This window comes from Leucobacter holotrichiae (assembly GCF_055791005.1).
Genome location: NZ_JBVUAC010000002.1, coordinates 223542 through 277032 on the forward strand (window position 1 = coordinate 223542; position 53491 = coordinate 277032).

A 53491-nucleotide genomic window follows, 5' to 3' on the forward strand; every position below is an offset into this window, starting at 1 on the left:
CGCTGCAAGGTTCACGTTGTCGATGGTGATTGTCCAGTCGCCGCTCGTGATCGCCGTGCCAATCGGGTACGGGTTGTTTCTCGTGCCTTCTTCAGGCGCGGGATCCTCTTCAACCACTTCTTCAACTACGGGGGCGTCTGCCTCCGAGGCTGGCTTCTCTGCTGTTGTCGGTGTGCTGCATCCGGCCAGCGTAAGGCCTACGACTGCCGCGAGGGCCGGAATGAGCATCAGGCGTGATTTTCTCGTCATGCTCCAGATCCTAGCTGCGGGGTTTCTATTGAGTTCGCTTAGCGGATTGCATAAGGCCGTTTGTTGCCCATTTGTGACCGTCGTAAAGCGTCTCTCGGTGTCTTGATTTCACGGGGGTGCTTATGTCTGTAGCCGGTGCTGAGATTGCCAAGGCCTACGTCACGATCTACACGCAAATGCCCGGGGTGCAGCGTGACGTGACGCGCGCTCTGGGCGGCGTAGATGTTTCTGGCGAGGGCAAGAAGCTCGGTAGTCGCATCAGCTCGGCGATGGCTGGCGCGGTCGGTGGTGCTGTCGCCGCTGTAACGACCAAGGCGATCAGCATGGTCACTGGTGCGATCAGTGGCGCTGTGAGCCGCGTTGACACGATGGCGAACTTCCCCAAGGTCATGAAGAACCTTGGGTACTCCGCGTCTGATGCGGAGAAGGCGATCAAGAAGATGTCGGACGGTCTTCAGGGCCTCCCTACGTCTCTCAATGGGATCACGTCGAACGTGCAGCGTATCGCGCCCGCGTTCAGTTCCCTGGATGAAGCCACGAACACGGCTCTTGCACTGAATAATGCACTGCTGGCGGGTGGTTCGCCTCTCGAGAATCAGGCGCAAGCGTTCGAACAGTATTCGCAGGCTGTCGGACGCGGCAAGTTCGAGATGGAAGAGTGGCGGTCGCTGCAAACCGCGATGCCTGGACAACTAAACCAGGTTGCTCAGTCGCTGCTGGGCGCGTCGGGTGACGCGAACCAGCTGTATGAGGCGATGAAGTCCGGCCAGATCAGCATGGATGACTTCAACCAGGCAATCGTGCGGCTGAACACGGAGGGCGTCGGCGAGTTCGCATCGTTTGAGAAGCAGGCGAAGGACGCGACCGGCGGAATCGCGACCGGGTGGGCGAACCTCCAGACGGCGATTACCCGCAACCTCGCGAACATCATCCAGAAGCTTAAGCCAGCTATCGATGCGTTCATTTCGGGATCGACGGAAATCGCGAATGCGCTCGGTCCTGTCGCGCTTGAGGTAATCGATGTTGCGTTCGCCGTGGCGGATTGGGCTGCGCAGAATCGGGACTGGCTAATACCGGCAGCCGCCGTAGTCGCCGCGGTTCTCACGGCGATCAAGGTCTATCAGGGTGTCAAAGCCGCTTTGGCGGTCGCGAAAGCGGTGCAGCTCGGATGGAACGCTGCCACCTACGGCGCGGCGGGTGCGTCCTATGCATCAACGGCAGCGGCGAAGGCCGGCCTGGTTGCGCACAAAGCGTGGAACGCCGTAGTTGCGATCGGGAAGGGCATCTGGGCGCTCCTGAATGGGACGCTGATCAAGTCGGCAGCGCTTTGGGTCGCGAACACGGCGAAGCTCGTAGCCCATAAGGCGGCGGTGATCGCCAACAATGCGGGCCTGAAGCTCTGGCTGCAACTCGCTGCAACCCAGCTCGCTACGGGTTGGAAGAACGTGACGATGTGGGTGAGGAACACTGCCGCGCTGGTAGCTCACAAAACCGCCGTGGTCGCTACGTCGGTGGCGTCGAAGGCTGCTGCGGGAGCGCAGTGGTTGCTGAATGCGGCGATGAACGCGAACCCGATCATGCTGATTGTGACGGCGATCGCCGCGCTCGTCGCGGGACTCGTCTATTTCTTCACGCAGACGGAGACCGGAAAGGCGATTTGGGAGGCGTTCACTCAGTTCCTTGGTGAGGCATGGTCCAACATCTCGACCTTCTTCGTCGACACGTGGAACAACATCGTGTCGTTCTTCACAACCACGGGCAACAACATCGCCTCCTGGTGGAGCGGGCTGTGGTCTGGCATCGGCTCGTTCTTCGTGAATACGTGGAACAACATCAAGTCGTTCTTCACCGGCATTTGGAACGGGATCGTCTCATGGTTCCAGCAGAAAGTGGCGTACTGGAAGCAGGTGTACAGCGTCGCTCTCAATCTGCTCAGGGATACCTGGTCGCAGATCTGGACCAACATCGGGAATTTCTTCCGCAACATCTGGAACGGGATCGTGTCCTGGTTCCAAGAGAAGATCGCGTACTGGCAGTTCGTGTATCGGGTCGCGCTGGAGGTTCTGAAGCAGACGTGGGAGAACGTGTGGAACGGTATCAAATCGTTCTTCTCGACCATCTGGAATGGGATACAGCACGTCTTTCAGACGATGATCGATTTCATCAAGACGAAGCCGAAGGCCGCTTTCGAGGCCGCACGTGATGCGATCGGGAAGGCCTGGGCCGGGATCCAGGATCTCGCGAAGAAGCCGGTGAAGTTCGTCATCGAGACGGTCATTAATGGCCTGATCGGGACGGTGAACAAGATCCTGCCTGATGGGATGAAGATCCCGACAGTGCCCCTTCCGAAGGGGTTCTCCGATGGCGGGTACACCGGTAATATCGCGGCGTCCGCGGTCGCGGGTGTTGTGCATGGTAACGAGCATGTGATCCGTGCGCCGTCTCGGTTCAAGATCGAGCGGCACCATCCGGGCCTGCTCGATCACATGAACAAGTACGGTGAGGTGCCCGGCTACCGGACCGGTGGCTTGGTGAATCCGCTGCCGCGTGGCTCGTACTCGGTGTCGCAGCCCTATCACGGCGGGCACAACGGTATTGACCTTGCGGCCCCGATGGGCACGAAGGTGTACGCCGCCGGTGACGGTGTCGTGGGCCTGGCGGGTGTTGTCCCGATGGGCGGCAACGAGGTGTATATCCAGCACACCAACGGGCTCGGCACCCGGTATTCGCACCTGAGCCGGTTCGCGACGCGGGTGGGTACCTCGGTGAAGGCCGGCAACGTGATCGGCTATGTCGGGTCCACTGGCATGTCGACGGGCCCGCACTTGCACTACATGGTGCATCGTCCCGGTGGTGGTGGCGGGAACTACGCCAACCACGTCAACCCTGCCCCGTATCTGGGGATGTTCGGGAAGGATCTCGGCGAAGCCGGGGGTGCGGCGTCGATCCTCGACGGGCTCGTGGACTGGGCTGTGTCGAAGATCAAGGACGCGTTCCCCGGTGGGGGCATGTGGGTTGATGCCGCGGCGGGGCTCGCGAAGAACGCCGCGCAGATGATGGCGAAGGCGTTCAACCCGTTCGCGGCCGCTGACGGGCACACGGCCACCCTCTACGACAACGGCGGCTGGCTCCCCACTGGGATGTCGTTGGTGGAGAACCGGTCGGGGCGTCCTGAGCCGATCCTGACGGGGTCGCAGTGGGACGACCTGCTGGGGTCTCGCGGTGGCGGGTTCCCGGATCGCATCATGCTCCTGGACGAGGACGGTTCGATTCTGACTCGGGCGCGGGTGATCGCGGCCGAGGAAGTCGACCGCGGGTTCGAAGAGCAGGCGCACGCCGAACGGCGTGCCGCGCTCGTGTAAACACTGGAGGGTCGGATGACTGTATTCGCTGGAGGCCGACTCGACTATGAGGGGGTGTCGTTCCTGTTCGGGGACGGCACCCCCTACCCGATCACGAACTTCCAACGCGGGAGCGCGGGATGGCGAGCGGGTGACCGTTCCCATCCGACCCGGGACGGGCGCGTGTTCGGACGCGACCGGAAGGATGCGCCCGCGCATGAACTCTCGCTCCTGGTCGTCGGCGACGGCGACACCCTGTCGGCGCGGGAAGCGTCGGTGCGGGAGCGCGTGGGCGCGCTCACGGCAGCATGGAACGCGCCCACACTGCGGTCCCGGATCGCTGATGTGGCGGAGCTCACGATCGGTGACCGGTCCGCGATCGGCCGCCCGCGCGGTGTCACCCCGGACGATACGACCCTGTGGGATGGCAGCGCCGAACCCTCCCTGAAGTTCGAAGCCGTCAACGACCTCTGGTACGGCACCGAAACCAGCACCCGGATCGCGTTCGTGCCGGAATCGACCGGCGGGCTGCCGGTCCCGGCAGAAGTCCCGTTCGTGCTCGGCGGGGGCAGTGGTGAGGCCGACAGCCTCGTGCAAGTCGGCGGCGATCACGAAACCTTCCCCGTGTTCGAGTTGCATGGGCCGATCCGTGATCCGTGGGTGGATGTGCCCGGGGTGGGGCGGCTGATGCTGTCGGTTGATCTCGCCTACGACGAGGTGCTGACGGTGGATGCGCGGCCCTGGCGGATGGTGGTCCTCCGCAACGGGGTCCCGGTGCATGGGGTGGTGCGCGGTGCGGGGGTGCGCCTGTCGGATCTTGGCATGGTGCCGGGATCGTATCGCGTGATCTTTGGAGGCCATGACCCGTCTGGTGGGTCGTGGCTGACAGTGCGGGTGCGTCCCGCATGGACGAGCCTGTAGAGGAGAGTTTCTGATGGTTGATTTTGGTGCACCGTACGCGGTGGACGGGTCCGTGATCCCCGGGTCGGGGCTGCGCCGGCAGTTGCAGCGCGAGACCGGTGAAGGGTCCGGGGTGGTGCGGGCGACGGATCTGCGGATCACGCAGATGAACGTCCCCGGGGCGGGGGTGCGGATTCTGCCGGGTGATGATCTGATCCAGTGCCGCGCCCCCGGAAGAGACCGCGAAACCTACGGCATCCCCCTCCTCACCGCCCAGAACTACCTCGGTGACTCCGGGGCGGGCATCGACGGCACCGGCTCATCCGGGGGCCGCCGGGACATGATCATTCACGAGGTCCTCGACCCGGAACTGCCGCGGCATTACACGCCGCGGGATCAGTGGCCTGCGGGCGCGCTCTCGAAGCTGTCGGTCGTGCCCGGCGTGCCGGCGACGGCGAAGACCGTGGATGATGTGCCCGCCCTGAATGATGTGACGTGTTATGCGCTGGCGGCGATCAAGTGGCCGGCGTCGACGGGCACCATCACGAACGCGATGATCGAGGATCTCCGCGAGGTGCAGTCCCCACGCCGCTCCGAGGCCCTGTTCGCGCGCCCCAGGGTTGCGGCGGATGATGGGCGGCAGATGTTCCTCACCGCGCCGATGACGAACGGCGGCGAATACTTCCCCGGCGGGGCCGGCGTCGCGAACGAGTTCACGGTGCAGATCCCGGCGTGGGCGACACGCATGGTGATCGACGCGGCCTGGATGGCGATCATGTACGACGCCAACGTGAGCCCGTATGGGCGGTTCTGGGTCGAGTTCGGCACCGAGTACCGGGCGAAAGGGTGGGCCAATAAGCACGACTACGAGTTCAGCAGCCAGGATTTCTGGTTCAACGCGCCGCTCACCCCGGACCAGAAGTCGGATAACTGGTTGCTCGCCGACGAGGTGCCCGTGCCCGCGAAGCTGCGCGGGAAAGAGGTCACGTTCGTGTTCAAGGCGGGTCTGGAGAATGCGACGGCGTCGAAGGTGTGGATGACCTCGCTCGGGGGTCTGAAGTGTCGGTTGACGTTTGCGGAGCAGGCCATCGGTGCCGACCTGATCTAAGGAGGGCGTGATGGAGCGGTTCATTCTCGAACGCGCCACCGACGGCAAGATCCTCGACCTGGAGTTCCCGTTCGACCCGTCCGGGGTGGGGCGCAAGCTCTCGGGTGCGGGGAGCCTGTCGGGGACGGTCCTCCCGCACGGGGCGCTCCCGCCCGTGGTCCCGTTTCAGTCGATGCTCCACCGGGAGGTCGACGGCGTGATCCGCGGCTCCCACCTCGTCACCCGCTGGTCCGAATCCGGCAGCACCTACCAGCTCGAAGGGATCGGGTTTTCGGCGTACCCGAACGGGATGCGTTACGACGGTGCCCGGGAGTGGGTGGGCGCGGATCCGCTCGCGATCATCAAGCACTGCTGGGCGCACCTCCAGGCGAAGACCGGCGCGGATCTCGGTGTCACCGTCACCGGCTCCTCCAACATCCGCATCGGGGAACCGAAACGCGACGTGTCTTTCAAGACGCGTGCGGGCGAGGAAGTCGATTTCGAGGCGGGCCCGTACCATCTGCGCTGGTGGGACACCCCCGATCTGGGCGCGAAAATCACCGAGCTCGGGAACACCGCGCAGCAGGAGTTCGTGGAGTGGTCCGCGTGGGATCCCTCCCGCACCCGGATCGTGAAAGAGATCCGGTACCTCCCCCGACACGGCAAGCCGTTGGCCCTGGAGTTCGCGGATGATACGAGCATTGTCGATCACGTCGAGGTCGTCGCAGACGGCACGGACTACGCCAACGTGATCATCGCCCTCGGGGCCGGTGAGGGGAAGAAAGCGCTGCGCGTGGTGCTGCCCGCCTCGGACGGCCGGCTCAGGCGTGAGCGCGTCATCGAACGCAAGAACATCACCAGCCGGAAGGCGCTGGAGGCTGAGGCCCGGTTGGAGTTGCGGCGGGCGCAACGCGGCGTAGAGATCGCCGCGATCGAAGTCCTCGACCACCCCGCCGCCCGCTTCGGCGAGTTCGGGTTGGGGGATGACGCCCTGGTGACGGTCACTACGGAGCGGCACGGCCGCATCTCGCAGCGGTCCCGGATTCTCGAGATCGAGGACACCGGCGACACCGCGAAGTTGGTTCTGGAGGCGATCTGATGTCTGAGTTGCAGCGCTGGTACCGTCTCCGCGAGCAGGCCGCCCGCAATCGTGCCCTCCAGGTCACCGTCGCCCAGCTCGCCCACTCCACCGTCTCGGTCGTCGTGGACGACGAAGAGGTTGACGTGCCAATCACCGACGTGATCCAGGAGGGCGTCGACGCCGGTGAGAAAGCCGACGACGCGATCGATCAGGTCGAAACCGTGTCCCGGGTGCCGGGGCAAGTGACCGGGGTCCGGGTCGTGTCGAATGTGGGGTCGTGGGGGCTCGGCCCGCGCGCGCTCGTGGAGCTCGCGTGGGATCCGATCGTGACCGGCGTCGACGGGAACCCCCTCGCCATCGCCTCCTACGAGGTGATCGACGGCAGCACCCCCGTCGCCACCGTCACCACCGCGACCGCGGTCCTCGATGTGCCCTCTGGCACGATCCACGAGTATCGGGTCCGCGCCACCACCATCTACGGGGTGGCCGGCGACCCCTCCGACCCCGCGGTGACGGTCACGGCGGAGTACCCGACGCTGGTGCCGCTGAAGCCCACCCCGCCGACTCTGGAATCGTCGTTCGGCGTGGTCGTGGCGCGGTGGGACGGCCTGTACACCACGGCGGGGCATCCTGCCGCACACTCCGTGATGCTCGAACGGCGCATCGTGTCCGGGAACACCGTGACGTGGGAGCGCGTCGGTGCGGGCCTCACCGGGGCCGGATCGGTCACCGTGCCCGGCGTCGTTGACGAGACGATGATCCTGCGCCTGGTCGCCTACGACCAGCTGGGGCGGGAGACCGGGGTTTCAGCACAGGCGGAGATCGTGGTCGTGGGAGTGCGGTCGGTCGATCTGGATGCGGCAATCCGTGACGCGATCGATCAGCTCGATGACTGGTCGGAGGCGATCGGCCTCGCTGGAGGAAAACTCACCCTCGCCGACCGCGCGCCTCTCCCGGCTGATGGGGTGGAGAAGCCGGTGCCGGCTTTGTGGATGCAGCACACGGGCGGCGCGTTCACGAAGCTGTACGAGTGGAACGGGACGGCGTGGACGGAACGGCCGCTCGCGGAAGAGATCCTGCCGAAAGTCGCAATCGGTGCCGGCACCTACGGGGAGCTCGAAGGCGACCGGCTGAAGGCCCGCACCGTCGCATCGGAGAAGATGCTGGTCGGCGATTTCCGCAACTATTGGAACGACCCCGAGTTCCGGCACCCGTCCGGGTATGCGCCCTGGACCGTGAACGGTCTCGGGGTGGAGAAGCCCGGGACGGGCACTCAATCCGGCGGATACTGGGACTCATCCGAGATCTACGTGCAGCCCGGTGAACGTCTGAAGCTCACGATCACGAAAACTCATGTGACGGGCACGACGAGCGAGGTCGCGGTGTTTGTGCGCCGCCGGACCGCGACCGGGGAACAGTCCGGCGCGAACACGCTAATTCTCCGACTGTACGGGGGCGACGGCGACTACTCGGGCGAGTGGACGATTCCTGAGGGGGTCGAGCGTCTGAGCTTCGGTTTCTGGACCCAGGCCACGACCCCGTCAACGACGCGTGTGCGCTTGTCGAACGTGCGCATCCACAAGATGGAGACCGGGGAACTCCTCGTGGACGGGGGCGTGCTCGCGCGACACATCCAGGTCGATGAGGCGATGGTCACGAAGCTCTTGCAGACGCCGGAGCTGTGGGCGGGTCGCGTCAAGGCGGACTTCCTGGAACCCAACGTCGGCGACACCCTCTATCTCGGTGCGAATGAGGCGATCGAGATGATCGTCGCCCGGCAGGACGACACCGACGAGGCGGTGTCCGTGGCGCAGGAAGCCGCCGATACCGCGCAGACCGCGGCGGAGGACGCGGCAGGGCTCGCGGGTGATGCGCAGGGAGCGGCCGAGCGGGCCGCGGAAGACGCCGCCGGCGCGCAGTTGGTCGCGGAGGAAGCCCGCGACGGTGTCACCGGATTGCAGTCCGCGTTCCGGGTGCTTCCCACCCATGTCGCTGTGTCGACGGTCCCGCAACCTGGGGTGGTGCCGCATGAGATGCGCATGTACCCGGACCGGGCGCAGATGGTGCAGGGCAACACGGTGCTGTCGGAGTGGAACGGCGGCCAGATGATCGTCTCCGAGACGATCTTGAACCGCGTGCAGATCGGCACGAAGGCGACGCGCGGGCATCAGATCCAGCAAGCCGGCCCCGGCCGCACCACCTTCCGCCCCATCCAGTAACCAACACGACGTGAGGCCCCAGCAATTGTGCTGGGGCCTCACTCATTCTCAGGAGGTTTCGATGGCTGACTATTGGGGTCCGGCATCGGGCGGGTATCAGCTGATGGCGCGCGTCACCTGGACGCAGAACATCGCGAACAACACGTCGACGGTGCGCACAGTCATCTACATGGTGGTCCCGCAGTGGGTATCCACCTCAAGCGCGTACTTCGGGCTCGTCATCGGCGGCGTCACGAAATACTCCACGTCGACGGCGGCGACCTACGGCAAGGGTACCCATGTCGTCATGGACGCCTCGCAGACCATCACGCACCGGGCGGACGGCACCCAGAACGTGACGATCGCCAGTTCGGTGATCGACAACATCAACGGGTTCTTCAACGTACAGGTGAACGTGCCCAACCTCACGTTGCCGACGATCCCGCGCGCGACCACCCCGAACTTCTCCGGGGCGATGGTCACCGGCAGTGCGAAGACGATCAACCTGCCCCGCGCGAGTTCGAGCTTCACGCATGATGTGACGTACAAGTTCGGCAGCCTGTCGGGGACGATCGCGACCGGGGCCGGGGTGACCGCGTCCTGGACGCCCCCGCACTCGCTCCTGACGGCGATCCCGTCAGCGACGAGCGGTCTCGGCACGATCACCGTCCGCACCAAGAGCGGATCCACCACAGTCGGCACGAAGAGTGTCGGGTTCCGCCTCAACGCGGCTGCCTCCCAAGTGCCGACCGTGTCGGCGGTTACCTGGGAAGACACCAACACTGATGTCGCATCGAAGATCGGCGCGTTCGTGCAGGGGCTCTCCACGATCCGCGGCACCGTCACCGCCGCCGGCATCCAGGGCTCCACGATCACGAAACGCGAGACGACGATCGCGGGAAAGACCGTCACGCAGGGCACGGTCCTCACCCCGACCACCTCGGGCACCGTCTCCGCGTCCGGCAAAGCCACTGACTCCCGCAGCCGCACCGCGACCCGCACCGCGAACATCACGGTGCTCCCGTACGAGTCGCCTGCGATCACCGCCCTCGAGGTGTACCGCGCCAACGCCGCCGGCGCACGCGACGAGGCGGGCACCCGACTCTACGCGAGATGGGACATGGCCGTATCCTCCCTCGTCGTCGGCGGCACGGAGAAGAACCGGCGCTCGTTGCGGATCAGTACCCGCACCGGGACCGGGGCGTGGGTGCAACGCAACCAGGGCACCTACACCAACCTGTCGGTGACGAATGGTGGCCTGTACGTCGGCGGCGGGTCCGTCTACCTCGAAACCCAGTCCTACGACGTGCGCGTGGAGGTCTGGGACGAGCTCGGGCAGGTCACCACCGCCGAAACCACCGTCCCCACCTCCGCAGTAGCCCTCGATCTCAACGGCACGAGCGTGGGGGTTGGGAAGTATTGGGAGCGTGGCGCGCTCGATGTCGGCGGCACGATCTACGCCACGGACCTGAAGCTCGCCGCAGGCCCGGGCCGGATCTTGTGGACGGGCGCGATCTACATGCAGGGCTCCCAGACCGCGACCCTGTCGGATCTCGTGTCGAACCAGCTCACGGGGATCATGCTCGTGTGGTCACGCTGGACCGGCACCTCGGCGGCGGATGATTCGTTCAACTTCACCACGATCCCGAAAACGCACGTCGCACAGCATCCCGGCAGTGGCGTGTATGCGCTGATGAGTCGCGGATCCAGCACGACCACCACCGCGTCGAAATACGTGTACGTGCACGACGACCGGATCACCGGGAACGCCATCAACGCGACCGCCCCCGAAGACTCCTACGTGCTGCGGTACGTGATCGGCATCTAGAAAGGAACCCCGCTGTGTCTCTGCTTGCGCAATCGAAGATGGCCGAGGATCACACCCTCATCGCCCGGATCGCCGCCTGCGCCGCCCGTACGGGCATCCAGGACGCCCGCCCCTGGGCTGCCCGCAATATCTGGCTGCTCTCCGCACAACCCGGCTGGGCCGAAGCCTACGCCACGGCGATCGCGGACGACCCTCCAGAGGATCCCGCCGCCTGGATACCCCAGGCCGGAGCCGACCCGAACGTGATCACCGACCAGATGATCACCACCGGGGTACAGGCCGTGATCGTCGCCACGACGCCCCCACCTCCACCGGATCCCGAACCGCTCCACGACAACCCCTGAACCCCCGCCCGAGTGCGGGGGTTTTCTCATAAGAGGAGGCCACTTATGCCTTACTTCCAGATGCCCGTGAAGGGCCGACTCACCGACGCATTCGGGTGGCGCGAAGCGATCCCCGGCGTCGTCGGCGCGCAGCTCCACTCCGGGCGCGATATCGCCGCCGATGCTGGCACCCCGATCTACGCCGCCGCCCCCGGCACTGTCTCTCGCGTCTGGTGGGACGCATTCGCGGACGGTACTGGTGCGGGTGGCTGGATGATCGAGGTCGATCACGGCGACGGCATCACCACCCGCTACGCACACATGCGGGACCGGTCGTGGCGCAAGCCCGGGGAGCGCGTGATCCTCGAGAGCGTCATCGGGCACGTCGGCGATTCGGGTGCAGCCACCGGCCCCCACTTGCATTTTGAGGTGCTGATCAACGGCGCGTTCGTGAACCCCGACCTCTACCTGCACCCCCGCGTCGGCAGCAAGCCGACCCCCAAACCCAAGCCCAAGCCCAAGCCCGTCATCGAGGAGGACCCCATGCCCATCAGTCACGACGTACCCGAGCACAACCCCGCACAGACCTGCCCTCCCGGCAAGTGGACCACCCTCAGCATCAACAAGAAGGGCGATGTGACAGTGGCGTTCGCGGGCGCGAAGCGACGCAGCGGGGACCTCCACGCAGCCGTCAACGCCACAGGCGGCGAGTTCGACGCCCGCTACGTGTACGACACGATCTCCGCAGACGGGAAGAAGGTCACGAAGACCGTCGGTTCGGTGATCGTCCCCAGCGAGAGCGGGCGAGCGGTCTGGTCGTGGCCGTTCAGCCTGCCCGCCAAGAAGGCCGGCGCGGAGCAGCGCATCCGCATCCAGGTCCGGCCCCGCGGCAAGACCCCGGTGAAGGCGACCGCCGTCGTCACCCGAGCCCGCTACTGGGAGAAGTGATGACCGACCCGACCCTTCCCGCAGTCGCTGTCGCTACTGGCATTCTCATCCTGCTGCTCGGCGGCATGGCGTGGGTGGACTGGGTGAACCGGAGGCGCGAATGACCGAAGGGATCTGGATCGCGATCATCGCCGCAGTACAAGCTATCTCGCTCGCTGTCCTCGGCAAGGTGTCTCGTGACTCCTCGACGACACGCAAAGAGGTCAAGAACTCCCACTCCACCAATCTGCGCGAAGAGCTGGACGAGCGCCACCACGAGCAGATGTCGGAGCTGCGTGGTATCCGCAAGGACGTCGGTCGTCTCGACACGCGAGACATTCAGCGCGGCGAAGAGATCCGTGATCTCACTCGAAAGGTCGACAAGCACCTCGACTGGTCCGCCGAATGGTCAGCCGACATCGAAGACACCCTCAACCCCCGAAAGGATAGGCAATGACCACCATCATCCCTACTGAAACGAAGATCGCGGCCAAGCGCGGGTTCATCCGCACCGCTACCCAGTCGCTCGCTTCGGTGATCCCGACGACGGCCGTCGCGGTCACGCTCTCGGGCGAATGGGCGCTGAGTGTTGGACTCGGCGTGGCCTCCGCGATCGTCACCGCCGCCCTTGCTGGTACCGCGTCCGCGCTCTCGATCATCTCGAACGGTGTACCCGACGACTACCGCGGCACCACCGGCGACTGACCCGAAAAGAAAACGCATGGAAAGCCCCGCTTTCCTTTTCCTTACAACGCACTGCGCCCCCGCTGCTCTTCGGAGCGGCGGGGGCGCTATTCGTGTTTCTGTCAGCTGACGGTGATGAGGCCTGCGTGGAGACCTCGCCCGTCTTCGACGTACTTGTCGATCGCGCGGACGGGGCGGCGTCGGTCGGGTCGGAAAATGCGCTCGCCCACGGCGAGGACTATCTCGCCGCGCTGGCGTGCGGTCCTGGCCCAGTCACTGGGGACGGGGCGGTGGAGCACACTCTCGCCGGGGACGATTCGCACGACCGGCTCGCCGTCGAGCGTGGCGTGCACGGTATCGGCGGGCACGCGCGGCATCTCCCCCTCGAGCACGGGAATGAGCCCGTACGCCTGCGCGAGGCGGCGCATCTTCTCGGCGATGTCACCCCCGGTCGGGTAGACCAGCAGGAAGGCAACGTCGGCCCCGGTCGTGGGGTCAGCGCCGATCCATCCCGTAGTCGCGATGAGGCGCTCGGTGTCTTGGCCGAAGACGAAGGGGGTGGGGGTCACTGGGTCACCAGCTTTCTGATCCCGGTGCGCTTGTGGTCCTGCCCGCACGTGCAGGGGCCCTCGCACACATCGGAGTAGTGCACGCGCAGCACCCCTTTCGGGAGGCCCGCCCGGTCGAGCGCAGCAGACAGCGCGGCGTGCTCCATCCCGATCTCTCGGCCTGACTCGCTCTCCTGGGCAATGCTGGTGAGGGGTTCCAGGAGTACCCATCCGCTGCGGTGCCGGAGGGCGGTGCCGGTACTGGAATGGCGTTTTCGGCGTTGGATGGTGGCGTGGAGAGTGCCATCCTGGCCGACAAGGACGCCGGGGATCGGGGCATCTCGGTCAAAGGCGCGTGCTTCCCGTTCGGCCCACTCGGCGAGCGGTGCGGGGTCTGCTTCCTCGAATCCGGGGGTGCGGGCGAGCATCGTGGATGCTCGGCACCAGAAGTACGGGTGGACCGACGCGATGGTGTCAGGCATGATCGTCTCCGATCGATTCGATAAGGGTGGCTTCTGATGGGGTGAGGTCGCGGCCCGCGGCCTGAACGGTCGCGAGGAGGGCTTTTGCGATGACGTCGGCTCCTTCCCTGGTGAGGATCCAGTAGTCGCCGCGCTCGTTGTCGTAGGGGATACGGGCGAGCACCTCGCCATCGTCCAGGGATTCCGTGAGGATGTGCAGGGTCTGGTGGAGTTGCCCGTGCTCGGTGGTGGGGTCGGGTCGGTAGTCGATCGGGATCTCGACGCTCGTATCCCAGGCGGATCCGAGGTCGCGGGCTGACTGCGCGGTGGCCCACCCTTTCGCGGGGACGGGTGCGGGGTCGCCGTCAGTGTGCGCCCGGATCAGGCGAGCGATGCTCGCGAGGACGCCGGGGCCGGGGGCATACTTGCCGGATTCGTAGCCTCGGAGGGTGCGCGGATTGATATTGAGCGCGGTGGCGAGGCCGTCGATGGTGAGGCCGAGCAGGTGCCGGGCCGCGGCGACATAGGGCACCTCGCGGGGGGCTTCGTCTTCGGGGAAGGCGGCGAACGGGTCGTGGACCATTCGGGGGCTCCTATCGGAATCGTGGGGTGCCGCGGGATCCGCGGGGCGGGATCCAGGCGGGGTTCTTGGGGTCGAAGCGCACCGGCGGGCGGGGTGCGCCGAGGTCTCGGGCTTCGTCGGGGTGGAATCGCCACAGCCACCAGTCGCGAACCTTGAGGTAGTCGCGGTTGCGGCTGCACCGGTACCCGGTATCGGTCTCCTCGACCGTGGCGCCGGAGAGGGTAGCGACTTCCCCTGCCGTGTACCCGGCCCGGCGCGCCTCTGCGAGGATCACACCGAAGCCGGGACTGTACTCGAACCGGGGCACCGGCTAGCCTTCGCCGTCCGCGTCCACCCACGCGGCGCGGTCGGCGTCGATCTTCGCGCTCAGCTCTCGGAGGGCTGCTTCCAGTTCCGCTTCGCGAGCCTCGACAGCGGAGATGCGGATCTCGATCCGCCCGTAGCGCTCGAACTCGGGCGTGCCCGGTACCTGTGCGCTCGGGTCCTCCACGTAGGTGCTCTCGGGGCGGGCCTTGTAGTACGACTTCCAGAGCAGGCGCTTGTACTCCCGCAGGCGATCCCAGTAGGAGCGACCCCCGGCGTCGCGGGCACTGAGTGCCTCGCGAGCCGTGAGCGCGTGAGCGCCCTCGGGCTGCTGCTCGTCGCTCTCCGTGGCGGCCTGGCGGGCGGCGAGCTCTGCGCGCACATCCTCAATGAAACCCTGCGCGGCGTAGTCGTTGCTGTAACCCATCACGTCTACATCGGCGCGGACCTGGGCCTCAGCCTTCGCGAGCGCGGCGGTCAGTTCCTGAGTGGTGTACTTCTCAAACATCGGAGTCTCTTTCCGTTGAGCCTGGGGCTGATCCCCTTGGCGATACCACCATTGTAGCACCCTAATTTAGGGTGCGCAATCTACTGGACCGTCACAGCGCGCGATATCTCCTCCGATGCGCTCACGACAGCTCACCCCGCTTCGCCGCCTCACAGAGAGCACGGGCGGTGTGATCACGATGAGTTCCCGGACCTGCCCATCCACAATCGCAGCCGTACTGCGAGTACATGTACTCGTGTTCGTCCAGCACATTGGCCACCTTCTCGGGGTCGAGCACCGGCTGAGCAGCGAGAGCGTCGGCCATGCGGTCGAACAGGCTCTTAATCTGCACGTCTGACCACGCCGGGATGAACTCGCGTGCCTCCGCGATCAACTTCTCGCGGTCCTGCGGGGCGACACCAGCAGCAGCGAGAGCGGCGCGAGCCTTCCCTCGATTGTCTTCGTGAACATCGAAAGCGCGGCGGAGGCGACGCACGCCATCCAGCAGCCTTGACCAGGTCTCGGCGTAGCCGTGCTCATCATAGAACTCGTCGAACTCCGGGTGCGAAGTGATGCCCAGCGCCATCCACAGATCGAGCATCCCGTAGAGCGGGATCTTGTGGCGTGAATACTCGTGCTCGATGAGGTTCGTCAACGCCTCGGCTGCAAGGCCGTGCATCGTGTCTCCCACGGGGCCGCGAGTGGCGGCCTGCGCTTCGAGCCATGCTGCGATCTTTCGATACTCGTTCAGCACTTCCATGCTCAAGCGCTCCGCCTGCTCGATCCGTTCCTCGGTGGGAGCGTCTACGAGCAGACCAGCAGCCTTGAGCCGCTGCTCGATCCTCGCCGCGGTCTTGTCGCCGATCGTGTCCGCCGTGGCAGTGGTCGGTGTCGCCAGCACCTCCCGGATGATCAAGAACGCACGGCTCGGGGCATCAGTGGTATCGGTCATTGTCTAGTCCTCCTCGCAGTCGTTGCCGCAGATACAAGCGTGCGGGCCCAGGTCGCAGCAATCGCTCCAGCAGAAATGAATCCTGTCCTCATTCATCGCTCTCGCCCCAATGCGGCCTCGACGGAGCGGATCGTCGGGCACGGCCACTCCGTCACCTTGCCGAAGTAGCTTCCATTTGGCAGCTGCCACGAGCACCCGCGACAGATGGTGTCGCTTGGCTCGATCTCGACCGGTCGATGGAGCGCCATCACCGCTTCGAGCGCGGCGATCATCCGTGGCACCGACTCACGAGAGGCAGCGATGAACTCGGCGTCGGGCGTCCAGCCATCCCGGTTGTCTGTCACCACATGATCCCTGGCGTCGAACACTGCCCAGGAGTCGCCATCGACGGTCTGGCGGCTGTGCCACGCCCACGGCCCTTCGGTCGCGGCCTCCGCGAGGAGCTTCTGCTCGGCCAGGTACTCGGTGATCGTGGTCATTTTCGATCATCTCCTGTCAGTTCGTAGTGCTCGCAAGGCCGCTCATCGGGCGGGGAATACTGACCCACCTTCGGGTGGCGTATGTCATTGATTTGCTGCTCATCGCGCTCCCATGTCGTCTCGATACGCGGCTCGCCGAAAGTGCCGTAGGCATCAGTCAGCGATGAGGCGACACCCCAGGATTCATGCGGGCGTCCAGTAGTCGGGTCGAGCAGGATCTCGTCACGCTCGGCGCAGGTGAGTTTTCTAACGCTCATCGTCACCTCCTACCGACAGCGCAGGGCACTCCTGGTCGTGCCGCTTCGTCAATTTCTTCTTCTGATGCAGGGTCAAGTGACTGGTGCGCCACATCGCCCCGCATCGGTTACATCGCAACATCATCGCCTCCTACCGGCAGCGGCTCGCTGGCCTTGCGACGACGCTCCCTCAGGTATCGCGCCTTCCGCGCCCGGAACGCTGGGTCTTCGCGGCGTCGCGCATCGTATTGGCGTTGCGACTCCCGCATGCACTCGCGACACTGCCGCCCGTTTCTACCTTCGATGACGTTGTCGGGATCGATGATTTCGTGCAGTCCGGCTCGGCAGACGCTCCGGCTGCCGTAACCGTTCTCACCACGACGGCAGTTCTCAGACTGGGTTACGTCATCGAGATGGTCAGGCCGAACGCATGCTGGGTTCGAACACAGGTGGTCCAGAACCTCGCTCTCCGGCTGCATCCCGTGTTCAATCAGCCAAGCAACACGATGCGCGGCATATTGCTGGCCGTCGATAGTGAAGCGGCCGTAACCGCGCCCTGACGACCCCGTCCACTCCCAGCAATCCTCGCCGCGCTCGACGTGCTCCCAGAAGCGCTCGATGTCTTTGGAGGAGAGTTCTGGGATCTGCCTTCCATACTTCATTTCGGTTCCTCCCATTCGGGTTCGGGTGCAGCAGCACGAGAGAGCGCGGCGGCGTATCCCCGGTCGAATCCATCCTCGAATGACGTGAAGAACTCGCTGTATCGGCGTATCTTCACGCCTGCCTGCCAGTTCTTCAGGGCCTCAGCCTTCAGTCGTTCAGGCGCGTCTCCGTCCGGTACCGTGAGCGTTTCGAGGGCGTCGAGAACCGCCTCCGCCGCGCTGTAGAGTCGCGCGAACGGACGCCACTGCGTATCGTTGACCATCGTCCCTTGAGGGATTCGCCCAGCATCCTCATGCGCTTCACGCAGTTCCGCGATCAGGGCGCGGGTCTTCTCATCGGTCATGGTCGTTCTCCTCTCCGAGAATGGCGCGAGCAAGAACGAGCGCGGCATCCACATACCGATTCGGTGTGATGCGAGAGAACTCGACAGCAAGGCGCAGCACGCCCAGCAACGGATCTATGGTGCGAGACAACGTGACCAGCAGCCCTGCTTCGGGGGTCATCCCATCCGCGCCGAAGACGAGTGAGAATCCCTCTGCGTCGAATTCGCCGCCGGGGCTCTCGTCGCGCAGTGTTTCGAGCTTGCTGATCGCACGCTCCAGAATCTCGATAGCGGTCGGGGCGGGTCGTTCATTCGTCATGGTGTTCTTCTCCTGTCAGGTCGGGTTCGGTGACGCCGAGACGAGCAAGCACGTCAATCTCGGCGGTCGTGAGATTGCGGAGGATGGTCATGCGGTCCCTTTCGGTTGTTCGGTCGGGTCGTCGATGCGATCCCAGGCGAGCGGCCCATGCCAACCCTTTTTCAGCGCGAGGGCGCGTGTCACGGACGCACTGTTCCCGATGGCTTTTGTCATTGCGAGGTCGCGGTATGCGCGCTTGATACGGCGCGCGGTGGATGTTTTCACGGTCGCTACATGGCCTGCCCGGATGCGGGTGAGGTGCTGCCCGAACAGGCCGGTCCGGGCTGCGATCGCCTCGCTCGACCACCCCATGACTGCGAGAGCTTTTAACCGTCTCGCGCAACCGCCAGCAGGTATCTCGATATCGCCGCCGTTCGCGAGCACCCGCCGTTTCCGAAACGGCTCATTCGCTCGGTATCGGGCACGCTCACGGGCCGTGCATGGGGCGCACCGGCACCCGTGCCGCCAACATGTCGCCGCCGCCGCGTGTTTGTGACTGTCCGGGCATACAAAAACCATGTGTTCTGACCTCCCGAGGATGCAGAAGGTGCCCGCCACAAGCGAATGTGACGGGCACCAGATGGGCACAAAACAGCCCCACTCGCGGCGGGGCTCGTGAATTTCAGTGGGTGGTGCTAGAAAGGCTGTTCGTCGTCAAACGCGGCTCGCCCGAAATCTGCGTTCTGAGCGCCGTTCCCACCACCGGACGACCATCCGCCCGTCTGGGGTGCTCCCGACGCGTTAGGGCCGCCATGGAAGCCGCCCTGGCCCTGGTTCTGCCGTGACGGGCGCCGCGCAACGATCGAGAAGATCGTCGGGTTCGTGATCGTCGCCGCAATCCCCGCAGTGCCGTCGTTCTTCACGAACGCCCTCGGCCACGGCTCCCCCTCGACCCTCACGAGGTAGCTCTTCTGGATCTCCTGCGCGACCTGCTGGCCGTGCTCATTCCAGAACTCCGCCTCCCACCAGACCACGACCTTCTGCCCGTCCTTGTCGGTGTCGGCCACCCACTGGCCGTCCTTCACGCGCCCCTTCTCGACCGGGATCGTGACTGTGGTGACGGTGTGGTTTCCGGCCTGTCGCTGCTCGGGGTTCTTCGCGACGAACCCTTCAATGTTGATCCTTGCGTTAGCCATCTACTGGCCCTCCTTCTGGTTGATTCTGTCTGCGATTTCGAGGCCGACCATGTGAGTCGTCTCGAGGAGATGTTTCGCGTCTTTCAGGTACGCCTCTTTGCCGGGGTCGCCGAGTTCATCCCAGGGGGTGAACATTTGCCCGGCTTTCACGTCGGCAGCCCATATCGCCCACGCGAGCTTTTCTTCGAGCGTCACAGCGCCTCCTTTCCGGCGCGGACGGCGTCCACGACTTCTTGCTGATACTTCGCGAGTGTTCTCGTGAATGGTTCTCCGTATGCTGCCGCCCCGATCGCGGCGAGAACTAACGCGTCGGCTTCATCTGGACCATTCACCACAACGTCGGGGTAGCGTCGAGTGACGGCCTGACCTACCTCGAACTTCGTCGTGCCAGTTCCGCCGCCTTTCCCGAGAATGAACTTTTTGAGCTGAGACGGAGCGACCAGCAGCGGCGGGTTATATCCGAGCTCGTGGATCATGTGATCGACGAACATGTGCCACCCGACGAGCACCTTGTCGTGGCCTCGACCTTTCGACATGTACGACGGAGATTCGATCACCCATGCGGGACGACCTTCGCTGTGCCACCGGGTGAGGGCCGCGGCGATCTCGCGTGGCCTTTCTCCGAAGCTCCACCACTCGGTTGCTTTGGATGTGAATGTCGCGCATTCGGCTTCTCCGTCTGTGATGGCGCACACGCCAGTGGCGGTGAGCGAGAAGTCCACTCCGAGGATCATGCGGCCTCCTTTCTTGCTGTGATTTCTGCGAGCATTCGTTCGGCACGCGCCTGCTGAAATGACTTCGGCTTGAACTGGCGACGGCTTGGGCGGCGCGGCATCGAATCCGTGGGACGCTCCAGCAGCGCGTCCTCGAGGCGCGCACCGGTCCACTCCCGTGACACTTTCTCGGGGTCTCGGGTTGCGAGGAACATTGCGAGATCGTCGATCATCTGTCGGCCGCCCTTCCTGCGAGGGCGACAAGCAGCGCCCGCCAATCGACCTTCCCTGTTTCGATCGCACCGCACACTTGCTTCACCCATGCAGCGTCACGCTCGCGTACCGCGTCGATCAGGCCAGCAGCGACAGGCTGCACAGCCTCGAGACGACGCTCACCGTCATCGGTCATGTGATCACCTCCTGATCGATCCATTCCTGAATCTTCAGCGGGTCGTTTCTGATTGCGCGCTCGGTGTAGGCGTGCGGGTAGCGCACCTGCTCGGGTGACTGGTCCACGATCCACTTCGAGAGACGCAGCGCGGCAGGTTCGTCGATTACGGTGTCGCAGACGGTTTCCACGAGGTCGGCGATGCGACGTGGATCTACAGGACGAGCGGAGGAATTAGTTTTGGGTCCGTCAGTCTTGCTCGCGCGCGTTACATCAAGACTGACTGACTTAGTAAGTAATCTCTCTATCTCTATCTCTAGCTCTGACTCTGACTCTGACTCTGGTTTCGTTTGGGTTTCGCTGGGTTCGGTCGGGTTTTGATCCGAAACCCCCTGGGTTACGGCTGGGTTCCCCCTCGGTTTGCGAGGACGACCACCCTTCGCCCCGTTCTCCCGAGCAATCCGAGCCAACTCTTCACGCTCCGCACGAGTCTGCTGATGCTCCGCATAATCCCTGATCACATAACAACCAGCCTCATCTTTCATCAGCAGTGGGCGACTCGGATGCGACCCCAACAACGCCTCAAGATGCGCCAACGGCCACATGAACTCAGCATCCTCAGAAGCAAACACTCCGTCGTTGTCAGCGATACGCGCCTCACCCAACATCTCAATGAACGTCCACCGAACCTCAACTGGCAGGCGCGTGATCTTCGGGTGCCGATGAAAGTCCACCACGATCTGGGTGAACAGGCGCTTATCCTTTGCCAACGTCTTCCTCCTCTCTCACAACGTGTTCCGCGATTGCGGCGGCCGTCCCGCACAGCAGGTCGTCTGCGGCAAGCCATGCCGCGAAGTCGTGCATGTACTCCCGCTTCGAGATGCGGGCCAGGTCGTGCACCCACAGCAAGGTCGATAGATCAGAATGGTTGGCTGTCATCGCGTTCCTTCCCACCGAAGTCGTCCAGCCACCAGCGCACCCCGTTCAGATCGGTGACGGGGATCAGTGCTTCGGTTCTCGTGTCGTGCCGCGAGATCGCTTCACCGTCCAGTGCTTCACCGGAGTGCGCGCGACCGTGACAACCTGAATGGTTGCCGCCCGCCAGGCCGCTATCGCCGCCGCAGAGCGCCCAGAGATTCGCGAGGTTATGACGGCCCCCGCGTGAAAGAAACCGGCGGTGATGGATCTCACTCGCCGGTTTCCCGCACCCTGCCTCACACATTCCCCCGGATCGCTCACGCACCTTCTCGGGGTGGTCTTTCGGCATCCGACCGGTCCTCTTGTTACTCATCTCTCACCAGCTCCCACAGGTCCATCTCTGGATTACGGCAGGCGCCGGATGCGAGCAGCCTGGCGATACCGTCACCAGAGACTGGCCCAAGGATCGGCGGGATACGAAGCATCGCACTCATGCTGCCTCCCGTTCCGGGCGAGGGTTCAGACCCCACAACCGGTCCGAAGCCCAGAGCACCGTGATGAACACCGCGGTCCCATCCGGGTCGATACACGCAACGACAGCGACGCGACGGCCGCAGAAGTAGTAGCGTCCGTTCGCGGGATTGTGTTTCACCTCGAGCGGTGCCTTGAGTGCGTCAGCGATCTCCTGCCTCTGCATTCCCTGGCACACCATTTGCGATGCGCGCAGCAAGAAGTGATCGGTCGAAGCGAGATCCATGCCGAGGCCGATGGTCGGGACGTCGATCGCGTCGGGGAACTGTCGCAGCGTCTGAGTGAGCTTGCGGACGGCTTTCGCCATTACGGCACCTCCATCGGCTTGGTCCGGCACCAGCACGCATGAGTAAGGCCGTGGCGGTCGGTCAACCAGCCACGGCCCTCACACGTGCCACACGTCAACAGCGGCTCAAGAACCGGCATCATGAATCGCCGCCTTCCTCGCCGTACACGCCGCGGCAATCTCCGGTCCCCACCAGCCCGCAGCCGACGCCATCTCGTAGAACTCGGTCAGGTCTTCGACGGACTCGCACGCGGCAACATCTTCCTGCCACCCATCAGGGGCAGGGGCTGAGGTGGGCGCGTCACGAAGGGGATGCACTGTGAACGGCGCCTTCTTGCCGCGGGCCACGGTCAGCATGAGCGTCTTCGTGCCGTCGATGTGCGAGGCGTGCGAGATACGAATGCCGCCCACCTTCTGCTTCCCGAACGTCACGTCAGGGTCGCCGTACAAGGTGAGTTTGCGACCCTCCCACCCGGCAGCGCTCTTGCCCCAGATCCCGATCAGCAAGCGTCGCATCGTCAACCCCGGCTTGAACGGCCGCCCCGGATACTCATTAGAGTGCAGTTCAATCGGTTGGTCAGTGTTCACGATCTTGATGCGGTTGATCGTGATCGTCTTCGTCTCCCCACCTGTGAAGTCGTCGAAGTTGAGCTGATCCGATTTCGGCTCAATCGTCTTCATGAGGTCGCTCATAGCGTGATCTCCCCACTCTCGTACTTGTCCTGGTACTTGTAGATCGCCCACATGGGCGGCGCGATCGGGGCCAGGTCCATCGGGTATCCCGGCCAGTCGTCGAGTTCGACGCAGCGTCGGTAGTCATCGACGGCTTGCAACGCTTCGGCTTGGCCCATCTCAGCGAACTGCTGATCCAGCGGATGGACCGCGACGAGGTACGGTGCGGTTTTCTCGACGAGCACGAAACGCATGTCTAGATCCCGACCGGTCGCTCGGTGCAGGATGTCGAGGTAGTGACCGCGCTGGATGTGATACCCATACTCCGCAGCCGAGTTCGCGAATCCGTGTGGTGACGCGTCGAAGGTGGTTTTCAGGTCGACGGCCACCCCGCCCTCGTTGGGCAGGAAGTCGAATCGCCCGCGCCGCTTCACCCCGAGGTACTCATCGAACACCGACACCTCAGGGTGCCCTTCGCGCTCGAACAGCTCCTTCGCGAGCGGGTGTGCGAGCACCGCCTCAGCCATAGCGTCGATCGCCACGAGATCGTCAGCAGACACGACAGGGACGCCTGCCGCCTGCTGCTCAGCCTTCCACTCCTTCGCCGCAGCGGTCCGCATCCCGCCCGTCTTGTCAAGGAGTTCGGGCGGGCACGACACTGGCACCAACCCAACTCCCAGAACCTTCGTGTGCACGGCCGTGCCGATGTCATAGGCGTCACGGTGGACACGATTCCCGTCGATGATCTGATGCTTGAACTTCGCCGGAGACTCGAGGATGAGTTTCGCCCCGGTCGACGACAGTTCGTCCTTCGGGGCGTGGTACTCAGCTTCGGGCATCCCGTAGACGATGCCTTCACGCTTCATGGCCATTTGCGTTCCTCTCTCATCCGGTCGACCTCAGCATCAAGACGCTGCGATTCCGGCCACCCAGACGGCTCGTCAGGCTCCCAACCCGTGTCCGGGTCCCACTCAAGATCCCTTCCCCAGGGGTCCTCATACGGTTCCATCGCTCCGCCTTCCTGGGCATTCCGGGTTGTACACCCCGGTGCCGTTGTTGCATATCCCGCACCTGTGCGTCTTCTCGGGTTGCTCTACGTCGGCGACGTACTTCCCTTCCCGTATCGGGATCAGCACCTCACCAGTACGCCAATCCGTGACAGGACCGTAACCTGGCTCATCCATCAGACACCTCCGGCCAGATACGGCGAGCAGATTTGATGTGAGTGCCCGTAACCGTGATGCCCACCAGATTCGGGTCCGTTTTCACCACCGGCCTGAACAAGTAGTCGCCGGTGGTGAAATCTTCATCTACGATCCACACCGTTTCGCCTCCTGATGCGTGTGAGATGGCCCACACCTCGCCAGGCTTCGCGTCATGCCACGGCCTCGGCTCAGGATGAGCAGCGAAGTAATCTCGCACAGGCGCGGGCTGGGAGTTGTCGGTACGTCCGTGCGTTGATGTGTAGCCAGTGCTCTCGCGCAGCAGGCCAGCAGCAGGCTTACCAGCGCTCCCGCGCTGACGTATCGGGTACACCACGTAGTCCGGGTCCTCCGACCACCGCCACCGTCCGAGTTCCTGGTCCCGCTCATGCTGGAAGAACTCACGCAGCGCATCGGAGGTCTTCACCGTGAGATCGACGGGGAAGCCGATGCCGTCAGCGCTGACAGAACCAGCCGGAGTGATGCTGACTTCGACACCGTTGCTTGCTGTGAACTTCTCCATCACTCCCCCATCTCGACGGTCACAGCGCAGAGCCCAACCGGGACATCCCGATCGAGACGAACCGTGATGTAGGTTCCCGCAGGCATTGCCGGGTATTCGTGGTCGGGGCACTCGCAGTTCTCAAGCCCGCAGTCGTAGCGCGAATCTCCGCTTTCGAAAGCGGCGGTGACGATCCACCCCGTGACTCTCTCCGTCATTTCTCCTCCTTGAGTCCGAGCGCGACCATCCAGTCCGGGAACCGGTGGCGGCGCTGATACAGAAGGGCCGCTGCTAGCACCACCAGCAACGGCCCCAACACCTCGTTCGGGATCGCGTCAACCATTCGTCTCGCCCTTCACCGTGTCGAACAGGGGCCGCAGCATCTCAATCAACGCCGCCCCCACCTTCGTGTTCTGATGCATCCGCCCGATCTCGAGCAACGCCATGAACACATCTGCCTCACTGTCCGCGCGCGCGACAGCCACGATCTCTCTCGCCATCACAGGCCCCTTCCCTCTTCCAAAGTCGTTGTGCGAGGGATGCGGGTGGCGGTCGTTCCATCCGCCACCCACTCGTCTAGGTACACCCGCATACGCGGGCCATCCCGTCAGCCAACCCCCGATGGCTCGCCCCCACAGGGGTCTTCCGCGCCGCCGCCCGGACTCGAACCGGGACGATGCCTCAACACTCGGCAGCTGACCGTGCCTGCCTGCCACTACTCCCCGCCTCTACGGATCAGCAATGCGCGTGTGACGACTCCACCCACCCGAAGGGCGATGAGGAAGTGTGCCGTCGTAGCCGGTCGTGCGTGTTCTTCACGCAGTTCGTCCCCCGCCTCGCCTATTTCAGCTTTGGGGGCCGTCCACCCTCTGGTGCATTCCGATCAGCATCAACGCGTCATCGGGGAGCGAGCCAGAAGGCTTAGTCACTATGCAGTTATCAACGATCGGGTGGAGCGCCCCTCGTGAGGCGGTGAATGCCTCGGGGAACCCGGGAGCCGTGAGGCCGTGCATTGCGCCCGACTCGAACGGGACCGGTTACCTGAAAACGGCAATGCTGTAGCTAGGCCAGGGTCGAAACCCCAGCAAGAGAGGTGGGCGGGCTAGCGGCTACTCACGACGCCACCAGAGACTTCGGCGGATAATCACCCACGAGTTCCTTGGTGGCGCGGAGCTGATCGAAGTGACGCTTTGCCCGGTTGGCTGCGTTCAAGACTGCGACCGGTGCCGTACCTTGACAGAGTGCAATGAGTTCGGTGTGATCGCTCGTGACGATCTCAGTCTCGACTCGTTTCCGCCAACGCCCACGGGTCACTTCCCGTTCGGTAACGTCGCGGCGCACAATCTCGACCTGCAACTTCTTCACGTCCACTGGGATGAACGAACATTGGGGGTAGGTGTCATACCTGTACAGGGGCGGGTGCGACACACGCCAGAAGTGCCCCTCCGGCAACACCGGCAGCCCCGTCAACTGATCCATCACGACGCCACCGCCATCGGCTTCGAGTGCTTCTCCCGCATCTCACGGATCCGCCGCTCAAGCTCATCCACCGACGGCCCACCCGGAAGATACGCACCCTCGGCCGCTTCACGCGGATCCATCAGCAGCGTCCGAGAAAGCTCACGACCAAACACGTTGCTCGCCACCTTGAAGATCTGTTCCTGAGTAGCCATCACGCCACCGCCCCAGCAGGAGCGGACTTCCACCACGAACCGAGACTGTTCGTGCCACGCAGGCCCTTGTTGTAGAGATCCGTCACGGCAGCCGCGTGGTTCGTGACGAGGTCACCGCCATAGGTCTCACGGGATACGGCGGCGAGCTGCCGCAGCCCACGTGCTCCGTTGGGAACATCGCTCAGAACGCGCACGAGGCGCTCAGGGTTGAACCGGCCCTCGTAGCGGTTGATGAACTTCGCGACGCCCTGCAAAGGCTCTGAGTCGAACCCGCTACCGGCCCACGCGTCCCGGACGGTTTCGAGGGTCTTGCGCAGCAGCACCGCGTCGCCGTCCGAGTAGATACGCTCAAGCGCTCCGACCGCTGACACTGCACCGGGCTTGCGTCCCTTCTCGATACGAAGGCCGAGTGTGCGAACTACCCGATCGATGTCGGTCGGCACGGGTAGACCGGCAGTAACGCCCACCTTGAACTTGTCGTAGGAGGTGACCTGGCGGCGGTTGTTGAACGCGAGGAACAGACGTGCCTCATCAGCCTCGCCAAGGCCCTCGTGCGACCAGACCTGAATGGTCCATTCGCCCCACTCATCACCAAACTCGGTCTTTGCCCAGGTGGTGAGGGCGTGGAAGCGATGCTGCCCGTCCACGATCCAGTAGACGCCGTCGCGGTGCGACACCGTGAACGTTCCGACCATGTCGATGTTGAACGTCTCGGTGAGCTTGTCCGCCCACCCCTTCTTCAGTTCACGCTGCGCCGCGTTCGACACGCGCAACTCGCTGAGCTTCACGGTCTTGATGCGGGCGGCGCCTTGGATGCTCTTGTTAGCCATTGCTGATCTCCTTCAGCGATCGAATGATGAGGTTGAACTGGCGGGTGTCGACGCGTTGCAGCGCGTCTTCCGCCTGTTCCTTGGTGATGGTTTCCAAGTCGATGTGCTCGAGAGCGCCAATCGCGGACTCGAGTTGCAGGAATGCCCGGTAGAGGCGGTCTTGCGAAGTGCTCGCGTGCTTTCGGTAGGTCGTGTCGTTGAATCGGTAGGAGGCCCCGTACCGGGAGACAGCGGCCTGTTTGAAAGCCTCGAGGTTCGCGTGGCGCTTGTGCCCCTCGGCTTCGAACGCATGCGTTGCGGTCGGATACTTCGCGGCAAGACGGTGATGCCACTCACGAGCCTCAACGTCAACCGGACGCCCAGCGGAAGGCGAGGCTTCGACCGTCACACTCTCGGACTTTCGACGCACCTCTTTGACTTTGTCGTAGCCTCGCCGGATCGGTGCGCCCTGATCGATGTCAGCGAGCGCTTCACGAGCCGCGTCCTGCACGTCCACGGGCTGCTTCTCATCAGTGGAAAGATTTACCAGCGTCTTCAGCCGGGTGTAGGTGGCCGGGCTGAGGTCCACAGCCTCCGCCGCCACGTCACGTGCCTGATGCCCCGACCCTAAGTTCCCGGGAACTGAGGGTGCTTTGCCAGCGAGCATTCGCTCCTGCGCTGCCGGCCTTTCGAACTCCTCGATCGCCATGCCGAGCGCAGCCTTCTCAGAGGGAAGCATCTCCTTACGAGCGGTGTTCTCGTCCCGCTCAGCGACCAGGGCATCACGCGCGTCACCGATGTCGCGGGCAATCCGGGCCGGGATCTCAGCGAGCCCAAGCTTCTTGAAAGCTGTCAGGCGACGCTCCCCAGCGACCAGACGGTAGCCGCCATGCCATTCCCGTACCGTAATCGGGTTCAGGAGTCCGACCTGAACGATAGACTCAACCAGCTCGGACACGTCTCCGAGGTCCTTCCGGTAGCGGTCCGCCACGATCACCTCCTCGACACCGAGCAGGATCGCGGTAGAATCGACGTACTGATCTCCATCAGCCACGGCCCCGGCAAGTTGCAGCTTGTGCGGGGCCATTTCAATCACATCGGCACTCATGCTGCCACCTCCGCGTGTTCCGGCACGAACGAAGCAGGCGTAAATGCTGAGGGCTTCGTTGAAAGCGCCGCAGCCACGCGATACAGCTCTTCAAAGTTGAATGCAACGATCGCATCGAGCTTGCGCCTCAATGTTGTGAGCGGAATGCCTGAAGCCATTGCCAATGCGGCGCGAGACATTTCGGCTTTGCCCATCTCCGCCAGGACAAGTCGTGCGACCTCTTGGTTAAGTTCTGTAGCCATACGGCTAGATTACATAGCTGTAGTTCGATAAGCAAGCCGCACATCGGCCCTATTTGGCTTTGTTTTGTAGCCGAAATGGTTGTAGTGTTAGCCGTATGGCTACCAAGAATGAAGCAGACGCGTTCGCTCAGACAGTTGCGGCGCAGGTTCGCGCAGAGATTGGGGCACGCGAGTCATCAGTCGCTGCCATCGCGCGAGCCACGGGAATCAACCGCGAAACGCTCGACCGCTGGGTAAAGGGCGAGAGGCAATTCAATATTGCCAATCTCTTCCGCGTAGCTGATGCACTCGGCATGAATACGCATCTGCTCGTGAAGCGCGCAGAGGAGAGATTCATAGAGGAGAACGCCTCATCCACTCTCGCCCGGACCGAAGCCGAACTGATTGTCGGTGGCTTCGGTAAGAATGTCGATCCACACACCATCGATACCAGCAAGCTCGATCTCGCTGCGTCGCACGACCAGTCCGGTATGAAGGACCAGGTGCAGCCCGACTACGAGAACGAGTCTCAGGACCCGGAGGACAATAAGTAATGCTTCAGGCTCTCGCGAACGCCCCAAACACGACCGCGTACATGTTCGGCGTAGACCACTTCTACGACGGACCGTGCGCAATGGACTACGACCCCTACGTGCACGCCCAGATGATCGGCGCTGAACTCGTGTCCAACATGACGCTCCCGGCCGACGTGCCCGCCGCGTACTCGCACCAGATGGACCTCATCTTCTTCCGCGGCGACCAACTCGACGACGAGGAGCGCTGCAACATCACACACGAACTCGTCCACTTCGAGCACAAGGACGACGGCAAGTCGAAGTTCCAGGAAGATCGAGCCGAGCGCATCACCGCGCTCCGCCTGATCCGCCCAAGCAAGCTCTCCCTCATCATGGCCGATACCGATGACTTCTCCTACGCGGCACGGGAGATGCGTGTCACCGAGAAGGTCATGCGCTGCTACCTCCGCATGGCACGCAACGGCACTCTCCCCAGGAGCTACTAATGCGCGCCCTCCGTCCTGTCCCCGACACTCCGCCTCGCGCCGTCCTGTACCTGCGCCAGTCGGTGTCTCGTGATGACTCAATCTCGATCGAACTTCAGGAGATCGCCGGCCGCGACTACTGCGCCCAGCACGGCTACGAAGTGGTGGCCGTCGAGGTTGACGCTGGCTTGTCGGGCAGGAACTGGTCGAAGCGGCCCGCGGTGCAGCGCGTCATGGACATGGTCGAAGCGAAGACGGCCGACGTGATCGTGCTGTGGAAGTGGTCGCGTCTGTCTCGCAACCGCCGTGACTGGGCGATCGCAGCAGACCGTGTAGACGTAGCCGGCGGGCGTATCGAGTCGGCAACGGAGCCGATCGACACCGCCACCGCATCGGGGCGTTTCGCCCGTGGCGTCATGACCGAATACGCCGCGTTCCAGTCCGAGCAAATCGGGGAGCAATGGCAGGAGGTCTTCGCCCGACGAGTAAGCCTCGGACTTCCTCCTACCGGCAGCATCCCGTGGGGGTGGGAGAAAACCAGCGGGGGCGTGACGATCAGCGACGAGAACGCCGCAATCATCCGCTCCATGTACCAGCTCTACTCGGAAGGCCGCGGCCTCGTGTACATCGCGAACTGGCTCAACGCCCAAGGCATTCGCACAAAGCGGGGAAAGTCTTGGCAGTTCGCATCCGTCCGGGCCTTCCTTGAGTCACCCTTCCATGCCGGCTACATCGTCTACGACGGCGCCCACCACAAGGGCGCACACGAACCAGTCATCTCCCGGGACGAGTACGATCGCTTCATGGAGAACCGCCAGGACCGCACCATCGCGAAGAAACCCCGCATCTCCCCATATCTACTTTCGACGATCTGCCTCTGCCACTGCGGCAGGAAGCGCGTCGGCAACATCTCCGGGAGGCGCGGACGCTCCTACGCCTGCACCGCGACGGAGAGCCATCCGAAGAAGTACCGGATCTGCGATCCTGTCGATGCGCTCGTGTCTGACTGGGTGGAAAGCCTGAATGCCGATGCTGAGCTCGCGAACGGCACCTCAAGAGTGGATACCGGGTTATTGAAGGCCCGGATCGACAATCTCAAGAAGGGGCTCACGAACCTGAATGTGCGCCTCGCGATGGAGCAGATCAGCGACGAGGAGCACGCCGCCGCGCGAGCAGCCATCACACTAGAGATCAGCGAACTCGAGCAACAGCGCACAGCAGCCGCTCGGGCTGCGCGCAATAGTGCCGCTGTCTATTTGGAAGGCAAGGAAGAGCTGATCGCCGGATGGGCACTCCTACAGGTTGATGGCAAGCAGGCGCTACTTCGGTCCCTCGTGGAGTATGTGCGCATCATGCCGGACGACACTCTCGAGCTGAAACCAAAGTGGACATCGGAGGTCGTTGTTTTGGGTAGTTCCTGAGCAGGTAGTTGAGCCTGTCGGAGCTCACGGTCGCAGCCATGCTCATGATCCAGGTCTGCAGGAACTCCGACTTGCCCGCACCCGTGGTGCCGCCGACGAGGGCATGCGGGCCGTTCGAGCGCAGGTCGAGGATCGCGGGTCCGTCAGATCCCTGGCCGACCACCGCGGCGAGGGAGACCGGGGCACGCTCCTGCCCGCTCCTCCACCCTGAGACGAGGGATCCGCTGCTCGCCCACGCCTGGATGATCGCTGCCACTCCCCCGAGCAGATCGGTGCCGTGCAGTTCGCGCAGGTCGACGCTTCCGGGGAGATCGCTCTCGTCGAGCATGCGCGCAGCGGTGTCCTCGACGGGAGCGAGCCGCCTCGCGAGTTCGTACGCCAGTGATGAGTCGAGGTGCTCGTGACGGGAGAGGGGCACGGTCGTCGCGGATCGCACGAAGTGCACCCTGCACTCCGCTCGGCCGGCCTCGATGAAAGTGCGGCAGGCCGCCGGGAGCGCTGCCCGCGTCTCACTCACCCAGATCACGTGGATGGCGTGGTCCGGACCGGCTTCGGCGATCTCGATGAGCCGGGCCGGATCGATGCCCGGCGCGTCGAGCACCAGCACGGCCACCGCGGGAAGCGCCGGCAGATCGGTGACGGCTTCGCCCTGAGCCTCGTCGTTGCGAGTGCGAGCAGCGAGGTGGGAGCGAATGCCGGCGCGGGAGGGCCGGTTCGCCCGGCGCCTCTCGAGCAGCTCCTCGAGCGCGGTGAGCAGGCGAGTCGCACTCACCTCCGAGTCTGCGAGTTGCCAGCCTCGGATCGGGCTTGCCACCGGATCGACGTGGGGCAGCCACTTCAGCCAGCCCCAGTTTCCCGCATACTGCGACCCAGCGAAGCAGGCGAGCACCAGCTCGTGAGGCGAGTGCAGGCCGACCAGCTGGAGGACGAGCGCTGCGGCGATGCCTTCGGCCCGCGGCCGCTCTCCGACGACACCGACCGAGCCGCACCGTTCGAGCCGCTCGATCACGGGCACTGGCCCGACGCGCTCGAACTCCTCGGCGACGCTCCGCAGTTTCCACCACTGCTCTTTGGGCGTTTCGCCGCGCTCGGGTAGCACGACTCGCGTGCGGCTCGGCAGCCGCCCCTCTCCGAATCGGATCTCGAGGAACGACCGATGCTCAGGCCGTCGCGTCCAGAGCAGTTCGCCGCGCTGCTCGATCGCCGCGCGCACCTCGCAGAGAGCCGGAGACTCGGCGGAGCGCACCTCGATCTCGCGTTCTCGCAGGCTGAGGAGTTCCGTGCGCTCCGCACGGAGGTCGTCTTCGAAGCGCGCCGCCTGCTTGCTGTGCCGCCGACGACCCCCGAGAGTGGCGTCGAGCCAGGACCCGATCATCATCACGGGTGAGAAGGCCACCATTATCAGGCTCATAGGCGAGCGCGTGACCGCGTACATAGCGAGGCCCACGATCATGGGGGCGAGCACGGCGAGCACCGGGATTCGCGTGTGCGCCGCGGGCGCGGGCGGTGAGGGCAGCTCACGATCGGAGGCGACGAATAGCGGCGCGACCCGCGGCGAGCGCGTATGCATGACGCGATGCGAAAGCTGCACCGGCGGAGACTGCGATACGGAGTGGACGGGTGTGAACCGGAGCTCGATCTCACCGAGGCGCAACCGCGTGGGGCCCACGATCCGGATCGAAGTATGCCGACGTTCGCCGCAGACAACGCCGTTGGCCGAACCGAGGTCGCTCACCGTGATGCTGCCGTCCGACCCGACGCGCGCCTCGGCGTGCCGGCGCGAGACGCTCTGATCGAGCAGCTGCACACGGCACGCGCGATCGCGGCCCATGAGATTGCTGCCGGCGACCAGGCTGAAACGAACGCCCCGCTGCGCGCCGGTGAGCACCTCGACGAACGCCACGGCCTCCACCAGCCGGAGCGCCGCCCCGTCTGCGCCGAACTCAGGAACGGGCTGGATCACGAGCCCGGACTGCAGGCCCGAGGCGGCGACGGACGCCATCGGGTCGAGCAGCACGGCGGCCGCACCGACGCCTGGGCTGGCGCGGAGGGTGACGGGTGCGAGCCTGCGGTGGGCGTTCTCCATGAGGTGCGGGTCGGAACTGAGGCCGGCGCGGATGAGGGATCGCGCCACGTCGGCGACCGTCGCCGTGACGTCGCACGAGAGCGTCACATCCTGCATGCCGCCCTGCGGCAGCACCACCGATACGCGGAGCTTCATCTCAGTCCTCCGATGCTGTGCCTTCGCCGCGGCGCTCGAGTTCCTCCGCGAACGGGTTGGCCGCGTCCTCTCCGGAGGAGACCCGCGGTCTCACCATGGCACCCGCCGCGCACGCCGTATGCACCGACATGGTCATGCTCTCCGCGTTCGCATGCATCGAGAAACTGCCCCCGTCCTCGAAGTCCACGATGAAGTAGGGCTCGATATCGTTGTGCGTCGCGTACAGGTCGCGTACCGCGTGGCCCTCGGACTCCCAGAACTCCCGCACCCGCGCCGTCGCCGCCAACGGATCCTCGGCGTCGGTGTTCTTGAGCGACATGTCGAGACGGCCCGCGTTATCGCCGCAGTTGTTCGGGAACCACGCCTCTATCAGTAGTTCACGATCCTCTGTTCGATCCTCCGCCCAGTACTTGTCTCGCCAATAGATGTCGTACCACCCATCCGCCACCTCGCTTGCAGATACCCCAGCGTCCAATCGCTCCGCCACCCACTCCCGCTGCTCCTCAAGCGTCATCGGGCTCGTCCCTCCGGGCATCGATACGATCGGTCTCTCCTGGACGCAGCCCGTCAAGAGCAGCGCACCGCACAGCATCATCAAGGAGACCCGGAACCGCATACCCATCACGTGCTTCTCCTTACCTGTTCCTCACGCTGCACGACGCAGGGCCGGTGAGCCGTGGGGCCGCATGTACCACTCCCCCGATGGTTTCTCCGTCACCACGAGGGAGTCGGCCAGGCGCTCGCTGATCCGCCCCGTGGTGATCTGCGCCAGGCTGCTCAGCGACTGAGTGTCGATGTCGAGATACCCGTGCCCGACGGACGAGGAGATACCGGCGAAGCCGCGCCTCACTCGTTCCCCGATGATCGAGTGACCGTCGGTGCGCAGCAGCCCGAGCTCCGGATCCCCGTCCGAGGAGAACGAGAGCGCGCCCCCGTACACGGGGCTCAGGGTGTGCAGCCACAGCACCCCTCTCGCCTCGGGGTTCGGCTGGCCGCGCCCCGACAGCCCCGCACCCGACGGCGCGAGGAAGTCCTTCGCCGCATGGGTCGTGTAGATAGCCGCCTGGCCCGGCCAGGCATCCTTGACACGCAGCTCCTCGTATGACGGCACGGTGCGGGCGTCGATGCCCGCGGAGGCGACGAGCGTGAGGCTGTCGACCGGGTGCCGCACCAGGGTGAGAGCGGTCGCCGCCGTGGTCGTGCCGTAGGAGTGGCCGAGGACCGCGACCGAAGGCGCACCGTGCGCCCCGGCCACGCGCGCCGCCTGGGCACCGTCGAGCTCCGCCGCGAGGCGGGGTGCGCCCTCGCACGCAGCGTGGGGCCAGAGCACCCCATCGGAGTTCAGGGAGTCCACGAGGTCAGGGGTGTCATAGCCGAGCCAGGCGATCACCGAGCCCTGGCCGGTGAAGCCATCAGTATCATTCTGAGCGGCGTAGAGATTGCGGCTCGCCGCGTCCCAGTCCGGAAGCACGAGGTGGGCGTCGCTCTCCATACCGGGCACCGCCCAGCTCGTGTGGGTGGCGGAGTCGGAGACGCCGTAGCCCAGTGCCGCCTTCGGCACCCGATCACTGAGGTCCAGTGCGACGACCTGGATCGGCGGTCGGCCCGAACCGTATCTCCGCTGTTCGCCGGCCTCCCGCGCGAGAATCTCCTGCACCTCGGCCGCCACCTTGAGCTGCTCGGGAGTCAGCAGCGTCGGGTGATTCGCATAGAGCTCGAGCATCTCGCGATTCGCGAGATCCCGCACGGCGTGCGGCAATCCCGGCAGGTTGCCGATCACCCACGGCACCTCGTGAATCAGCCGCTCCTGGGTCGCGTCGTCGAGCCCTCTCCACCAGACCGCGACGGTGCCCGGATCAGGTGGTGAATCCCAGGCTCCCGAACCGTCTCCGCCTGGAAACAGCCCGGCCAGCGCGGGATGGTTCTTCGTCACCGCCACAGGGGCGGCGCTCTTCCCCCAGAGCTCACCCACGATCCCGTGCCCGATCGCGAACTTCGGCCCTGCTCCGCCGGGCATCGAACCCACCGTGATCAACTGCCCCAGCGTTGTGTCCCGCAGTGTCGCAACCAGTGCCCGTTCCGATTCCCTGCGCTCCGCGACCAGGTTCTCCCAGTTCCCGCGCTCGTCGCGGATCTCCTCGAGGGCGTCGGTCCACGACATCACGGCGTGCTGCCACCGGGCCTCGTGGGCGGCGACGAGCGCGCGACGCGCCGCTTCCTCCTCCAGCTCGTCCATGCCGACCGTGCGCGTCGGATCGAGCGCCGGGTCCGGCAGCACCGGGGGCGGCGGGCTCTCCCACGACATCGGTGCACTCCGGCCGATCCGCTCGGAGATGTCCTCGAGCACCGATGTCTCGGCGCGGATCACAGCGAGGTGCCCGTCGACGCTCTGCTGGACCACGCGCGCACGCCTGTGGATTGCCTCGATCGAAGAGGCGTACAACGCGAAACCCCGCTGCGCCGCGTCAGCGCTGTCCTTCAGCTTCACGGCGCCGGTCGGCAGCGTCGTGTCGAGCTTCGCCTGCATCTGCCGCACGGCGGCGCCGGTCGCGCCAATCAGGATGCGCGAGGCGGTCTCGATCGACACCAGGTACGTCATGCATCCCTCAGCCACGGACCTCGCGAACGACACCGCCTGCTCTGCCGCTGCGATGTCACCGATGATCGGCGATGGCTCGCTCAGAACGGCCTCGTGTCCGCCGGGAACCATCATCGCTCCGCCCCCTGCACCGAGAATCCGCTGTTCAGCGAACCGGCCAGCCGGGCGTCGATGGCATCGCTCTCGTGCATGAGCCCGTGCAGGCCCCGGCCAGCGGTCAGCGCCGCGTCGGCGAGCGCTGCACGCCCCACCTGGAGGCCACGGAGGTGCAGTTCGACCTCGCCGGAGATTCCGGTGAGACTGGCGAAGCCGTCGCTCGGCCGCGGCACGTTCCCGCTCATCTCGTTCACGGCGCGCACAGTGTGCCAGATCGCGCCCTCGAGTGCACTATCGAGGATGGTCAGGTCAGCCATACCGGTTTCCTTCTCTCCCCCGCGGTGCAGACGGTCCGAGCCGGCGCGGATGCCATCAGCCGATCCTCGCCGCGATCTGCGCGTCCATGTCGCGCATCGCGGCGGCGGCCTGCGTGAGGAAGGCCTGAATCTCCGTCAGCTTGGCGATGACCGTGTTCGCACTGCTCGTGTAATCGGTGTACGCCGCGTCGAATCGCGCGGAGGCCTGATCCGTCACGAAGCCGGACGCCACGAGTTCGGCGATCTGCGCCCGCAGAGTTTGCAGCCTCTGGGTGATCTCATCGCGCCCGGCGCCCAGTTGGGCCGCCGCTCGTTCCATCTCCGCGTACGAGACGTTGATGTTCGCCATGGTGGACTCCGATCCGCTCGGCCGTGAGCCGAAGCGGCGCACGAGGTTGGTGACTGCGATACCGGAAGGTGTTCCGGGTACACAGAACGCTAACCTCGCCGTGCGGCCACCATGGGGGCGCTATGCGAATCTGTGGATAAGTTGACGGAAATCGCAAGATTGCAGCGCTGTGAGCGGAGCTCGGGGTCCCTCGCCGCGGCTACCGCCAGGGCCCGACAGCGTCCGTCGGGGTCCGCACCCGCCGGTCACGCCACACCCACCCACGCCACACCCACACGCGCACACCGTCGCCCACACACACCGCCGCACTCGCTCGAAAGGCGAGTTCCGCATGCGGATCTCGGATCCAGCATGCGGAACTCGCCTTTCGACACAGTTTGAGGGCCGAAGCTCCCCGGGGAAGCCCGAGAAGGACCCCCGGAAGGGACCGGCCCGGGGAACCTACTTCGCGGACGCCCCCGCGAAGAGGGCCGGCACCTCCGAGATCGCCACGCGATCCTTCGTTCCCGCCGCGCGATCCCACACCTCGGCGAAGCCCTCGGCTGCATCGCGCCCCACGACGACCACGCGCGGCACGCCCAGCAGCTCGGCATCGCCGAACTTCACGCCGGGCGACACCTTGGGCCGATCATCGAACAGCACATCGACGCCGCCCCCCGACAGCGAGCCCGCCAGCGAGGACGCGATCTCGTATACCGCCGCGTCCTTGCCGGTCGCCACGAGGTGCACGTCGAAGGGCGCGACCGACTCGGGCCAGATGAGGCCGCGGTCGTCGTGGTGCAGCTCGGCGAGGATGGCCATGATGCGCGTGACGCCGATGCCGTACGAACCCATGGTCACGGTGACCAGCTTGCCGTTCTCGTCCAGCACGCGCAGGCCGAGCGCCTCGGCGTACTTGCGACCGAGCTGGAAGACGTGCCCGATCTCCATGCCGCGCGCGGTCTCGATCGGCCCCGAGCCGTCGGGGGCTGGATCGCCGTCGCGCACGGTCGCGACGTCGATCACTCCGTCGGCGCTGAAGTCGCGGCCGGCGACGAGGTGCGCCACGTGCTTCTCGTGCTCGTTCGCGCCGGTCACCCAGGGGGTGCCGTCGATGACGCGGGGGTCGAGCAGGAAGCGGATCCCCGTCGACCCCTCGAGACCCAGCACGGCCTCGCCGTTCAGCGTCGGGCCGATGTAGCCCTTGACGAGCCCGGGGTGCTTCTCGAAGTCGGCGGCCGTCGCGGGCTCCACCTCGCAACCGGGGAACGCGACCTCGACGCGCTTCATGTCGGCGTCGCGGTCGCCGGGCACGCCGATGACGACGAGGGAGCGCTCGCCCTCGAGATTCGTCACGGCGAACACCAGGCACTTGAGCGTATCCGCGGCGGTCCACTCGCGACCGTCCGCGCGGGGAAGAACCGCATTGGTGTGCGACACGAGGGTGTCGATCGTCGGGGTGTCGGGCGAATCGAAGACCTGCGCCGGCGGTAGGCCAGCGATCACCTCGGCCGGAATCGGGTCGGGAACGGGGGTGGTGTAGGCCTCCACGTTCGCGGCGTAGCCGCCCGCGGATCGCACGAAGGTGTCCTCGCCGATGCCGATCGGCAGCAGGAACTCCTCGCTGCGCGACCCGCCCATCGCCCCGGCGTCGGCCGACACGATCACGTACTCCAGCCCGAGCCGGGAGAAGATGCGCTCGTAGGCATCGCGCTGCTTCTGGTACGAGGCGTCGAGCCCCTCGTCGGACACGTCGAAGGAGTAGGCGTCCTTCATCGTGAACTCACGCCCGCGCAGCAGGCCGGCGCGGGGGCGCGCCTCGTCGCGGTACTTGTCCTGGATCTGGTACAGCGACAGGGGCAGGTCCTTGTACGACGAGACGATGTCCTTCACCATGAGGGTGAAGGCCTCTTCGTGGGTCGGCGCGAGCAGGTAGTCGGCGCCGTGCCGATCCTTCAGCCTGAAGAGCGCGTCGCCGTACTCCTCCCACCGCCCGGTGGCCTCGTAGGGCTCGCGCGGCAGCAGCGCCGGGAAGTGCACCTCGTGGGCGCCGGCGGCCTCCATCTCCTCGCGGATGATCTGCTCGAGCTTCGCCTTGACGCGCAGGCCCAGGGGCAGCCAGCCGAACACGCCCGGCGCCTGTCGGCGAATGTAGCCGGCGCGCACGAGCAGCTTGTGGCTCGCCACCTCGGCGTCGGCGGGATCCTCACGAAGAGTCTTCAGGAAGTAGTTGCTGAGCCGCGTAATCACCTCACTATCGTAGCGCTGCCACGCTCTAGGCTGGGGTGGGTGAGGGGTTCGCTGCGCTGGATCGCACCCGCGTTGGTGCTCGGGATCGCCGCGGTGCTGCGATTCTGGGCGCTGGATCGGCCCGGCGTGCTCGTCTTCGACGAGCTCTACTACGTGCGCGATGCGATCAGCCAGCTCGCGCACGGCTTCCCGACGGTGTGGGCCGACGACGACCCGTCGATGGCGGGGGCGCGGGCGACCGCGTTCGCGGATGCCCCGTCGAACGCGGTGCATCCGCCGCTCGGGAAATGGCTGATCGGGATCGGGGTCCTGATCTTCGGACCTGATAACGGCTGGGGTTGGCGCAGTGCCGTCGCGGTCGCGGGGGTGGCGACGGTCGCGGTCGTGATGCGGCTGGGCTGGCTGCTGTCGCGCAGCCTCCTCATCGCTTGCACGGCGGGGCTGCTGCTCGCGATCGACGGTGTGCACCTGGTGCTCACCCGAGTGGCGCTGCTCGACGGGTTTCTGACGCTGTTCGTGGCGCTCGGTGCGCTGTTCGTGTGGCGGGATATGGAGTGGGGTTCTCGGCGGGGGCCGCGGCCGGGACAGATTCTGATCTGGCGGCCCTGGCTCATCGCCGCGGGGCTCGCCTTCGGAGCCGCAGCCGCCGTCAAGTGGTCGGGGCTGTATCCGCTCGCGTTCTTCCTGGTCTTCGTGACGGTGCGGGATCTGCTCGAGCGGCTGCGCCGCGGCGAGCGCGGTGCCGTCGGGCGGGCCGCGCTCCGGGCCGGAGCCACCGCGGTGATCGCGCTGCCCGCAGCCGCTTTCGCCTACCTCGTGAGCTGGGCGGGCTGGATCCTGCATCCCGGTGGTTGGGCCCGCACGCCGGGAACCCCCTGGCCCGCCGCGCTCCTCGAGTACCACGCGGAGATGCTGTCCTGGCACAGCACCCTGACCGCTGAGCACCCGTACCAATCGCACCCGCTGACCTGGCCTCTGGCGCTCGTGCCGACGGCCATGTACGAGGCGCGCTCGACGAAGGGCTGCGTCTGGCACGAGTGCGTGTCGGGCATCTCTCCGCTGCCGAACCCGCTCGTCACCTGGGGCGGTGTCGTCGCGCTGTGCGTGCTCATGTGGTGGGTGCTGAGAGCGGTGCTCGGCTCGCGGAGTCGGTTCGGGATCGGCCCCGAGCTCGGCAGAGCAGGGTTTCTCGGCGGGCCGGGCGCCCTGGCCGGGGCTTTCGTGCTCACCGGTTACCTGTCGGGGTGGCTGCCGTGGGTGCTGACGTTCTCGCGCTCGGCCGTGTTCCAGTTCTACGCGGTGGTGCTGACACCGTTCTCGGCGCTCGCGCTGGCACTCGTGCTGGGGGCGCTGTGCGGGGTCCCCATCCGCTCGTCCGCGGAGCCCTCCGCGCCTTGCCCACTCGACCCGCCTGATGCGACGCTGCTCGGGCGCAGGATCTCCGTGCTCATCTTTCTCATCGCGGCGGTACTGCTGGCGGTGCTCTTCTTCCCGGTGTGGTCGGGCATGCCGATCGCGGACTGGTTCTGGCAGATGCATATGTGGCTGCCCGGGTGGAGCTGACGCGACGGCGCTATGCGAGCACCGCGGTTCAGAGCAGTCGACGCTGGAGCGCCCACGCCGTGAGCTCGTGGCGGTTCGAGAGCTGCAGCTTCCGTAGGACGTTGGAGACGTGGGTCTCGACGGTCTTCACCGAGAGGAACAGCTCGGCCGCGACCTCCTTGTAGGCGTAGCCCCTGGCGATCATGCGCATCACCTCCTGCTCGCGCGCCGAAAGCCGGTCGAGTTCGTCGTCGGCCGCCGCCGTCTCACCGAGACCGGCGCCGAAGGCATCGAGTACGAAACCCGCCAGCCTCGGCGAGAACACCGCGTCGCCGCCGTGCACCCGCACCGCCGCCGCTGTCACCTCGGAACCCGAAGCGGCCTTGGTGAGGTAGCCGCGCGCGCCCGCTCGGATCACGCTCACCACGTCGTCGGCTGCGTCGGAGACGCTGAGTGCGAGAAACCGCGTCCCCCGCAGCGCCTGCTGGCCCGACAGTCTCTGCACGACCTCGGCGCCACCGCCGCCGGTACCGCCGGGGAGGTGCACGTCGAGCAGCACGACGTCCGGCACGAGCGCGGCGATGCGTTCCACGGCCTCGTCGACGCTCGCGGCTTCACCCACGACATCGAGCTGCTCCCCGAGTTCGGCGCGCAGACCGGTGCGGAAGATCTGGTGATCATCGACGATCACCACCCTGATCCGCGCGGCCGATCCATCGCGGCCCTCCGCCGTTGGATCAGTCATCTCGTTCGCTCCGTCGCCATTCGCTCACCGTTGCCTGCTCCATCGCCGCTCGCGCCCTCACCACTCGCTCCGCTACCGCCCGTTCCGTCATCGTTCGCTCCGTCATCATTCGCTCCTCTGACCGTCATACTGCTGAGCCGTTTCCGGCTCGGCGCCCTCGACGGGCATCTCGAGCCTCACCGATGTGCCCCCACCGGGGCCGGGCAGTATCCTCGCCGTGCCCCCGGCCCGCTCCATCCGCCCGAGAATCGACTCCCGCACGCCCATCCGCCCCTCCGGCAACTGGTCGAGGTCGAGCCCCGGGCCCCGATCCGTCACGTCGATCGAGATCCGATCCCTCGTCGATTCGATGTAGACCGTCACATCTCCGCCGGCGTGCTGCGCCGCGTTGAGCATCGCCTCCCGTGCGGCGAGCACGATCGGTTCGGGTGCCAGCGCACTCCCGCCGACCGAGACGATCTCGAACCGCACCGCGTGTCCCTCCTCCAGAGCCGCCGCCTGCGACCGAAGGTCGGCTTCCACGGCTTCGCGCGGCGGCTGCGGAGCGCCATCCGCAGCGCGGAACAACCACTCCCTCAACTCTCGTTCCTGACCGCGCGCGAGCCTCGCGACCTCGCTTCCGGGCTCGGATCGCTGCTGGATGAGCGCAAGGGTCTGCAGTACCGAGTCATGCAGGTGCGCCGCGATGTCCGAGCGCTCGGCCTCGCGGGCTCGCGCTGCCCGTTCGGCCATCAGTTCGCGATTGATCCGCAGCAGCCAGGGCGCGATGGCGAGCGCGACGCCCGCGAGCACCGCGAGCGAGGCCGCGATCACCGTCCAGGCATTCGGTTCGCGCGAGGTCACGAAGATCATGAGCACGCCCACCGCCACCAGGGCGAGGGCGCCGAGCACGCGCGGCAGCTGATTACGGTCGGGGCGATCGCGATCGGCGATCTGCCACCAGGTCAGGCCCACTCCGACCAGCACCGCCAGCGCGGGCAGCAGCAGTTCGAGTTCGAGATGGGCGCCCAGGCGATCGAGCACGAGGCCCGTGCCCGCGACCAGCAGGCACACCCCGAGCAGCAGCTCGGCGATCGGCCATCGCGCGCGCCTCGGCGATTCATCGCCGTTCGGTGCCGTCGGATCGTCATCGGTGTCCTCCGGCGACGTCGCTCGAGCCCCTCGATCGGAGAGGGAAGGCTCCCACTGCATCGACCCGCCAGCACCTGCCGCCCGCGGCGAGGGCCGTGCGGAGTCGACCGATCCCGCGGACGGCCGGGTGAGCGCGCGCCGCAGCGGCACGACGCCGTCGGTCTCGCCCGCAAGGGGCACCGTCGCCCAGAACCAGAGGTAGAGCAACCCGCCGGCGCCTCCCAGAAGGCACCCGAGAAGCATGGCGCCGCGCACCACCGTGACCGACCAGCCGAGATGCTCGGCGAGGCCGGCGCAGACACCGGCGAGGACGCCGGCGTCGCGCGAACGGGTGAGGGGCGGTCGTTGCATGATTCCATCCAAGCACGCACCACTGACGCTGACGGGCTCGGGGGGCGAAACGTCAGGGATCGATCAGGGTGATCCCCGATGGCACGGTGTCAGTGGTCGGCGTCAGACTCGAAGCATGAACGAATCATCAGAATCCGAACGCCAGGGAGGCGCCCCCGCAGGGCAGGGCTTCTTCGCCTGGCTCCGCGGCCTCGGCATCGTACGCGGCACCGATCGCTGGTTCGCCGGTGTCGCGGGCGGCATCGCGGCGAAGGCCGGGATCGACCCGCTCATCGTGCGCGGCATCTTCGTGGTGCTCGCGCTGCTCGGCGGCCCCGGAGTGATCCTCTACCTCGTCGGGTGGCTGCTGCTCCCCGACTTCACCGGTCGCATCCACGTGGAGGACATCTTCCGGGGGCGAGCGTCGGCCGGGGTGCTGACGGCGGCGATCATCTTCGCCTCGCTCGTCATCATTCCGGCGCTCTTCGGCTTCGTGCTGACCGGGGCACCGCTGCTCGGCGCTCCCGGCTTCTGGGGCTGGGATCTGTGGTCCTCGCTGAACGTGCCGCTCTGGATCCCGCGCACGGCCGCGTGGCTGTTCTGGATCGCCGTGCTGGTGCTCGGCTTCCTGTGGCTGCGCAGAGTGCTGCTGCAGCGCGGGCGGGAGCAGCGCGCGCAGCAGCACAGCGCTGCTGACCATCAGGCACACGCCTCAGCTGCACACGACGCGGCCTCCGGTGCCGCGCCGCCGAGTTCCGCGGCACCGGGCTCCGCAGCTCCGGATCCGGCATCGCCGGCGCCGCCCCGCGGAGCAGGCTTCGCCGCGGCTTCGGACGGCTCTGGCGCAGAGCGCCTCGGCCCAGCGCAGGCCGGCCCCGCGCCAGCCCCTCCCGCCGACACCCGTTCGTTCGCCGAGCGAGCCGACGAGTTCGCACGCCGCGCCTCCGACGGCGCGGCGGCCTGGGGCGAACAGGCGGGGGTCAAGGCCGCCCGCTGGGGCGAGGAGGTCGGTCGCCAGGCCGACGAGTGGAGTGCGCGCTACGCGGAGCATCACGATGCGCACCGCATGGGGCCTGCGCAAGCCGTGATCACCCTCGCCCTCGCGCTGCTCGCCGCGGGCGGCACGGCGCTCTGGGTGATGGGCCTCGGTACGGTTCCGGCCGTCAGCAGCGTTGCTCCGGCTCCGCTGATCGCGGCCATCGTCGCGGCGCTCGCGGTGCTGGCACTCTCGCTCATCGTCGCCGGTGTGCGCGGCCGGCACACCGGATGGATCGGGTTCCTCTCCGCCTGCGGTGTGTTCGCGCTGCTCATAACGGTAGTGCTGCCCTGGGGCATCCGTTTCCAGCCCTTCGGCAACGTGCATGTGGACGGCCTGGGCTCGGCCGGCAGCGTGGTCGTGGCAGGCACCGTCGATCTCGATCTGCGCGGGCTCGACTCGAATCCCGACGAGCAGCGCGATATCGAGGTCTGGCAGCTGGCGGGCAGCACGACCGTGCAGCTCCCCGAGCACCGCCCCACCGCCGTGCGGGTGAGGGTGCTCGCCGGCAACATCAAGGAGCAGACCGCGGGGCGAGACGGGTTCCGGGTGTCCGGCCCCTTCCTCTCCCACGCGACCGGCACGGCGCTCTCCGACACTCGGGACGCGTTCGACGACGACTCGGTCGCGCACGTCACCGTCTACCTGCTCGCCGGCAACGTGCGCATCGAGGGTGACGGCGCGAACCCGAGTGCTGCCGAACGCGAGCGCCTCGAAGAGCAACGGCGAGCCGATGAGCAGACTGAGCGGCAGACCGAAGCCGAACGCGAGCGCCTGAGCGAGGCGCAGGAGGAGCTCGACCGCGTGGAGTGGCAGCTCGAGGAGCCCGGGCTGCATTCGAGCGACCGGCAGGAGCTTGAGCGACGACGCGACGATCTGCGCGAGACTGTGGACGACCTCGAACAGGAGATGGCACGATGAACATGAGCGGCGACCCCACCGAGGAGCGGAGCGCGGAGAATCGGAGTTCGGAGAACCGCGGCGCGCAGGATCAGGGCACGCAGGGTCCCTTCGCCGGCGGGCACGACGACCTCGTACCCCCGCCACCCCCGGCCGATTTCGAGAGCACTCGGGCAGGGGGTGCGAACGGTCCCGGTGCGGGCGGGCCGACCGTCGGCGGAACCGATGCGGGAGGAACGGATACCGGCGAGCCGAGCACAGCCGCCACCCGCGCAACGGCTACGACCGAGACCGATACCGAAACGAAGCGCCCGCAGCAGTCTCACGGATGCAGCCGCGTCGGCCCCCGCACGGGTCCGATCGTCTGGGGCGCGCTGATCCTCGCCTTCTGCGGTTACGCGGCGCAGCGCGCCTTCGGATCCGGCGAACTCGACACCGCCTGGTGGATCACCGCGACCGTCATCGGTCTCGGGGTTCTGCTGCTGGTGGTGGGGGCGGTGATCCTGCTGCGCGGCAAGCGCTGATTGACAGCTAAGGCTAGTCAGCAGCGAGCGCTGGTCGGCAAGCGCCAGCCAGCCCGGAGACCGCATCGGTGAGGCTCGCTCACCGATGCGGTCTCCGCTATGCCGGGATGCGCGGGATCTCGCGCGTCTGGGCCGAAATCCAGTGCAGCGGTACCTGAACGGCGACGCGGGTTCCGCCGCCCTGGTCGGGCCCCCAGACGATGCTGCCGCCCAGCTCGCCCTCGACCAGCGTCCGCACGATCTGGGTGCCGAGCCCATCGCCCACGGTACCGCCGGGAAGCCCGGTGCCCGTGTCGACGATCTCGACGGAGAGACGCTCGTCAGTGCGATCCGCGTGGATGAACACCTCGCCCTCGCGACCGGCCAGGCCGTGCTCGACCGCGTTCGTCACGATCTCGGTGAGTGCCAGGGCGAGCGGCGTGGCGTACTCCGACGGCAGCTCCCCGAACTCGCCCTCCTTGCGCAGGTGAACAGTGGTGTTGTGCAGGCTCGCGACCTCGGCGGCGAGCCCAAGCACGCGGTCGAAGACCACGTCGAAGTCGACGATCTGCGCGAGCCCCGTCGACAGCGTGTCGTGCACCACCGCGATGGCGGCGACACGACGCATCGCCTGGCCGAGCACCTGCTTCGCTTCCTCGCTCCGAGCGCGGCGCGCCTGCACGCGCAGCAGCGATGCCACGGTCTGCAGGTTGTTCTTCACTCGGTGGTGGATCTCACGGATCGTCGCGTCCTTCGTGATGAGCTCCTGCGCCTGCTGACGCATCTCGGTGACGTCGCGCGTGAGCACGATGCCCCCCACCCTAGCCCCGTCGCGGATCACGGGGATCGAACGCAGGTTGACCGTGCGGCCCCGCGCGGTGATCTCTCCGCGTTTGGCGACCTTGCCCTGCGCGATGAGCGGCAGCGATTCGTTCGTGTCGAACTGTCCCTTGACGATGTCTGCGATGACCTCCGAGAAGTTCTCGCCCTCCAGTTCGTCGCGGTAGCCGAGCCTGTTGAAGATCGTCTGGGTGTTGGGGCTCGCGAATGTTGCGATGCCCTCGAGGTCGATGCGCACGAGTCCGTCCGAGGCGCGGGGCGCCCCGTGCTCGCGCACTGACGATGTACCGGGCGACGGGAAGAGGCCGTGCTGGATCATCGAGAACATATCACCGGAGACCTCGCGGAACGCCGCGCCGATGCGCGAGGCCGTCTGAGTGTCGGCGACGCTCGTGTGCACGGTCGCGACCGCGAAGGGGCCGTGCTCGGCGCCCTGTCCGTCTCGTCGGCTCACGGAGTAGGCGGAGAGACGCATGGGGTTCTCCTCGTACCAGGCCGGCGAGGTCGAGATGACGGGTTCCCCGCATCCCATGGCCGCATCGACCAGCTCGCGCCAGTCCGGGCGCAGGAACTCGCCGACGATGTCCCGGTAGAAGAGCGTCACCGAGCCCGCGGGGCGGCTGTGCGCTACCGCGAGGTAATCGCCGCTCTCGGTCGGCACCCAGAGCACGACGTCGCTGAGTGCGAGATCGGCCAGCAATTGCCAATCGAGGGCGAGCAGCTCGAGCCACTCGATCTCCTCTTCGTTCAGGGTCGAGTACTTCGTCGCGAGATCACGCAGAGTTGCCACCCCACCAGCCTAGTGGCCCGCGGGAACCGTGCATGTGCAGCTACGAACGCAACCGGCGCCTGTAAACACTTCACGACCAGGGCGAAGAAGTCTCTTGACCCCTCACAATGCGCGTTCCTTAGTGTGGGACTTCCATCGAGTTCTACAACACCTATCGCTGAAATCGGGGCGGTGGAACACGGAGACGGCTCCGGTTCACGGCCTCGCAGACCACGACCTCACAGACCACGAATCCACACCCCGAAAGGACTCCGCCATGCCCCGTTCCGCAGCCCTCACGGCCGCTCGCAGCCCTCAGCCGCTCCGGGTAGCGCCCGCGCAGTCCGTACCGACGTTCGAAGAAGCACGGCCACTCACAGCGGTTCCCGCGCTTCCACCCGAACCGCCGAGCTCGCCCGGCTCCCGGCCCGAGCGCCATCTCCGCCTCGTCGAGGATGAGGTCCCGGTCCACCCGTCGTTCGGCAGCCTGACGAGCGCCGATATCCCGCCGCCGGCAACGCGGTTGATTCAGAAACTGGCGCTCTTCGCGTTCGAAGCGCTCGAGGGGTCGCGCGCCGTCGCCCAGCTCGGCGGCTGGGTGACACCGGAGGTCGTGCAGCAGCTGCGAGAACGCCGCGCGGCGCGCACAGAGCGCCGCACGCTCTACGGCGATGAGCGACGCATCGTGGCGACCCCCGGTCGAGCGCATATCGGGCAGCCCCTGCCCCACATCGTCGAGGCGACTGTGGTGCTCTATGCGGAGCCCAGGACCCGCGCGGTCGCCCTGCGCTTCGAGCACGTCTCGGGTCGCTGGCGCGCCACCGACCTCACCGTGCTCTGACGGCGCACGGTCTCACCGCGAAGACTGCTCCGCGCGGAGCTTCGACACCTCGTAGAGCGCCACGCTCGCGGCGATCCCGGCGTTCAGTGACTCGGTGGCCGAGGAGATCGGGATCGACACCACGGCATCGCAGTGCTCGGTCACGAGTCGAGAGAGCCCCTTGCCCTCGCTACCGATGACCAGCACGAGCGGCCGGTCGGCGAGCTCGAGTCCGGGCAGCGATACGTCCCCGCCGCCGTCGAGGCCGAGCACGAACACCCCCTGCTTCTTGAATTCTTTGAGGGTCTGCGTGAGGTTCGAGGCCATGGCGACGGGGATGCGCGCGGCGGCACCCGCCGAGGTCTTCCACGCCGCCGAGTTGAGGCCGGCCGACCGGCGCTGGGGCACGACCACTCCCTGTCCGCCGAATGCCGCGGTCGAGCGGATGATCGCCCCGAGGTTGCGGGGATCGGTCACGCCGTCGAGCGCCACGATCAGCGGCACCTCGTCGCGGTCGATGATCTCGTCGAGCATCTCGAGCGGGTGTGCGTACTCCATCGGCGGCACCTTGAGCACGACGCCCTGGTGCACCGTGTCGCGCTCGGTCATACGGTCCATCTCGGGACGCATCACCTCGAGCACCGGCAGGTTCCTATTGGTCGCGAGACGCAGGATCTCCCGCGTGCGGTCGTCCATCTCGATGCGGGCGGCGACGTAGAGCGCGGTGGCGGGGATCCTCGTGCGCAGCGCCTCGAGCACCGCGTTGCGGCCGGTCACGAGCTCCGATTCGTCCTTCTTCGAGCCGCCGCGGGGCCCGCCTCCAGCGGGCCGTCCCGCCCCGGCTGCCGCGTGGCGCTGCTTGGCGGCCTCGTAGCGCTCGCGCGCCTTCTTCGCCTTGTGCGCGGGGTGGTACTCGCGATCCTCGGCACGGGGTGTGGGCCCGCGCCCCTCGAGGGCCTGACGTCCCTGCCCTCCGGAGCCGACGGCCTTGCCGAGACCCTTCTTGCGAACGGCGCCAGTACGGCTCTTCTTATTACTCATGACAGGCTCCAGCGGGTTCCGTTCGGGGTGTCTTCCAGCGCGATCCCCGCAGCCGACAGGCTGTCGCGGATCGCATCGCTCGTGGCGAAGTCTTTGTTCTTACGGGCCTCGGCGCGCTGCTCGATGAGCGCGGTTGCGAGTGCGTCGAGCGCGGTGCGAGACGCATCGTCGGTGCCGGATCCCGAGTCCCACGCCGGATCGGTCGGGTTCAGGCCGAGCACATCGAGCATGGCGTGCACCTCAGCCGCGGAGCGAAGAACCTGCTCGGCGTCTCCAGCGTCGAGCGCCGCGTTGCCCGCGCGCACCGAGCCGTGCAGCGCGGCGAGGGCCTGCGGGATCGCGAAGTCGTCGAGCATCGCCTCCGCGAAGGCTGCGGGTACGGCCGAAGCGGTGCCCGCACCGGGATTCTGCGATTCGCGTCGCTCGCGCAGAACCGCGCCCTCCGCCCGCTCCAGGAACCCCTCGATCCGCGAGAACGCCGCCTCGGCCTCGGCGAGCGAGGTCTCCGAGAACTCGAGCACGGAGCGGTAGTGGGCCGAGCCGAGGAAGTAGCGCAGCACGATCGGCCGCGACGCCGCGAGCAGATCGGCGGCGAAGAGCGAGTTGCCGAGCGACTTCGACATCTTCTGACCGCCCGTGTTGACGAGGCCGTTGTGGATCCAGTGCCGCGCGAACGGCTGCCCGGCAGCGGTCGACTGGGCCAACTCGTTCTCGTGGTGCGGGAATCGCAGGTCGAGGCCGCCGCCGTGGATGTCGAACTCCTCACCGAGATAGCGGGTCGCCATCGCCGAGCATTCGATGTGCCACCCCGGCCGGCCGCGACCCCATGGCGAGGACCACGAGGCCGACTCCGGCTCGTGCGCACGGTGCGCCTTCCACAGGGCGAAGTCCCGCGGATCCCGCTTTCCCACCGGCTCCGAATCGGCCGCGTCCTCCATCTGCTCGCGGCTCTGCCGCGTGAGCGCACCGTACTCCGCCCAGCTCGCGGTGTCAAAGTAGACGCTGCCCGAGCCGTCGGCCGCGGGGTAGGCGTGCCCTCGCTCGATCAACCGCTCGATGAGAGCGATCATCTCGGCGATGTTCGCCGTCGCCCGCGGTTCATAAGTGGGCGGCAGCACGCCGATCGCGTCATAGGCGGCGGTGAAGTCGCGCTCCACCCGGTAGGCCAGCGCCCACCACTGCTCCGTCGATCCCGAATCCTGCGCGGCACGCGCATTGTCGAGGATTTTGTCGTCGATGTCGGTGACGTTGCGGATCAGGGTGACGTCATGGCCGGTCGCCTCGAACCAGCGCCGCATCTGATCGTAGACGAGCGCACTGCGCAGGTGCCCGATATGGGGCGCTGACTGCACGGTCGGGCCGCAGACGTAGAGGCCGATCCGGCCCGTCTCGATGGGCTCGAAATCGACGACCTGCTGCGCGCGCGAATCGTAGATGCGTTGTCTCACCCTGCAAGCCTACTGCCGTCAGCTGATCGAAGCGGTGCATCGCAGGACTGTTTCGAAGTCGTCACCCTGCGTCGACCGAGTAAGGCGCAGGTTCTCACGGGGGACCCTGCGACTCCGACCGACGCAGTCGTGTCCTCGCAGATCAGTCCAGCGTGCCGCTCAGGAAGAACTGCACCTGCTTGGCGATGCTCACAGCGTGATCACCGAAGCGCTCGTGGTACCGGCTCGCGAGCGTCGCGTCGACCGCGCCCATCGGGTTCGCGGCGAGCTTGTCGCTCAGCACCTTCTCGAACACCTTCGCGTGCAGCTCGTCGAGGTCGTCGTCGAGATCGCGCACCTCCGCGATCACTCTGGGCTCCTGCGTGCTGAGCAGTTCGACGATCTTGCTCGCCATCTCGACGTCGAGCGCGCCCATGCGCACGAAGATCTTCTTCAGCCCCTTCGGGATCGCGCTCTCGGGATAGCGGTAGCGCGCGAGCTGGGCGATGTGCTGCGCGAGGTCGCCCATGCGCTCGAGCGAGGCGCTCATGCGCAGCGCGCCGACCATGAGCCGGAGGTCCGAAGCGACGGGCTGCTGTCTGGCGAGGATGTCGATGGTGAGCTGGTCGAGCTCCGCCGCGAGCACATCGATCTCGTCGGCGCCGTCGAGCACGCGCTCCGCGAGCGCCACGTCGGAGTTGCCGAACGCCGCGGTCGCATTCTCGATCGCTTCCTCTACGAGCTCGGCGATCTTGACCAGGCGCTCCTGCACCTCGCGCAGTTCCTGCTGAAAGACCTCACGCATGCGGTTTCCTCTCTGAGTCTTCGCGCCCCACGGGCACCCTCACCAGTCTGGGCCGGGCCGATGAACCCCTGCGCACGGGCAGGTGAACAACAGTTGAACTCTGGATCTCGCACCGGGGGCCACCTCTACGATAAAAGACATGGACCCGACCCTGCTCGTTCTCGCTTCGACAGCACTGGGAGCAGTGGCCGGCGCGGCCGTCGCCGTCGCGATCCTGAGCCTGCGCAGAGCCGGCATCCGCAGGGCCGCAGAGCTGAGACCCGAGCTGGGTGACGTCGCGACCACGATCCTCGACGAGATCGACATGTTCGCGGTGATCCTCGACTCCTCGCTCACTCCCGTGTATGCGAATCCGGTCGCCCGCCAGGAGCGCCACATCAGCGACGAAGACATCCGAAACCCGGAATTCCTGCTCCGAGTACGCCGGGTGATGACCTCGGGGGTGCCCGACACCCACGAGCCGGATCCGACCGACCCCTCCGACACCGTCCGCATTCACATCGTGCGCATCCAGCGCCGTTTCGTGGTGGTGCTGGCCGAAGACCTCGGCGAGGAACAGCGGGTGAACGCGATGCGACGCGATTTCATCGCGAACGTGAGCCACGAGCTCAAGACCCCCATCGCCGCGATCGGCCTCCTCTCGGAAGCCGTGCAGCAGGCCGCCGATGAGCCGGAACTCGTGCGCGGGTTCGCGAAGAGCCTCGTCAAGGAGTCGCGCAGGCTCGGCGAGCTCAGCCGCGACATCATCCAGCTCTCCGAGGCGCAGTCGTCGCTGCGACCGGAGGATCGCGAGACCGTCTCACTGCGCGATCTCGTGCGCAGCGAGACCGAGTCCCATCGCGAGTTCGCGGCGCAGCACGGCATCGAGCTGGTCATCACCGACGACTCCGCGAAGGGGCGCGACGCGCTGATCCTCGGCCGCCCCACCTCGCTCGGCGCCGCTGTAGCGAACCTGCTGAGCAACGCGATCAGGCACTCCCCCGAGGGCGGGAGGGTCGGGATCGGCATGACGATCGAGCGCCGCAACTTCCTCGTGACCGTCACCGATCAGGGCGAGGGCATCGCACCCGAGCACCTCGGGCGCATCTTCGAGCGGTTCTACCGCGTCGACGGCGCCCGCACCCGCGGCGAGGGCGGCACCGGGCTGGGACTCAGCATCACGAGGCACACGATGCGCGCGCACGGGGGTGACGTCGACGTGTGGTCGCAGCCCGGCATCGGATCCAGCTTCACACTCACCTTCCCGCTCTACGACCCCGAGGGCTCCGCCAAGATCTCCAAGCGCGCGAAGAAGGCCAAGCGCGCCGTCCGCGAGCACGCGGAGACCCCACAGCAGCAGCGTGCCGCTCCGGCGGCCCCCCAGAAAGGACACCGGTAGTGGCACAGCACATCCTGCTCGTCGAGGACGAGGAGTCGATCTCCCGACCGCTCTCCTTCCTACTCGAACGCGAGGGCTATCGGGTTACCGTCGTGGACGACGGCGGCGAGGCGGTCGGAGCTTTCACCGGCGCGCAGCCGGATCTCGTGCTGCTCGACCTCATGCTGCCCGGGCTGCCCGGTACGGAGGTCTGCCGCGCGATCCGGCAGACCTCGCAGGTGCCGATCATCATGCTCACCGCGAAGGACAGCGAGATCGACGTCGTCGTGGGCCTCGAGCTGGGGGCCGACGACTACATCACGAAGCCCTACTCGACGCGCGAGCTGCTCGCGCGCGTGCGCGCCGCTCTGCGCCGATCCGGGGTGAGCGAGGAAGAGCGCGTGGGCCCCGGCGACGAGATGGTGCTCGAGGAGCTCGGGATCCGCCTCGACTCCGAACGCCACGCCGTGACCGTGCGCGGCGAAGAGATCGCGATGCCGCTGCGCGAGTTCGAGCTGCTCGAGATGCTCATGCGCCACTCGGGGCGCGTGCTGACGCGCGGGCAGCTCATCGATCGTGTGTGGGGCAGCAACTACTACGGCGACACGAAGACGCTCGACGTGCACGTCAAGCGCATCCGCGCCCGCATCGAGGAGGAGCCCTCGAACCCCAAGCTCATCTCCACCGTGCGGGGCGTGGGCTACCGTTTCGGCTGAGGCTCGGCCTCTGAGCCCCCTGAACCTCCTCGCTCCCTGAGCTTGCCGAAGAAGGGAACGAGGACCGTCCAATCAATGCAGAGAGCCCCGGATCCGCTTTGGATCCGGGGCTCTCTTGCGCTCGGGAACCCTACTGGGGCTCACCCTCTTCGTTCTCGGCGACGTGCGACTGATCGGCCTCCTGGTCGGCAGCGGTCGCCTCATCGGCCTTGTCGGTCTTATCGGCCTTGCTCGCGGAGAAGTCGGCGGGGAGCACGTAGTCGCGGTACTCGGCGAGCGTGCCGTCCAGCACCGGGATCTCGTACTCGACCTCGGGGGTCCCCGCAACCTGGAAGTACGCGGTGACCGTCGAACCGACCTCGACCCCGGGCAGGGCCACCAGCACGGGAGTCTGCTCGCCTTCAGGGTTGCCGAAGCGGGTGTTCCCCTCGGGGACATCGAACTCGGCACTCGCCGAGGCGGACCCCTCGCCGACGAAGTTGATGGTGAGCTGCTGGTCGCCGCCGCTGCGGTTCACCGCGCTGAACACGACGTTGAAGTTCTCGCCGGACTCATCAGCGACGAGCATGATGTTGCGCACATCCACGTGCTCCGTGGAGACATCGCGGCCGTCGCTGGGAGCGTAGGGCTCGAGCGTGCCCTGGGGCGCGATCAGGCTGCATCCGGTCGCGCCGAGCGCGAGTGCCGCCGCCAGTGCGACGGACGAGGCGATCCGAATCTTCAAGAGGTCCTCCGAGCCGTGGGTCGATTCGTTGACGTGCGTCGCAAACCGCGAACACAGTTTGAACTCATCATAACCGTCCGCGTTCCGCGCATGCAGCTTAGGCAACCCTAACCAACAAGTGACGAGTGTGGTATTCTAGTACCTGAACTGCTGTAGAAGGAGCAAACTCGATGCAATTTGAGGTCGGAGAGACCGTTGTCTTCCCCCACCACGGTGCCGCCAGGATCATCGATGTCAAGAAGCGCAAGCTCGGCGGTGAAGAGAAGCTCTTCCTGAAGCTGCAGGTCGACCAGGGCGACCTCACCATCGAGGTCCCGGCCGAGAACTGCGAGCTCGTCGGCGTGCGCGACGTCATCGACAAGGAGGGGCTCGAGCGCGTATTCGAGGTGCTGCGCGCGCCCTTC

General features: G+C 66.1%; 66 protein-coding genes (2 of these 66 only partly in view). 20 read left to right on the forward strand and 46 right to left on the reverse strand.

Annotated elements, in window-relative coordinates:
- Positions 1–249: the 5' end (the start) of a DUF4352 domain-containing protein gene (locus tag AC0KXF_RS04680; protein ID WP_473108076.1), read on the reverse strand. 342 nt of this gene lie to the left of the window's left edge; the window shows 249 of its 591 coding nt (coding positions 1–249); its start codon is at positions 247–249; its stop codon lies off the left edge, out of view.
- A gap of 122 nt (positions 250–371) precedes the next feature.
- On the opposite strand from AC0KXF_RS04680, the gene AC0KXF_RS04685 reads away from it, so the two are divergent.
- From AC0KXF_RS04685 to AC0KXF_RS04730, 10 genes are all read left to right on the forward strand, one after another.
- Entirely contained in the window at positions 372–3611 is a 3240-nt protein-coding gene (locus AC0KXF_RS04685) for a tape measure protein (RefSeq protein WP_473108077.1), read from the forward strand.
- Between the two features lie 15 nt (positions 3612–3626).
- On the forward strand, positions 3627–4511 hold the full coding sequence (locus AC0KXF_RS04690) for a hypothetical protein (RefSeq protein ID WP_473108078.1): 885 nt from the start codon (positions 3627–3629) through the stop codon (positions 4509–4511).
- Between the two features lie 13 nt (positions 4512–4524).
- Positions 4525–5598: a hypothetical protein gene (locus AC0KXF_RS04695; RefSeq protein ID WP_473108079.1), complete on the forward strand. Its 1074-nt coding sequence runs from the start codon at positions 4525–4527 to the stop codon at positions 5596–5598.
- A 10-nt stretch (positions 5599–5608) separates the two neighbouring features.
- Entirely contained in the window at positions 5609–6676 is a 1068-nt protein-coding gene (locus AC0KXF_RS04700) for a hypothetical protein (RefSeq protein ID WP_473108080.1), read from the forward strand.
- Complete coding sequence (locus AC0KXF_RS04705; RefSeq protein WP_473108081.1) at positions 6676–8877, forward strand: hypothetical protein; 2202 nt, start codon at positions 6676–6678, stop codon at positions 8875–8877. The genes AC0KXF_RS04700 and AC0KXF_RS04705 overlap by 1 nt, the downstream gene beginning before the upstream one ends.
- Before the next feature lie 61 nt (positions 8878–8938).
- Positions 8939–10684, forward strand: a complete 1746-nt coding sequence (locus AC0KXF_RS04710; RefSeq protein WP_473108082.1) for a DUF859 family phage minor structural protein — start codon at positions 8939–8941, stop codon at positions 10682–10684.
- A 14-nt stretch (positions 10685–10698) separates the two neighbouring features.
- The gene (locus tag AC0KXF_RS04715; protein WP_473108083.1) at positions 10699–11028 is read left to right on the forward strand and encodes a hypothetical protein; all 330 of its coding nucleotides are present in this window, start codon (positions 10699–10701) and stop codon (positions 11026–11028) included.
- Positions 11029–11073: 45 nt separating this feature from the next.
- Positions 11074–11955 (forward strand): M23 family metallopeptidase, encoded by an 882-nt coding sequence (locus AC0KXF_RS04720; protein ID WP_473108084.1) that lies wholly within the window; start codon positions 11074–11076, stop codon positions 11953–11955.
- A gap of 100 nt (positions 11956–12055) precedes the next feature.
- A complete protein-coding gene (locus AC0KXF_RS04725; RefSeq protein ID WP_473108085.1) occupies positions 12056–12391 on the forward strand; it encodes a hypothetical protein in 336 nt (111 codons plus the stop codon).
- On the forward strand, positions 12388–12639 hold the full coding sequence (locus tag AC0KXF_RS04730) for a hypothetical protein (protein ID WP_473108086.1): 252 nt from the start codon (positions 12388–12390) through the stop codon (positions 12637–12639). Before AC0KXF_RS04725 ends, AC0KXF_RS04730 begins: the two co-directional genes overlap by 4 nt.
- A 101-nt stretch (positions 12640–12740) precedes the next feature.
- Here the strand turns inward: AC0KXF_RS04730 and AC0KXF_RS04735 are convergent, their stop codons facing one another.
- From AC0KXF_RS04735 to AC0KXF_RS04890, 32 genes are all read right to left on the reverse strand, one after another.
- Positions 12741–13187 carry a hypothetical protein gene (locus AC0KXF_RS04735; protein ID WP_473108087.1) on the reverse strand — a complete coding sequence of 149 codons (447 nt, stop codon included), beginning with the start codon at positions 13185–13187 and terminating at the stop codon, positions 12741–12743.
- Positions 13184–13648 (reverse strand): hypothetical protein, encoded by a 465-nt coding sequence (locus tag AC0KXF_RS04740; RefSeq protein WP_473108088.1) that lies wholly within the window; start codon positions 13646–13648, stop codon positions 13184–13186. The genes AC0KXF_RS04735 and AC0KXF_RS04740 overlap by 4 nt, the downstream gene beginning before the upstream one ends.
- Positions 13641–14210, reverse strand: a complete 570-nt coding sequence (locus AC0KXF_RS04745) for a helix-turn-helix domain-containing protein (RefSeq protein ID WP_473108089.1) — start codon at positions 14208–14210, stop codon at positions 13641–13643. The genes AC0KXF_RS04740 and AC0KXF_RS04745 overlap by 8 nt, the downstream gene beginning before the upstream one ends.
- 10 nt (positions 14211–14220) lie before the next feature.
- Complete coding sequence (locus tag AC0KXF_RS04750) at positions 14221–14517, reverse strand: hypothetical protein (RefSeq protein ID WP_473108090.1); 297 nt, start codon at positions 14515–14517, stop codon at positions 14221–14223.
- Between the two features lie 3 nt (positions 14518–14520).
- A complete protein-coding gene (locus tag AC0KXF_RS04755; RefSeq protein WP_473108091.1) occupies positions 14521–15021 on the reverse strand; it encodes a hypothetical protein in 501 nt (166 codons plus the stop codon).
- 121 nt (positions 15022–15142) lie between these two features.
- Positions 15143–15952, reverse strand: a complete 810-nt coding sequence (locus tag AC0KXF_RS04760; RefSeq protein ID WP_473108092.1) for a hypothetical protein — start codon at positions 15950–15952, stop codon at positions 15143–15145.
- 92 nt (positions 15953–16044) lie between these two features.
- A complete protein-coding gene (locus tag AC0KXF_RS04765) occupies positions 16045–16431 on the reverse strand; it encodes a hypothetical protein (protein WP_473108093.1) in 387 nt (128 codons plus the stop codon).
- Positions 16428–16688 carry a hypothetical protein gene (locus tag AC0KXF_RS04770; protein ID WP_473108094.1) on the reverse strand — a complete coding sequence of 87 codons (261 nt, stop codon included), beginning with the start codon at positions 16686–16688 and terminating at the stop codon, positions 16428–16430. Before AC0KXF_RS04770 ends, AC0KXF_RS04765 begins: the two co-directional genes overlap by 4 nt.
- 107 nt (positions 16689–16795) lie before the next feature.
- Positions 16796–17344 (reverse strand): HNH endonuclease signature motif containing protein, encoded by a 549-nt coding sequence (locus tag AC0KXF_RS04775; protein ID WP_473108095.1) that lies wholly within the window; start codon positions 17342–17344, stop codon positions 16796–16798.
- Positions 17326–17673, reverse strand: a complete 348-nt coding sequence (locus AC0KXF_RS04780; protein ID WP_473108096.1) for a hypothetical protein — start codon at positions 17671–17673, stop codon at positions 17326–17328. Before AC0KXF_RS04780 ends, AC0KXF_RS04775 begins: the two co-directional genes overlap by 19 nt.
- On the reverse strand, positions 17663–17971 hold the full coding sequence (locus AC0KXF_RS04785) for a hypothetical protein (protein ID WP_473108097.1): 309 nt from the start codon (positions 17969–17971) through the stop codon (positions 17663–17665). Before AC0KXF_RS04785 ends, AC0KXF_RS04780 begins: the two co-directional genes overlap by 11 nt.
- An 87-nt stretch (positions 17972–18058) precedes the next feature.
- Positions 18059–18394: a hypothetical protein gene (locus AC0KXF_RS04790; RefSeq protein ID WP_473108098.1), complete on the reverse strand. Its 336-nt coding sequence runs from the start codon at positions 18392–18394 to the stop codon at positions 18059–18061.
- Between the two features lie 251 nt (positions 18395–18645).
- A complete protein-coding gene (locus tag AC0KXF_RS04795) occupies positions 18646–19146 on the reverse strand; it encodes a single-stranded DNA-binding protein (RefSeq protein ID WP_473108099.1) in 501 nt (166 codons plus the stop codon).
- Positions 19147–19341 carry a hypothetical protein gene (locus AC0KXF_RS04800; protein ID WP_473108100.1) on the reverse strand — a complete coding sequence of 65 codons (195 nt, stop codon included), beginning with the start codon at positions 19339–19341 and terminating at the stop codon, positions 19147–19149. It abuts the gene before it with no gap.
- Positions 19338–19880, reverse strand: a complete 543-nt coding sequence (locus AC0KXF_RS04805) for a hypothetical protein (protein WP_473108101.1) — start codon at positions 19878–19880, stop codon at positions 19338–19340. The genes AC0KXF_RS04800 and AC0KXF_RS04805 overlap by 4 nt, the downstream gene beginning before the upstream one ends.
- Entirely contained in the window at positions 19877–20092 is a 216-nt protein-coding gene (locus AC0KXF_RS04810) for a hypothetical protein (RefSeq protein WP_200116126.1), read from the reverse strand. The genes AC0KXF_RS04805 and AC0KXF_RS04810 overlap by 4 nt, the downstream gene beginning before the upstream one ends.
- Positions 20089–20268: a hypothetical protein gene (locus AC0KXF_RS04815; RefSeq protein WP_473108102.1), complete on the reverse strand. Its 180-nt coding sequence runs from the start codon at positions 20266–20268 to the stop codon at positions 20089–20091. Before AC0KXF_RS04815 ends, AC0KXF_RS04810 begins: the two co-directional genes overlap by 4 nt.
- Complete coding sequence (locus AC0KXF_RS04820) at positions 20265–21017, reverse strand: hypothetical protein (RefSeq protein WP_473108103.1); 753 nt, start codon at positions 21015–21017, stop codon at positions 20265–20267. Before AC0KXF_RS04820 ends, AC0KXF_RS04815 begins: the two co-directional genes overlap by 4 nt.
- Positions 21004–21186, reverse strand: coding sequence for a hypothetical protein (locus AC0KXF_RS04825; protein WP_473108104.1), 183 nt, complete (start codon positions 21184–21186; stop codon positions 21004–21006). Before AC0KXF_RS04825 ends, AC0KXF_RS04820 begins: the two co-directional genes overlap by 14 nt.
- Positions 21167–21514: an HNH endonuclease gene (locus tag AC0KXF_RS04830; protein WP_473108105.1), complete on the reverse strand. Its 348-nt coding sequence runs from the start codon at positions 21512–21514 to the stop codon at positions 21167–21169. The genes AC0KXF_RS04825 and AC0KXF_RS04830 overlap by 20 nt, the downstream gene beginning before the upstream one ends.
- A 141-nt stretch (positions 21515–21655) precedes the next feature.
- A complete protein-coding gene (locus AC0KXF_RS04835; protein ID WP_473108106.1) occupies positions 21656–22003 on the reverse strand; it encodes a hypothetical protein in 348 nt (115 codons plus the stop codon).
- Between the two features lie 105 nt (positions 22004–22108).
- Positions 22109–22675: a hypothetical protein gene (locus tag AC0KXF_RS04840; RefSeq protein ID WP_473108107.1), complete on the reverse strand. Its 567-nt coding sequence runs from the start codon at positions 22673–22675 to the stop codon at positions 22109–22111.
- Positions 22672–23526 (reverse strand): PD-(D/E)XK nuclease-like domain-containing protein, encoded by an 855-nt coding sequence (locus AC0KXF_RS04845; RefSeq protein WP_473108108.1) that lies wholly within the window; start codon positions 23524–23526, stop codon positions 22672–22674. Before AC0KXF_RS04845 ends, AC0KXF_RS04840 begins: the two co-directional genes overlap by 4 nt.
- Before the next feature lie 304 nt (positions 23527–23830).
- Entirely contained in the window at positions 23831–24379 is a 549-nt protein-coding gene (locus tag AC0KXF_RS04850) for a hypothetical protein (protein ID WP_473108109.1), read from the reverse strand.
- Complete coding sequence (locus AC0KXF_RS04855; RefSeq protein ID WP_473108110.1) at positions 24379–24576, reverse strand: hypothetical protein; 198 nt, start codon at positions 24574–24576, stop codon at positions 24379–24381. Before AC0KXF_RS04855 ends, AC0KXF_RS04850 begins: the two co-directional genes overlap by 1 nt.
- Complete coding sequence (locus AC0KXF_RS04860; RefSeq protein ID WP_473108111.1) at positions 24573–24701, reverse strand: hypothetical protein; 129 nt, start codon at positions 24699–24701, stop codon at positions 24573–24575. Before AC0KXF_RS04860 ends, AC0KXF_RS04855 begins: the two co-directional genes overlap by 4 nt.
- Complete coding sequence (locus AC0KXF_RS04865; protein ID WP_473108112.1) at positions 24694–24858, reverse strand: hypothetical protein; 165 nt, start codon at positions 24856–24858, stop codon at positions 24694–24696. The genes AC0KXF_RS04860 and AC0KXF_RS04865 overlap by 8 nt, the downstream gene beginning before the upstream one ends.
- A 613-nt stretch (positions 24859–25471) precedes the next feature.
- Positions 25472–25837, reverse strand: coding sequence for a hypothetical protein (locus tag AC0KXF_RS04870; RefSeq protein WP_473108113.1), 366 nt, complete (start codon positions 25835–25837; stop codon positions 25472–25474).
- Positions 25837–26031, reverse strand: coding sequence for a hypothetical protein (locus AC0KXF_RS04875; RefSeq protein ID WP_473108114.1), 195 nt, complete (start codon positions 26029–26031; stop codon positions 25837–25839). The genes AC0KXF_RS04870 and AC0KXF_RS04875 overlap by 1 nt, the downstream gene beginning before the upstream one ends.
- Complete coding sequence (locus AC0KXF_RS04880) at positions 26031–26861, reverse strand: DUF6551 family protein (protein ID WP_473108115.1); 831 nt, start codon at positions 26859–26861, stop codon at positions 26031–26033. The genes AC0KXF_RS04875 and AC0KXF_RS04880 overlap by 1 nt, the downstream gene beginning before the upstream one ends.
- Positions 26854–27948, reverse strand: a complete 1095-nt coding sequence (locus AC0KXF_RS04885) for a ParB/RepB/Spo0J family partition protein (protein ID WP_473108116.1) — start codon at positions 27946–27948, stop codon at positions 26854–26856. The genes AC0KXF_RS04880 and AC0KXF_RS04885 overlap by 8 nt, the downstream gene beginning before the upstream one ends.
- Positions 27945–28190, reverse strand: a complete 246-nt coding sequence (locus AC0KXF_RS04890; RefSeq protein WP_473108117.1) for a helix-turn-helix domain-containing protein — start codon at positions 28188–28190, stop codon at positions 27945–27947. Before AC0KXF_RS04890 ends, AC0KXF_RS04885 begins: the two co-directional genes overlap by 4 nt.
- Positions 28191–28285: 95 nt before the next feature.
- On the opposite strand from AC0KXF_RS04890, the gene AC0KXF_RS04895 reads away from it, so the two are divergent.
- From AC0KXF_RS04895 to AC0KXF_RS04905, 3 genes are read left to right on the forward strand one after another with little or no spacing between them, the layout of a single operon-like run.
- Positions 28286–28723, forward strand: coding sequence for a helix-turn-helix domain-containing protein (locus AC0KXF_RS04895; RefSeq protein WP_473108118.1), 438 nt, complete (start codon positions 28286–28288; stop codon positions 28721–28723).
- The gene (locus AC0KXF_RS04900) at positions 28723–29190 is read left to right on the forward strand and encodes a hypothetical protein (protein WP_473108119.1); all 468 of its coding nucleotides are present in this window, start codon (positions 28723–28725) and stop codon (positions 29188–29190) included. The genes AC0KXF_RS04895 and AC0KXF_RS04900 overlap by 1 nt, the downstream gene beginning before the upstream one ends.
- Positions 29190–30590: a recombinase family protein gene (locus AC0KXF_RS04905; RefSeq protein WP_473108120.1), complete on the forward strand. Its 1401-nt coding sequence runs from the start codon at positions 29190–29192 to the stop codon at positions 30588–30590. Before AC0KXF_RS04900 ends, AC0KXF_RS04905 begins: the two co-directional genes overlap by 1 nt.
- On the opposite strand, the gene AC0KXF_RS04910 is transcribed toward AC0KXF_RS04905, so the two are convergent.
- The 6 genes from AC0KXF_RS04910 to AC0KXF_RS04935 form a co-directional block, all read right to left on the reverse strand.
- Complete coding sequence (locus tag AC0KXF_RS04910; RefSeq protein WP_473108121.1) at positions 30520–32811, reverse strand: FHA domain-containing protein; 2292 nt, start codon at positions 32809–32811, stop codon at positions 30520–30522. The genes AC0KXF_RS04905 and AC0KXF_RS04910 overlap by 71 nt on opposite strands.
- A 1-nt stretch (position 32812) precedes the next feature.
- Positions 32813–33325, reverse strand: a complete 513-nt coding sequence (locus tag AC0KXF_RS04915; RefSeq protein ID WP_473110053.1) for a hypothetical protein — start codon at positions 33323–33325, stop codon at positions 32813–32815.
- Between the two features lie 132 nt (positions 33326–33457).
- Positions 33458–35410 (reverse strand): alpha/beta hydrolase, encoded by a 1953-nt coding sequence (locus AC0KXF_RS04920; protein ID WP_473108123.1) that lies wholly within the window; start codon positions 35408–35410, stop codon positions 33458–33460.
- Positions 35411–35520: 110 nt separating this feature from the next.
- The gene (locus AC0KXF_RS04925) at positions 35521–35823 is read right to left on the reverse strand and encodes a hypothetical protein (protein WP_473108124.1); all 303 of its coding nucleotides are present in this window, start codon (positions 35821–35823) and stop codon (positions 35521–35523) included.
- A 55-nt stretch (positions 35824–35878) separates the two neighbouring features.
- On the reverse strand, positions 35879–36172 hold the full coding sequence (locus tag AC0KXF_RS04930; protein WP_473108125.1) for a WXG100 family type VII secretion target: 294 nt from the start codon (positions 36170–36172) through the stop codon (positions 35879–35881).
- Positions 36173–36613: 441 nt separating this feature from the next.
- Positions 36614–38401: a proline--tRNA ligase gene (locus AC0KXF_RS04935; protein WP_473108126.1), complete on the reverse strand. Its 1788-nt coding sequence runs from the start codon at positions 38399–38401 to the stop codon at positions 36614–36616.
- Between the two features lie 39 nt (positions 38402–38440).
- On the opposite strand from AC0KXF_RS04935, the gene AC0KXF_RS04940 reads away from it, so the two are divergent.
- On the forward strand, positions 38441–39964 hold the full coding sequence (locus tag AC0KXF_RS04940; RefSeq protein WP_473108127.1) for a phospholipid carrier-dependent glycosyltransferase: 1524 nt from the start codon (positions 38441–38443) through the stop codon (positions 39962–39964).
- Positions 39965–39992: 28 nt separating this feature from the next.
- On the opposite strand, the gene AC0KXF_RS04945 is transcribed toward AC0KXF_RS04940, so the two are convergent.
- Positions 39993–40688 carry a LuxR C-terminal-related transcriptional regulator gene (locus AC0KXF_RS04945; protein ID WP_473108128.1) on the reverse strand — a complete coding sequence of 232 codons (696 nt, stop codon included), beginning with the start codon at positions 40686–40688 and terminating at the stop codon, positions 39993–39995.
- Positions 40689–40793: 105 nt separating this feature from the next.
- On the reverse strand, positions 40794–42170 hold the full coding sequence (locus AC0KXF_RS04950) for a PspC domain-containing protein (RefSeq protein WP_473108129.1): 1377 nt from the start codon (positions 42168–42170) through the stop codon (positions 40794–40796).
- 115 nt (positions 42171–42285) lie between these two features.
- Between AC0KXF_RS04950 and AC0KXF_RS04955 the strand changes: the two genes are divergently transcribed.
- Positions 42286–44106 carry a PspC domain-containing protein gene (locus AC0KXF_RS04955; RefSeq protein ID WP_473108130.1) on the forward strand — a complete coding sequence of 607 codons (1821 nt, stop codon included), beginning with the start codon at positions 42286–42288 and terminating at the stop codon, positions 44104–44106.
- Positions 44103–44609, forward strand: coding sequence for a hypothetical protein (locus tag AC0KXF_RS04960; protein ID WP_473108131.1), 507 nt, complete (start codon positions 44103–44105; stop codon positions 44607–44609). Before AC0KXF_RS04955 ends, AC0KXF_RS04960 begins: the two co-directional genes overlap by 4 nt.
- 97 nt (positions 44610–44706) lie before the next feature.
- On the opposite strand, the gene AC0KXF_RS04965 is transcribed toward AC0KXF_RS04960, so the two are convergent.
- Complete coding sequence (locus AC0KXF_RS04965; RefSeq protein WP_473108132.1) at positions 44707–46218, reverse strand: sensor histidine kinase; 1512 nt, start codon at positions 46216–46218, stop codon at positions 44707–44709.
- A 256-nt stretch (positions 46219–46474) separates the two neighbouring features.
- On the opposite strand from AC0KXF_RS04965, the gene AC0KXF_RS04970 reads away from it, so the two are divergent.
- Positions 46475–47038, forward strand: coding sequence for an Rv3235 family protein (locus AC0KXF_RS04970; RefSeq protein ID WP_473108133.1), 564 nt, complete (start codon positions 46475–46477; stop codon positions 47036–47038).
- Between the two features lie 12 nt (positions 47039–47050).
- Here the strand turns inward: AC0KXF_RS04970 and rlmB are convergent, their stop codons facing one another.
- From rlmB to phoU, 3 genes are all read right to left on the reverse strand, one after another.
- On the reverse strand, positions 47051–48058 hold the full coding sequence (rlmB, locus tag AC0KXF_RS04975) for a 23S rRNA (guanosine(2251)-2'-O)-methyltransferase RlmB (RefSeq protein WP_473108134.1): 1008 nt from the start codon (positions 48056–48058) through the stop codon (positions 47051–47053).
- The gene (gene cysS, locus AC0KXF_RS04980; RefSeq protein WP_473108135.1) at positions 48055–49506 is read right to left on the reverse strand and encodes a cysteine--tRNA ligase; all 1452 of its coding nucleotides are present in this window, start codon (positions 49504–49506) and stop codon (positions 48055–48057) included. The genes rlmB and cysS overlap by 4 nt, the downstream gene beginning before the upstream one ends.
- 142 nt (positions 49507–49648) lie before the next feature.
- Complete coding sequence (phoU, locus tag AC0KXF_RS04985; RefSeq protein WP_223044809.1) at positions 49649–50290, reverse strand: phosphate signaling complex protein PhoU; 642 nt, start codon at positions 50288–50290, stop codon at positions 49649–49651.
- Positions 50291–50429: 139 nt separating this feature from the next.
- Here phoU and AC0KXF_RS04990 point away from each other — a divergent pair, with 139 nt between their 5' ends.
- Positions 50430–51668, forward strand: coding sequence for a sensor histidine kinase (locus tag AC0KXF_RS04990; RefSeq protein WP_473108136.1), 1239 nt, complete (start codon positions 50430–50432; stop codon positions 51666–51668).
- Positions 51668–52363 (forward strand): response regulator, encoded by a 696-nt coding sequence (locus tag AC0KXF_RS04995; protein ID WP_473108137.1) that lies wholly within the window; start codon positions 51668–51670, stop codon positions 52361–52363. The genes AC0KXF_RS04990 and AC0KXF_RS04995 overlap by 1 nt, the downstream gene beginning before the upstream one ends.
- Before the next feature lie 130 nt (positions 52364–52493).
- Here AC0KXF_RS04995 and AC0KXF_RS05000 read toward each other — a convergent pair whose 3' ends face one another.
- Complete coding sequence (locus AC0KXF_RS05000) at positions 52494–53087, reverse strand: DNA modification methylase (RefSeq protein WP_473108138.1); 594 nt, start codon at positions 53085–53087, stop codon at positions 52494–52496.
- 170 nt (positions 53088–53257) lie between these two features.
- Between AC0KXF_RS05000 and AC0KXF_RS05005 the strand changes: the two genes are divergently transcribed.
- On the forward strand, positions 53258–53491 hold the 5' portion of the coding sequence (locus AC0KXF_RS05005; RefSeq protein ID WP_223044813.1) for a CarD family transcriptional regulator. 252 nt of this gene lie beyond the right edge of the window; the window shows 234 of its 486 coding nt (coding positions 1–234); the start codon lies at positions 53258–53260; its stop codon lies off the right edge, out of view.

Excerpts from the sequence above, each read along its gene's own strand:
- AC0KXF_RS04925 (WP_473108124.1), bottom strand. The coding sequence starts at position 35,823 with ATGGCTGACCTGACCATCCTCGATAGTGCACTCGAGGGCGCGATCTGG.
- AC0KXF_RS04685 (WP_473108077.1), top strand. The coding sequence starts at position 372 with ATGTCTGTAGCCGGTGCTGAGATTGCCAAGGCCTACGTCACGATCTAC.
- AC0KXF_RS04855 (WP_473108110.1), bottom strand. The coding sequence starts at position 24,576 with ATGACGGAGAGAGTCACGGGGTGGATCGTCACCGCCGCTTTCGAAAGC.
- AC0KXF_RS04915 (WP_473110053.1), bottom strand. The coding sequence starts at position 33,325 with ATGACGCTTGAGGAGCAGCGGGAGTGGGTGGCGGAGCGATTGGACGCT.
- AC0KXF_RS04795 (WP_473108099.1), bottom strand. The coding sequence starts at position 19,146 with ATGGCTAACGCAAGGATCAACATTGAAGGGTTCGTCGCGAAGAACCCC.
- AC0KXF_RS04840 (WP_473108107.1), bottom strand. The coding sequence starts at position 22,675 with ATGAGCGACCTCATGAAGACGATTGAGCCGAAATCGGATCAGCTCAAC.
- AC0KXF_RS04725 (WP_473108085.1), top strand. The coding sequence starts at position 12,056 with ATGACCGAAGGGATCTGGATCGCGATCATCGCCGCAGTACAAGCTATC.
- AC0KXF_RS04760 (WP_473108092.1), bottom strand. The coding sequence starts at position 15,952 with ATGACCGATACCACTGATGCCCCGAGCCGTGCGTTCTTGATCATCCGG.
- AC0KXF_RS04875 (WP_473108114.1), bottom strand. The coding sequence starts at position 26,031 with ATGGCTACTCAGGAACAGATCTTCAAGGTGGCGAGCAACGTGTTTGGT.
- AC0KXF_RS04955 (WP_473108130.1), top strand. The coding sequence starts at position 42,286 with ATGAACGAATCATCAGAATCCGAACGCCAGGGAGGCGCCCCCGCAGGG.
- AC0KXF_RS04690 (WP_473108078.1), top strand. The coding sequence starts at position 3,627 with ATGACTGTATTCGCTGGAGGCCGACTCGACTATGAGGGGGTGTCGTTC.
- AC0KXF_RS04850 (WP_473108109.1), bottom strand. The coding sequence starts at position 24,379 with ATGGAGAAGTTCACAGCAAGCAACGGTGTCGAAGTCAGCATCACTCCG.
- AC0KXF_RS04870 (WP_473108113.1), bottom strand. The coding sequence starts at position 25,837 with ATGGATCAGTTGACGGGGCTGCCGGTGTTGCCGGAGGGGCACTTCTGG.
- AC0KXF_RS04805 (WP_473108101.1), bottom strand. The coding sequence starts at position 19,880 with ATGATCCTCGGAGTGGACTTCTCGCTCACCGCCACTGGCGTGTGCGCC.
- AC0KXF_RS04700 (WP_473108080.1), top strand. The coding sequence starts at position 5,609 with ATGGAGCGGTTCATTCTCGAACGCGCCACCGACGGCAAGATCCTCGAC.
- AC0KXF_RS04945 (WP_473108128.1), bottom strand. The coding sequence starts at position 40,688 with ATGACTGATCCAACGGCGGAGGGCCGCGATGGATCGGCCGCGCGGATC.
- AC0KXF_RS04950 (WP_473108129.1), bottom strand. The coding sequence starts at position 42,170 with ATGCAACGACCGCCCCTCACCCGTTCGCGCGACGCCGGCGTCCTCGCC.
- AC0KXF_RS04740 (WP_473108088.1), bottom strand. The coding sequence starts at position 13,648 with ATGCCTGACACCATCGCGTCGGTCCACCCGTACTTCTGGTGCCGAGCA.
- AC0KXF_RS04755 (WP_473108091.1), bottom strand. The coding sequence starts at position 15,021 with ATGTTTGAGAAGTACACCACTCAGGAACTGACCGCCGCGCTCGCGAAG.
- AC0KXF_RS04900 (WP_473108119.1), top strand. The coding sequence starts at position 28,723 with ATGCTTCAGGCTCTCGCGAACGCCCCAAACACGACCGCGTACATGTTC.
- AC0KXF_RS04830 (WP_473108105.1), bottom strand. The coding sequence starts at position 21,514 with ATGCCGAAAGACCACCCCGAGAAGGTGCGTGAGCGATCCGGGGGAATG.
- AC0KXF_RS04825 (WP_473108104.1), bottom strand. The coding sequence starts at position 21,186 with ATGACAGCCAACCATTCTGATCTATCGACCTTGCTGTGGGTGCACGAC.
- AC0KXF_RS04730 (WP_473108086.1), top strand. The coding sequence starts at position 12,388 with ATGACCACCATCATCCCTACTGAAACGAAGATCGCGGCCAAGCGCGGG.
- AC0KXF_RS04885 (WP_473108116.1), bottom strand. The coding sequence starts at position 27,948 with ATGAGTGCCGATGTGATTGAAATGGCCCCGCACAAGCTGCAACTTGCC.
- rlmB (WP_473108134.1), bottom strand. The coding sequence starts at position 48,058 with ATGAGTAATAAGAAGAGCCGTACTGGCGCCGTTCGCAAGAAGGGTCTC.
- AC0KXF_RS04890 (WP_473108117.1), bottom strand. The coding sequence starts at position 28,190 with ATGGCTACAGAACTTAACCAAGAGGTCGCACGACTTGTCCTGGCGGAG.
- AC0KXF_RS04960 (WP_473108131.1), top strand. The coding sequence starts at position 44,103 with ATGAACATGAGCGGCGACCCCACCGAGGAGCGGAGCGCGGAGAATCGG.
- AC0KXF_RS04695 (WP_473108079.1), top strand. The coding sequence starts at position 4,525 with ATGGTTGATTTTGGTGCACCGTACGCGGTGGACGGGTCCGTGATCCCC.
- AC0KXF_RS04910 (WP_473108121.1), bottom strand. The coding sequence starts at position 32,811 with ATGAAGCTCCGCGTATCGGTGGTGCTGCCGCAGGGCGGCATGCAGGAT.
- AC0KXF_RS04705 (WP_473108081.1), top strand. The coding sequence starts at position 6,676 with ATGTCTGAGTTGCAGCGCTGGTACCGTCTCCGCGAGCAGGCCGCCCGC.
- AC0KXF_RS04745 (WP_473108089.1), bottom strand. The coding sequence starts at position 14,210 with ATGGTCCACGACCCGTTCGCCGCCTTCCCCGAAGACGAAGCCCCCCGC.
- AC0KXF_RS04930 (WP_473108125.1), bottom strand. The coding sequence starts at position 36,172 with ATGGCGAACATCAACGTCTCGTACGCGGAGATGGAACGAGCGGCGGCC.
- AC0KXF_RS04920 (WP_473108123.1), bottom strand. The coding sequence starts at position 35,410 with ATGACGTACCTGGTGTCGATCGAGACCGCCTCGCGCATCCTGATTGGC.
- AC0KXF_RS04970 (WP_473108133.1), top strand. The coding sequence starts at position 46,475 with ATGCCCCGTTCCGCAGCCCTCACGGCCGCTCGCAGCCCTCAGCCGCTC.
- AC0KXF_RS04815 (WP_473108102.1), bottom strand. The coding sequence starts at position 20,268 with ATGACCGATGACGGTGAGCGTCGTCTCGAGGCTGTGCAGCCTGTCGCT.
- AC0KXF_RS04765 (WP_473108093.1), bottom strand. The coding sequence starts at position 16,431 with ATGACCACGATCACCGAGTACCTGGCCGAGCAGAAGCTCCTCGCGGAG.
- AC0KXF_RS04895 (WP_473108118.1), top strand. The coding sequence starts at position 28,286 with ATGGCTACCAAGAATGAAGCAGACGCGTTCGCTCAGACAGTTGCGGCG.
- AC0KXF_RS04810 (WP_200116126.1), bottom strand. The coding sequence starts at position 20,092 with ATGATCGACGATCTCGCAATGTTCCTCGCAACCCGAGACCCCGAGAAA.
- phoU (WP_223044809.1), bottom strand. The coding sequence starts at position 50,290 with ATGCGTGAGGTCTTTCAGCAGGAACTGCGCGAGGTGCAGGAGCGCCTG.
- AC0KXF_RS04860 (WP_473108111.1), bottom strand. The coding sequence starts at position 24,701 with ATGGTTGACGCGATCCCGAACGAGGTGTTGGGGCCGTTGCTGGTGGTG.
- AC0KXF_RS04775 (WP_473108095.1), bottom strand. The coding sequence starts at position 17,344 with ATGGGAGGAACCGAAATGAAGTATGGAAGGCAGATCCCAGAACTCTCC.
- AC0KXF_RS04835 (WP_473108106.1), bottom strand. The coding sequence starts at position 22,003 with ATGGCGAAAGCCGTCCGCAAGCTCACTCAGACGCTGCGACAGTTCCCC.
- AC0KXF_RS04710 (WP_473108082.1), top strand. The coding sequence starts at position 8,939 with ATGGCTGACTATTGGGGTCCGGCATCGGGCGGGTATCAGCTGATGGCG.
- AC0KXF_RS04865 (WP_473108112.1), bottom strand. The coding sequence starts at position 24,858 with ATGGCGAGAGAGATCGTGGCTGTCGCGCGCGCGGACAGTGAGGCAGAT.
- AC0KXF_RS04785 (WP_473108097.1), bottom strand. The coding sequence starts at position 17,971 with ATGACGAATGAACGACCCGCCCCGACCGCTATCGAGATTCTGGAGCGT.
- AC0KXF_RS04905 (WP_473108120.1), top strand. The coding sequence starts at position 29,190 with ATGCGCGCCCTCCGTCCTGTCCCCGACACTCCGCCTCGCGCCGTCCTG.
- AC0KXF_RS04880 (WP_473108115.1), bottom strand. The coding sequence starts at position 26,861 with ATGGCTAACAAGAGCATCCAAGGCGCCGCCCGCATCAAGACCGTGAAG.
- AC0KXF_RS04845 (WP_473108108.1), bottom strand. The coding sequence starts at position 23,526 with ATGGCCATGAAGCGTGAAGGCATCGTCTACGGGATGCCCGAAGCTGAG.
- AC0KXF_RS04720 (WP_473108084.1), top strand. The coding sequence starts at position 11,074 with ATGCCTTACTTCCAGATGCCCGTGAAGGGCCGACTCACCGACGCATTC.
- AC0KXF_RS04780 (WP_473108096.1), bottom strand. The coding sequence starts at position 17,673 with ATGACCGATGAGAAGACCCGCGCCCTGATCGCGGAACTGCGTGAAGCG.
- AC0KXF_RS04990 (WP_473108136.1), top strand. The coding sequence starts at position 50,430 with ATGGACCCGACCCTGCTCGTTCTCGCTTCGACAGCACTGGGAGCAGTG.
- AC0KXF_RS04770 (WP_473108094.1), bottom strand. The coding sequence starts at position 16,688 with ATGAGCGTTAGAAAACTCACCTGCGCCGAGCGTGACGAGATCCTGCTC.